This is a genomic window from Paractinoplanes hotanensis (assembly GCF_023717965.1).
GTDB lineage: Bacteria > Actinomycetota > Actinomycetes > Mycobacteriales > Micromonosporaceae > Actinoplanes > Actinoplanes polyasparticus.
On record NZ_JAMQOL010000081.1, the window covers coordinates 1 to 57671 of the forward strand.

The window sequence follows — 57671 nt, forward strand, 5'->3', positions numbered from 1 at the left end:
GCGCGCGTGCGGCGGTGTGGGTGAGCATGGAGCCGGGCGCCTCGACCTTCTCGAGGTGAGCGGCCGAACCCCGGCCAGTGGTGGTCATGATGTCCTCCTCGAAGGGTTTCTGTGTGTCCGACCTTGCCGGTTCGGTACGCCGGGCGCCTGAGTCCAAGCGCCCGAACCGGCAGGTCAAAAGTCCCTGCCGATCAACGCGCCGGCCGAAGACCATGGATCGGGGAGGTGATGAGGATGTTGGTTCCGATCGCGATCCTGGCTGTCATCAGCGTGATGTGCATACTCGCCGGATTGTTCGTGCCCGACCTGATCGCGAAGGTGCGGCGCCGGCCGCACGGCACGGTGGACGCCAAGCCCGTCGCTGCGCCGCTCGGCAAGCCGGACAGTCTGGAGGGAGTGCTCGTCGCGCAGTTGGTCCGAGGCGAGATCACGCCGACCCAGTACCGCCGCTCGGTCGAAGGGCTTGCCGCCCGCGACGACGACCGTAACCCTCTGGCGGTTCCACCGGACCTCGGCCCGGCTGATGCTTGAAGGGCGTCAACCGGCCGATGCGGCCCTCACTCCTCGATACGAATGACTTCGTTCGGTGTTCGCCGTGGCGACGGCGGAACGGGTTCTTCCGACTCGACGTAGCCCAGCCGAACGATCAGATACGGTTCGCCCAGGTCGGACAGCAGGCGGGTCAGCAGGATCCGGGGCCAGGCCACCTCGACCGCCTCGCTGATGGGCGCCGTGGCCAAGCCTTCGACGGTTGCTCGCAGAAGGAGGGCGGACATGGCTTCCCCGCCCCGCAACAGATCGACCGGCCGGTCGGTGGTGCCGAACACGATGACGTAGGTGGCGCCCTCGTCATGGTCGGCGCCGGACAGCAGGCCGGGTGAGCCGTCGGGCAGGAAGTTGCGCACGGGAACGCGACGCAGACCGGGCTCGACCGCGGTGGCCGGCGGCACTCCGTCACTGGTCCAGGCGGGCCGGTGGGTCCAGTTGGTGAGCTCGGTGCGGTGAGCCGGGTCGAAGTAGTTGGCGTCGGCTGCCAGGTCGACCGAGATGGCCAGCTCGGGCACCCGGTCGTCCGGCACCACGTGCAGGTAGGCGCCCTCGGCCTCGACGAGCCGGCGCAGGCGGGTCAGCGTCTGCTCGGCCACTGGGCGTTCGCCGAACGCCCGGCGGTCGGTGCGCCGCCGGCTGATGGCGGAGGCGAGGTCGCGCGCTGCCGGATCGGGTTCGATGCGACCGGCGACGCGGATCGTGGCGAGCAGGTCCGGACGCCGCGCGTCGGGGAGGCGCTGCACTTCGGTACGCCATCCACCGGCGGCCAGAGCGATCCGGGCGTGGTGCAGGGCGCCCCCGCAACTGAGCAACAAGAGGCGACCTTCAGCGTCGGTGACGCCGAGACGGCGATGCGGGTCGGACGCCAGCTCGAGGATGTCGCCGGTGACGCGCCACGTCCACGGTTGGCTGTTGAACACCGACGGCGCTCGAAGAGAGACCCGGGCGGCCAGTTCCAGAGCCTCGCGCGCCTCAGCACGGGTCACGTCGTGCGCGGATTCGGTCATCGGTAACACCTCCGAGGTCCTCAGGTCCTTCACCGTCGCAGGCCATAGGCGCAGCGGTCAGGGCCAAAAGTCCTGAGCCGGTTGCTCGCCAGGTCGCGGCCGCCGATCGGCCAGTTTTCGGCCCGGGTCCTTCGGTCCCTTGGGGTTCTTCGACCGGACAGGGTAGAAAGGCGGAATGATCCGAGTTTTTCTGCTCGACGACCACGAGGTGGTTCGGCGTGGTCTGGTCGACCTGCTACAGGCCGACGGCGACATCGAGGTGATCGGCGAGTCGGGGCTGGCCCAGGAGGCCACCGCGCGTATTCCCGCGCTCCGGCCCGATGTGGCGATTCTCGACGCGCGGCTGCCGGACGGCAACGGCATCGACGTCTGCCGAGACGTGCGGGCGGTGGACTCGACGATCAAAGGGCTGATCCTGACCTCGTACGAGGACGACGAAGCGCTGTTCGCCGCGATCATGGCAGGCGCCTCGGGTTACGTGCTGAAGCAGATCCGCGGCAACGATCTGCTCGATGCGGTGCGCCGGGTCGCGTCCGGCCAGTCGTTGCTCGATCCGGCGGTGACCCAGCGGGTGCTCGAGCGGATCCGGCACGGAGTCGAGCAGCCCCGGGAACTGGCGTCGTTGACGGACCAGGAACGCAGGATTCTCGAGTTCATCGCTGAGGGGCTCACGAATCGGGAGATCGCCGGCCGCATGTTCCTGGCCGAGAAGACAGTGAAGAACTACGTCTCCAGTCTGCTGGCCAAGCTCGGCCTGGAGCGGCGTACGCAGGCCGCGGTGCTCGCCACGCGACTGCTCGGTGACGATCGGCACGGCTGACGTGACAGGGTGGTGCCGGCCGGTTCTCTGACGAGAGCCGGCCGGTTCCATGTCGGGACCGCGGTCAGGACCGGACGGGACTTTCGGCCCTGATCACCGGGCGGCGCGATCACGAGACTCGGGGCATCCGTGGAAAGGATCCGCCCGTGGACGCGCTCGACCTCGCCCGATGGCAGTTCGGCATCACCACCGTTTACCACTTCCTGTTCGTGCCGATCACCATCGGCATGTCGGCCCTCGTCGCCGGTCTGCAGACCGCCTGGGTGCGGACCGGCAAGGAGCAATACCTGCGCGCCACCAAGTTCTGGGGCAAGCTCTTCCTGATCAACTTCGCGATGGGCGTGGTCACCGGCATCGTGCAGGAGTTCCAGTTCGGCATGAACTGGAGCGACTACTCGCGCTTCGTCGGCGACGTCTTCGGCGCCCCGCTGGCGATCGAGGGGCTGCTCGCCTTCTTCCTCGAGTCGACCTTCCTGGGCCTGTGGATCTTCGGCTGGGACCGCCTGCCGAAGCGCCTGCACCTCGCCACGATCTGGCTGGCCTCGATCGGCACGCTGCTGTCGGCGTACTTCATCCTCGCCGCCAACTCGTGGATGCAGCACCCGGTCGGTTACACCGTGAACCCCGTATCGGGCCGGGCCGAGCTCACCAGCATCTGGGCGGTGCTGACCAACTCCACGACGCTGGTCACCTTCCCGCACACCATCACGGCGTGCTTCCTGACCGCCGGGGCGGTGCTGCTCGCGGTGAGCGCCTGGCACCTCAAGCGCCGCAACCAGGAGGACGTGTTCCGCCCGGGCCTCAAGCTCGGCGCCTGGGTGGTGCTGATCGCCGGGGTCGGCGTGCTGATCACCGGTGACCTGCAGGCGCGCATCATGACCGAGCAGCAGCCGATGAAGATGGCCGCCGCCGAAGCGCTGTACGACACGTCCAAGCCGGCGAGCTTCTCGATTTTCACGATCGGGTCGCTCGACGGGCGCGAGGAGATGGCAAGCGTGCGTATCCCGTCGCTGCTGTCGTTCATGGCGACCGGCAGCCCGGGCGGCGAGGTCGAGGGCATCAACAACCTGCAGGCCGAGTACGCCGAGAAGTACGGTCCCGGCGACTACACGCCCTATGTGCCGGTAACCTACTGGTCGTTCCGCCTGATGATCGGCTTCGGTGGGCTCGCCATGCTCGTGGCCGTGGCCGCGCTCTGGGCCATCCGCCGGGGCCGGGCACCCACCAACCGGTGGCTGTGGCTCGCCGCGATCACCTCGATCGGCATGCCGCTGGCGGCCAACTCGTTCGGCTGGATCTTCACCGAGATGGGTCGCCAGCCGTGGACGGTCTTCGGCGTCTTCAAGACCGCGGACAGCGTCTCGCCCTCGGTCGGCGCCGGGTCGGTTGCCACTTCGTTGATCGTGCTCACCCTGCTCTACGGAGTGCTCGCCGTCGTCGAGGTCGGGCTTTTCGTCCGGTACGCCCGGGCCGGCGCTCCGGAGCTGCCACCGGCGAGCGACGACGACTCCGAAGACCGTCCCCTCGCCTTCGCCTACTGACGCCCACGGAGACTCTGACATGGAACTCACGACTGTCTGGTTCGCGCTCATCGCGACCCTCTGGGCCGGCTACTTCCTGCTCGAGGGCTTCGACTTCGGCGTCGGCATCCTGCTGCCGGTCCTCGCTCGCGACAACCGCGAGCGCCGGCTGCTCATCAACACGATCGGCCCGGTCTGGGACGGCAACGAGGTGTGGCTCCTGGTTGCCGGCGGGGCCACCTTCGCCGCCTTCCCGGAGTGGTACGCCACCCTGTTCTCCGGCTTCTACCTGCCGCTGTTGCTCATCCTGGTCGCGCTGATCCTGCGCGGCGTCGCGTTCGAGTACCGCGGCAAGCGCGACGACGACACCTGGCGGCGCCGCTGGGACCTCTGCATCATCGGCGGCAGCCTGGTGCCGGCGATCCTCTGGGGTGTGGCCTTCGGCAACATCGTGCGCGGCGTGAAGCTCGACGCGAATCACGAGTACGTCGGCGGCTTCTTCGACCTGCTCAACCCGTACGCGTTGCTCGGTGGCCTGACCACCCTGACGCTGTTCGTGCTGCACGGCGCGGTGTTCCTGGCCCTGAAGACCGACGGCGAGATGCGCGAGCGGGCCGGCCGGCTCGCCGAGCGGCTGGCGCCGGCGGCGATCCTGATCGCCGGCGGGTTCCTGGCCTGGACCGCGGGGACCCACCGCGACGTCATCGGCTGGCTGATCTTCGCGGCCGCGGCGCTCGCCCTGGCCGGAGCAGCGATCGCCACCCGATTCCGCCGCGAAGGCTGGGCCTTCCTGGCCACCGGCGCGACGCTCGTGCTCGCGGTCGCGGGACTGTTCGTGACGCTGTTCCCGGGCGTAATGCCGTCCAGCATCGCCGCGGCCAACAGCCTCACCGTCGACAACGCGTCGTCCACGCCGTACACGTTGAAGGTGATGACCTGGGTGGCGGTGGCCTTCACCCCGATCGTGCTGGCCTACCAGGGCTGGACCTACTGGGTGTTCCGCAAGCGGCTCACGGTCGAGCGGATCCCCGCGTGAAGCCCCTCGACCCGCGGCTGCTGCGGTACGCGCGCAGCACCCGCGTCTACCTGGCCGCAACCATCGCCCTCGGGGTCGTGCTCGCCGCGCTGATCGTCGCCCAGGCGACCCTGCTGGCGCACGGCATCACCGCCGTGTTCCTCGACGGCGCCGACGTGCGGATGCTGACGCCGACTCTGCTCGCGCTCGCCGCCGTGGTCGCCGGCCGGGCCGGGGTCGCGTGGGCACAGGAGACCGTCGCGGTCCGGTCCTCCGCGGCGGTCAAGAGTGAGCTGCGCGGCCGCCTGCTAGCGCACCTGGCGGCCGTCGGACCGGCCCGCGGAGGCGACACCGGGGCGGTCACGGCGCTGATCACCCGGGGACTCGACGCCCTCGATGCCTACTTCGCCCGCTACCTGCCCCAGCTGGTGCTCGCGGCGCTGGTGCCGGCGGTCGTGCTGGCCCGGCTGCTGCCGGCTGACCTGACCGCCACCCTGACCATCGCGCTGACCCTGCCCCTCATCCCGATCTTCATGGCTCTGGTCGGCCTGCACACCGAGGCCGCCAACCGCCGCCAGTTCCGCCTGCTCAGCCGGCTCTCGCACCACTTCCTCGACGTGGTCGCCGGCCTGACCACACTCAAGATCTTCGGCCGTGCCGGCGCCCAAGTGGCCACGATCCGGCGGATCAGCACCGAGCAGCGGCGGCTCACCATGCGAACGCTGCGCGTCGCGTTCCTGTCCTCGCTCGTCCTCGAGTTGCTGGCCACGCTGTCGGTGGCGCTGGTCGCGGTCGGCATCGGCCTGCGCCTGGTCTCCGGCCATCTCGACCTGACCACCGCGCTGCTCGTCCTGATCCTGGCGCCGGAGGCGTACCTGCCGCTGCGGCAGGTGGGCGCGCACTACCACGCCAGCGCCGAGGGGCTGGCCGCCGCCGAGGAGGCCTTCGCGATCCTCGAGACCCCGGCGCCCGCACGCGGGACAGCACCCGCGCCGACCGGGACGATCGTGTTCGACGACGTGGTGGTCCGGTACCGCGACCGGGACGCGCTGCGTCTGTCCGCAACCGTCGAACCCGGTGAGGTCGTGGCACTGACCGGACCGAGCGGGTGTGGCAAGTCCACCGCGCTCGACGTCCTGCTCGGCTTCGTCGCCCCGGACCGGGGCCGGGTCACCGTCGGCGGCGTGGACCTGGCCGGCGTCGATCCGGCCGCTTGGCGGTCCACGATCGCGTGGGTGCCGCAGCGGCCCTATCTGTTCGCCGGCAGCATCCGCGACAACATCGCCCTCGGCCGGTCGCCGATGCGCGTGCCCGAACCGCCTACGGCGTTCGCGCAGTGCTTCACCGGCACGTCACCCGACGCGCCCGGCCGCGATGTGTCCGCCGCGGCACGACTCGCCGGCGCGGACGACTTCATCGCCGCGTTGCCGGACGGCTACGACGCCGCGCTGGGCGACGACGGCGCCGGGCTCTCGGCCGGACAGCGACAGCGGATCGCCCTGGCGCGCGCGTTCCTGCGCGACGCCCCGATCGTGCTGCTCGACGAACCGACCGCCAACCTGGATGCCGGTACCGCCGACGAGGTGATGGCCGCCATCCGACGTCTCGCCCGCGGCCGTACGGTCGTCATCGCCGCGCACCGTCCGGAACTGATCGCGCTGGCCGACCGCGTCGTCGACCTGGTCCCGCAGCCAGTGGGTGCCTGATGAGCTGGATCCGGTTGCTGCGGACCGCGGCGTCGCCCGCCGCCGGGGGACTGGTGCTGGCCGTCCTGGCCGGAACCGGCGCGGCCGGCGCGGCGGTCGGCCTGATGGCCGTCTCCGCGTGGCTGATCTCCCGCGCCGCCCTGCACCCGCCGGTGCTGCACCTGATGGTCGCCATCGTCGCGGTGCGCGCCTTCGGGCTCAGCCGCGGCGTTCTGCGCTACGCCGAACGGCTCGCCGGGCACGACGCCGCCCTGCGCGTCCTCGGGCGGCTGCGGGCCCGCGTCTTCGCCCGGCTGGCCGAGCTGGCCCCGGCCGGGCTCGCCGGCTACCGCCACGCCGACCTCGCCCAACGGCTGGCCGCCGACGTGGACGCCGTGCTCGACATGCTGACCAGGGTGCTGCTGCCGTATGCGGTCGCCGCCCTCGTCGGCCTCGGCTCGGTGCTGCTGGTCGGTGCGTACTCGCCGGCAGCGGGAGTGGCGCTCGCCGGTGGGCTGCTGCTGGTCGGCGCCGTCGTGCCGGTGCTGCAGTCCCGTGCCGCCCGCCTCGCCGACGGGCACCGGGCGCCGCTGCGCGCCGAACTGGCCGCCGGCGCCGTCGACCTGGTGCACGGACTGCCGGACCTGCTCGCGTACGGCGCAGCCGGCAGCCGGCTCGCCGGGCTGGCCGAGTCCGATGCGAAACTGCGCCGGGCCGAGCTGCGCTCCAGCGCCCTGGCCGGCGTGTCCGCCGCCGTCACCGCGCTGGCCACCGGCATCTGCCTGCTCGTCGGTCTCGCCGCCGGCGCGGTCGCGGTCCGCTCCGGCGCCCTCTCCGGCGAGCTGCTGGCCGTCGTCGTGCTGACCCCGCTCGCAGTGTTCGAGACGGCCGCCGTCCTGCCCGCTGCGGCGCAACAGTTCGCGGCCGCCCGGGCCTCGCTGCGCAGGCTGGCCGACGTGCTGTCCACACCGGCGCCGGTCACCGCCCCACCCGCACCGGTCGACGTCCCGGACGGCCCGCACACGCTGCGCCTCGAGGCGGTCGACGCCGCCTGGACGCCGGGCCGCACCGTGCTGCACGGCGTCGACCTCGAGGTGCGGCCCGGCGCCCGAGTCGCACTGGTCGGTCCCAGCGGCAGCGGCAAGAGCACCGTGGCGGCGCTGCTGGTCCGCTTCCTCGACCCCACCGCCGGGCGGGTCACCCTCGACGGCATCGACCTGCGCCGGCTCGCGCCCGAGCGGGTCCGGCAGATCGTGGGCTACCTGCCCGAGGACGCCTACCTGTTCGACACCACCATCGCGGCCAACCTGCGCGTCGCCCAGCCGGACGCCACCGACGAGCAGCTGCGCGGCGTCCTCGCGCAGGCACGCTTGCTGGACTGGATCGACACCCTGCCCGACGGGCTCGAGACGCTGATCGGCGAGCACGGACGGGAGCTGTCCGGCGGCCAGCGCCGCCGCCTCGCGCTGGCCCGGGCCTTGCTGGCCGACTTCCGGCTGCTCATCCTCGACGAACCGACCGAGCACCTCGACGATCGGTCCGCGACCGCGCTCCTCGACGATCTGCTAGTCGCCGCCGCTGACCGGACGGTCCTGATCATCACCCACCGCACCGACATCGCCGCTCGGGTCGACGAGGTGGTCGACCTGAGTCGCAAGCCGGCCCCGGTCCCGGCGTGAGAAGTGTTTCGGCAAAGCGCATGCGGCGTCCGCCGACGGTGCTCGACATGCTTGTGGCCGGGCGGCTCGGCCCGCGCCGCGTGGTCAGGACGAGAAACTCGCCGGCACCAGCAAGCTTGCTGGACGGGTCGTCGGCATGTCGCCGCCGGGTCTTTCGGCCCTGACCGTAGGCGTTCAGAGCTCCTAGCTTCGGAGGCGACCAGCGAGGAGGCTGACATGGCAGCGTGGAAAGTGGACGATGTGATGACCAAGGCGGTTGTGTCAGTTCGGCCGGCCGCTTCCTACCGTGAGGTGGTCGACCTGCTGATCGGTCGCCGCTTCAGCGCTGTTCCAGTAGTCGACGACTTCCAGCATGTCACCGGTGTCATCTCCGAAGCGGACCTCCTTCGCAAGATCGAGTACGCGGGTGCGGAAGCGCCCAGGTTCTTCGAGGGTCGCCGGCGCCGGGGGGAGCGCGCCAAGGCGTACGCGGGCACTGCGGCCGACCTGATGAGCAGCCCACCGGTCGTGGTGCTCAGTGAAACACCCATCGCGGCCGCGGCGCGGCTCATGGACGCCGAAAACGTCAAGCGGTTGCCGGTCGTCGACGACCTGGGCCGGTTGATCGGCATCGTCACCCGCGGTGACCTGCTCAAGGTCCATCTGCGGCCGGACGACGACATCAGCTCGAATGTCAGCAAGGACGTCTTCGACGCGCTGCTGCACGAGGGAGCTGACCGGATCGGTGTCGCCGTCTCCGGCGGTATCGTGACGCTGACCGGGCAGATCGACCGTCGCTCGACCGCCAACCTCGCGCTCCGGCTCACGCGGCAGGTGCCCGGTGTGGTCCAGGTGGTCGACCGGCTCGAGGTGGCCTTCGAGGACACCGACACCACCGGCGCCGGCGTCTTCTACGTCGCCTGACCGATCGTGCGGGACCCGTCCGCCACCGGGCCAGCGCCAGAGGGGGCCGAAAGTCCCGTCGGCCGCGGCTTCCGGCCCTAGGGTCGACCATGACCGCCGCCATACGGTCGATCCGACGATGAAGATCCGCTGAAAGGAATCGCCGTGACCGCGGTTGTGCCCGAGCTGCTGAAGACCCTGGCCGAACCCGACGAGGCCGAACTCGCCCGCCTCGACGCCTGGTGGCGAGCCGCCAACTACCTCACCATCGGCCAGATCTACCTCAAGGCGAACCCGCTGCTGCGCGAGGCGCTGTCCGCGGAGCACATCAAGCCCCGGCTGCTCGGACACTGGGGCACCAGCCCCGGCCTGTCGCTCATCTACGCCCACGTGTCGCGGCTGATCCGGCACACCGGCCAGCAGGCGATCTACCTGGCCGGGCCGGGCCACGGCGGCCCGGCACTGGTCGCCGCCGGGTACCTGGAAGGCACGTACTCGGAAATCTACCCCCGAATCAGCCAGGACGAGGAGGGCATGCAGAAGCTGTTCCGGCAGTTCTCCAGCCCCGGCGGCATTCCCAGCCACGTCTCGGTCACCACCCCCGGCTCCATCCACGAGGGCGGCGAACTCGGCTACGTGCTGGTGCACGCGTTCGGCGCGGTCATGGACAACCCCGACCTGCTCGCGATCGCCGTGGTCGGCGACGGCGAGGCCGAGACCGGTCCGCTCGAAGGCTCCTGGAAAGGCGTCTCGTTCATCAACCCGGCTCGCGACGGCGCGGTGCTGCCGATCCTGCACCTCAACGGCGCCAAGATCTCCGGCCCCACCGTTCTGGGCCGCAAGCACGCCGACGAGGTACAGGAGTTGTTCCGTGGCCACGGCTACGACGTCATCGAGGTCTCCGGCGAGGACCTGCCCGGTATGCATTTCCGATTCGCCGCCGCCCTCGCCCAGGCGTGGGGGCGCATCCGCGACATCCAGACCTCCGCTCGCGAGGGCGATTGGGACGGAACCCGGCCGGTCTGGCCGCTGATCGTGCTTCGTTCGCCGAAGGGCTGGACCGGACCGGAGGAGGTCGACGGTGTGCGTGTGTCGGGAACGTGGCGGTCGCACCAGGTCCCGCTGTCCGGTGTCCGGGACAACCCTGAGCATCTGGCAATGCTCGAGCAGTGGCTCAAGTCGTACCGTCCCGAGGAACTGTTCGACGCCACCGGAGCACCCACCACTCTGATCCGCGAACAGACGCCCGAAGGCGACTTGCGGATGAGTGCCAGCCCGCACGCCAACGGCGGCCTGCTCACCCGCGCCCTCGACCTGCCCGACTTCCGCGACTACGCCGTCCAGGTGACGCAGCCGGCGACCGAGCACGCCGAGTCGACTCGCCGGCTGGGCGAAATGATGCGTGACATGTACGCCCGAAACCCGCAGACCTTCCGGCTGTTCTGCCCCGACGAGACCAACAGCAACCGGCTCGGCGCCATCTTCGAGGTCTCCGACCGGGCGTTCATGGAGCGGGTCGGCCCGGGCGATGTGGCGATCAGCCGCGACGGCCGGGTGATGGAGGTGCTGTCCGAGCACAACTGCCACGGCTGGCTCGAGGGATACAACCTGACCGGCCGGCACGGCATGTTCGCCACCTATGAGGCGTTCGCCATGGTCAGTGCCTCGCAGACCGTTCAGCACGGCAAGTGGTTGCAGGAGGCGAGCCACCTGCCCTGGCGGGCGAAGGTGCCCAGCTTCAACGTTCTGCTGACCTCGACCGCGTGGCGCAACGACCACAACGGCTTCTCGCACCAGGGGCCCGGCCTGATCCAGAACGTGCTCACCCAGCGCGGCGACGTGGCCCGGGTCTACCTGCCACCGGACGCCAACACGCTGCTGTCCGTGGCCGACCACTGCTTCCGGTCCCGCTCGTACATCAACCTGATCGTCATCGACAAGCAGCCCCAGCTGCAGTACCTGACCATGGACGAGGCGATCGAGCATTGCGCCCGCGGCGCCGGGATCTGGGAGTGGGCCGGCACCGCCGACGACACCAGCGATCCCGACATCGTGCTGGCCTGCGCCGGCGACGTGGTCACCATGGAAACCGTCGCCGCCGCGCAGATCCTGCGCGACCGGCTGTCCGGTTTCAAGGTTCGCGTCGTCAACGTCGTCGATCTGATGACGCTGCCCCGGCAGAAGGACCACCCGCACGGCATGAGCGAGACCCAGTTCACCGAGCTGTTCACCGACACCGTCGACGTCGTTTTCGCTTTCCACGGCTACCCCGGCGCCATCCACCAGCTCGTCCACGGCCGGCCCGACGCCGACCGGTTCCGGGTGCGCGGCTTCATCGAACAGGGCACCACGACCACCCCGTTCGACATGACGGTCCGCAACCGGGCGTCGCGTTACCACCTCGTGATGGACGCGATCAACAACGCCCACCGCCTGCCCCGCGGCGCCGCTGACCTCAAGGCGTGGTGCGAGGCGCAGCTCCAGCGCCACGAGGCCTATGTGGTCGAGCACCTCGAGGACATGCCCGAGGTGCGGGACTGGTCCCTCGACCACACGGTGAGTTGATCGCTGAGTTCTCTGACGGCGGCTCCGGGGCTCGGGGCCGTCGTCCGATGTCTGCATCGCTCGCAGAGGCGTCCACGCGTCTTCGCCTCGTTCAGAATCCGTCAGGTGGGAGCCGCAGCCTTGGTGATGTCAATGAGAGCAGCGGCAATCCCCTCCACCGGAATGACGTAGTCCACTGTCTCGTCCCTGGCGATGGTCGCTGCCGGCATGACAAAAACGGCACTGCTCGACGCGTCGCTGGCAACAACCGTCGCGCCATCGTTTCCGTAGCCGGACAGGACCACCGCCACCGCTCGTCTGCCGACGCTGAGGGCCATGCTTACGAAGAGCAGGTCTGCTGACGGCCGGTACGGCGGATGGTCGCCGGAGTCGATCAGGGCCAGACGCAGATCCGGTCGGACGAGAGTGTGATGCCCGGCTGGGGCGACCACGACGGTGCCGGGGCGGATCGGCTCGTAGTCGCGCGCCTCGAGCACAGGCAAGGCGCTTCGGCGGGCCAGCAGCGGCGCCAGCATCGCGCTTGACGACGGATGCTGGTGTTGCAGCACCACCACGGCGGCGGGGAAGTCCGTCGGCAGATCGGACAGTATTCGAGTCAGCGCGTCGAGCCCGCCGGCGGAACAGGCGAGACCCACGATGTAAGGCACCTGACTTGCGGCGTCGCTCGGCATGCGTTCCTCCAGCCCGCGGGTGATCGCACCGGCCGGGGCCGCGTCAGCGCGTCGTGGCGATCGTCTTCTCCGTCTCGTGGCACCGGCGGCAGACACGCACGCTCTCGCACCGGACGCCGGGGAAGGACCATTGCCCCGTGTGCAGGCCGATCGTGCACAGCAACCTTCTGAGGACGTTCATCCCGGCTCCCAGTGAGGAGAACGGTCGGAGCCCTCAAGACGAACCTACGACGTCGGCGGGCGAGGCGTCAGTGCCGAAAGACCTCCCGACGGTGTGCCTTCGGCTCTGCCGGCCGCGGTGGTGGAAGCGGTCTCCTGGATGTGAAAGGAAACGCCAGGCACCGAAGAAGGACGGCCATCATGTCGAAGCGCAATCTGATCGCGGCGGGCTACGCCATCCTGTTGCCGGTGTCGAGCACGATCCTGGTCGTCCTGGTCGCCGCCGGCGTCGAAGGAGTCCGTTCCGGCGCACGCCGTCTCACCCATCGATGACCACATGGGGGATCGGCCGAGCGGCTCCCACCGGGCCGATGGTTCGGCTCCTCCGATCACCGATCCGGCACGTGCTGCCCCGGACCGTGGTCCTGCTCCGCTATGTGTCAGCGACCGGCGCGACCATCACTCTGCCCGTCCGGGCGGCGCAGGAAGCCACGCGGTTTGTTGTGCTCGTCGGTCAAGCCGACAACAAGCGCTGGTGGCGCCATTTCCGCCACGCCGCCGCGGCGGACGTGTGGCTGGATGGCAGATGGCATCCCGCCATCGGCGAAGTCAGTCCGGCGAACGGCGGAGCCGCGTCCCTCTACCGCCGCCGATTTCCCCGGACAGCGGTGGCGGACAACGCGATTCTGGTGGACCTGCGCTGCGATGCCCGCATCTCGTTGAACCTTCGTGGCAGGCCGCTGTTTCTGCGGTGGTTCGCGACCGTGACAGCGGGCGAGTTCGCCGGCTTCGCCGTTCCCGCCGTCGCCGGCGCGCTCACGGCCCAAGCGCCGGTTGCCGCCGCATTCGTGGCGATCCTGGCAGCGGGTGCCGTGGAAGGAACGATGCTCGGCCTCGCTCAGGCCACCGTACTCCGGTATGTGCTGCCGCGAATCGCGATGCGCAGATGGGTGGCGGCAACTGCCGTCGGCGCCGTCCTGGCGTACGCGATCGGAATGCTGCCCTCCGCGCTCGCCGGCCACTGGGCCGATCTACCGGCCGCGGTGGTCATCATTGCCGGACTGATTTTGGGCTCGGCGCTGCTGGCATCCATCGGTACGGCTCAGTGGCTCGTTCTGCGCACAGTCCTCCCGCGCTCGGCAAGCTGGATCGCGACCACGGCCGGCGCCTGGCTTGCCGGCCTCGGCGTCTTCCTCGGCTTCGCCACGCCGCTGTGGCAGCCCGGGCAGTCGATCACTTCAGTCGTGGTGATCGGGGCCGCCGGAGGTCTGTTGATGGCTGCCGTGACCTCGGCGATCACCGGCGCGTCCTTGGGGCGCCTGCTGCGCTGACCTTCGGCTTCTCTGATGGCGGCGGGGAAACTGTGGTAGGCAACCGAATCCGCGGTGGCGTATCTGCCCAGGCGGGTGAGGCTTTCGCCCCTGCCTACCGGTGTCAGGACTTTCGACTCTGCTGACAACTTGATCTCCGCATGATGCTCGAATCATGGAGATCGCGTCCCTGACGATGCGGCCCGACGCGGAGGACACCCGTTCCGCTGCGGTCGAGTTCGCCCTCACCACAGCATTCATGGCCACCGTCTTCAGCCTCGTCCGGTGGGTCGTCGGCACCATGCCGGCGACCGCCACCGCACGTGAGCTGTCGATGAGGGTGGCCGTGGTGTCGGTAATCATCGGTTTCGTCATCGTCGGTTTCGCTTGCTCCCCTCCGGGACGGTTCAGCGGCGCCCACATGAATCCGGCGATCACTTTGGGCCTGTACGCGGCCGGCTCGTTCCCGGGCCGGCGCGTTCTGCCCTATCTCCTGGCCCAGACCGCGGGGTCGATCGCCGCCGCCGTGCTCGCCAGGATCGTCTGGGGATCTCCGCTTTCCGGTCGGCCCGTTCGGTGGACGGTCGTGCAGCCCGGACCCGGCTGGACCGGTGCCTCCGTCGCTGTCGCCGAGGCAGCGACCCTGATGGTGATCGTGGGCGTGATGTGCTGGATGACAGCTCGCCGACCGGGATGGCCGGCGGCGTGGCTCGTCGGTGGTCTCTTCGGCCTTCAAGGTGCGCTTCTGGGCACACTCACCGGAGGCTCCGCCAACCCGGCACGGCAGTTGGGGCCCGCGTTGTTCTCGGGCGAAGTCCACCTGCTCGCCGTCTATCTGCTCGCCCCGGTGGCCGGCGCGATGCTCACCGGCTGGGTCGCTCATCGCCTTCTGATCCCGCGGACTCGGGACTTCGGTCCCGCCACGGTCGGGACCACGTCCCCCTGATTTGGATGGTCTCGTGAGCGGGCTGCGACGTCGGCGTCCGAGCAGAATCCTGTTCTGCGTTGTTTGAGGCACATCAGGCCGAGCAGCGATCCGTCTGCGGTGACTACGGCCATGCGTCGGATTCCGCGGCTGATCAGCAGGCCGTACACGACAGCCGTCGGAGTGTCCGGTGACACCGTACGGTCCATGAGCGTCGACCAGGCCAGTGCGGGACCGATGGTTCCCGGTGGCGGGAGGTCGGTCCGCGCCAAGGTTCCGGCGAGTCTGCTGCCCTCGGTCAACAGCACCAGGTGCACATGGTCGTTGTCCAAGGCTGCTCGCGCTTGCATGATCGAGGCGTCGACAGGGAGTGTCTTCGGATGCCGGAGCATGACGTCGCGGACTGTTGTCTCGGAGGTGCCGTAGAGGTCAACGCCGCGTTCCTTGGTGCCAGGCGGGTGTGTCCGGGGATTCATTGGGAGATTCGGTCCCAGCCGCGTCGCGGTCGGTGGCTGCCCAGTTGTTCGTCGCGGGTGCGATAGACGATGTAGGGGCGGGTCAGGTAACCGACGGGTGCGCTGAACACGTGGACGAGCCGGGTGAACGGCCACAGTGCGAAGAGTCCGAACGCGAACAGGGCGTGCAGCTGGAATCCCAGCGGGGCTCTCGCCATCAAGCTGGCATCCGGCTGGAAGGCCAGGAAGGAGCGGTACCAGACCGAGACGCCCTCACGGTAGTTGTACTCACCGCCGATGGTCATGATCGAGCCGGCGATCGTGTTCCACATGCCGAGCGCGATCACGACGGCGAGGAACGCATACATCACTTTGTCCATCCGGGTGGTCGCGGAGAAGACGGGACCGACCGTGCGGCGGCGGTAGATCAGGATCACCATGCCGGCCAGCGCGGCGACGCCGGCGAGCAGACCGCCCGTGACAGCCACCACGTGGTAGCTGTGTTCGCTGATCCCGACGGCGTCGGTCCACGACTGTGGTACGAGGAGCCCGATGATGTGGCCGCCGACGACTCCGAGCATCCCGAAGTGGAACAGCGGGCTCCCGATGCGCAGCAGCCGGTTCTCGTAGAGCTGGCTCGATCGGGTGGTCCACCCGAACTTGTCGTAGCGGTAGCGCCACAGGTGCCCGACGACGAAGGTCGTCAGGCAGATGTAGGGCACCACGACGAAGAGGAACGCGTTCATCGGCGTGCTCCTGGGAAGGACGGCATGGACAAGGGGATCGGTTTCGGTGCGGCGCCGGGGCTGAACTGCGGGGCGGCGAACGGCGCCAGTCCCACTTCCTCTTCCGGGGGGCCTTCGGCGGCGAGACGGCGTACGGCGTCTCGCTCGTCGCCTCGCAGGGCCGGCAGGGTCGCAGAGACCGCGTCGATGAGGGCCGCCCACGGAGAGGACAGGTCGGCGAGCGAGACGCGCAGCAGTTCGAGCCCCGCTCGGTGATCGAGGATCAGGCCCCGACCCAGCTGCTGGTCCACTGTTGCCGCGAACTCGAGCACCACGCAGAGGTGATCGGGCAGCTCCGTGTCGGCGAGCTCGTAGCCGGCGCTGAGGTAGGTCTGCTTGAACCGCAGCAGGGCCAGCCCTCGCTTACGGGTGTCGCCGTGGGCGAAGTAGGTCAGGAACAGGTTGCATCGGCGACGGTTGTCGAACGTCTCGACGTACTCGGCCTGCAACTGAGGCAGGGGGGTCCGCTCCAGGTGGTCGGCGAATCCGCGGATCGAGTCCCCGATGGCCACCGGCAAGTGCTGAGAGGCACCCCGGATCACGTCCAGGCGCGCCAGCATCTCGGAGTCGGGGTAGTCGAGCAGCAGTGATACCGACTGCCAGACGATTGTCAGCTCGTGCCGGGCGAGGCCGGCGTTCGGTCGACGACTCATGAGTCTTTCTTTCTCGGCGGGAAGAGCCCGGCCGGTGAGCCCTTGCCGTCCCAGTTCAGCAGGTTGACGCGGGTTTCCTTGTCGACGGGCGAAGCGAGCGTGTCGGCTGTCTGACGGTCCTGGAGCATCTGGAAGTTCTCGACGGCGATCGGTGTCGGTGCGCCGGAGCCCTCGCCGAAGAGGTCCTGCTGCCCGCCGCCGTACGCGGAGACCGAACACTCGGTCGCCAGTTCCTCCAAGGAGTGGGCCTGCTCGGCGTGCGCCGGCGGGATGACGTAGCGCTCGTCGTACTTGGCGATCGCCAGCAGCCGGTACATGTCGTACATTTGCTCTTCGCTCATCCCGACCGCGGCGGGGATGGCGCCGTCCGGGTCGCGGCCCATGTTGATGTCGCGCATGTAGCAGCGCATGGCGGCCAGCTTCTTGAGTACGGCGTCGACCGGTCCGACATCGCCCGCGGTGAAGAGTTCGGCGAGGTATTCGATGGGGATGCGCAGGGCGTCGATCGCCGCGAACAGGTTGCCCTTGTCCTCGGCGTCCTCGCCGGTCTCCTGGACGACGTCCACCACGGGTGAGAGCGGTGGGATGTACCAGACCATCGGCATCGTGCGGTATTCCGGGTGCAGCGGCAGTGCGACCTTGTAGGTGTTGATCAGGGTGTAGATCGGGGAGCGCTGTGCGGCCTCGATCCAGTCGCGGGCGATACCTGCCTTCTCCGCTTCCCGGATGACGTCGGGGTCGGACGGGTCCAGGAAGACCTCGCGTTGCGCCTCGTAGAGGCCGTGGTCGTCCTCGGCCGACGCCGCCTCGAGGACCTTGTCGGCGTCGTAGAGCATCAGGCCGATGTAGCGCAGCCGGCCGACGCAGGTCTCGGAGCAGACGGTGGGCAGGCCGACCTCGATCCGCGGGAAGCAGAACGTACATTTCTCGGCCTTGCCGGTTTTGTGGTTGAAGTAGATCTTCTTGTACGGGCAGCCGGACACGCACATCCGCCAGCCCCGGCACCTGTCCTGATCGACCAGGACGACACCGTCCTCCGCACGCTTGTAGATCGCCCCGCTGGGACACGACGCCGCGCACGACGGGTTGAGGCAGTGCTCGCAGATCCGCGGCAGGTAGAACATGAAGGTCTGCTCGAACTCGAACCTCACCTTGTCGCTGATCTTCTGCAGCATCGGGTCACGGTGGGCGGTCGCGGTGGATCCGCCGAGGTCATCGTCCCAGTTGGCCGACCACTCGATCTTCATGTCCTTGCCCGAGATCAGCGACTTCGGGCGGGCGACCGGCGTGTGCTCCTGAGCGGGGGCGTCGGTGAGTGTGGAGTAGTCATACGTCCATGGTTCGTAGTACTCCTCGATGGAGGGCAGCTTAGGGTTGGAGAAGATGGTGAGGAGCTTCTTGAACCGCCCGCCGCCCTTGAGCACCAGTCTGCCGCGGTTGTTGAGCTTCCAGCCGCCTTTCCACTTCTCCTGATCCTCATAGGTCCGGGGGTAGCCGAGGCCGGGACGGGTCTCCACGTTGTTGAACCAGATGTACTCGGTGCCGGTGCGGTTGGTCCACGCCTGTTTGCACGTCACCGAGCAGGTGTGGCAGCCGATGCACTTGTCGAGGTTCATCACCATCGCCATCTGGGCCATGACGCGCATGTCAGTACTCCACGTTCTGTGAGCGCTTGCGGATGACTGTGACCTCGTCGCGCTGGTTGCCGGTCGGGCCGAGGTAGTTGAACGCGAACGTGAGCTGGGCGTAGCCGCCGATGATGTGGGACGGCTTCACCAGGATCCGGGTCAGCGAGTTGTGGATGCCGCCCCGTTTGCCGGAGGTCTCGGCGATCGGTACGTCGATCAGCCGGTCCTGGGCGTGGTACATGTACACCGTGCCTTCGGGCATCCGGTGCGACACGATGGCCCGGGCGACCACGACCCCGTTGCGGTTGACCGCTTCGATCCAGTCGTTGTCCTTGATGCCGACCTTGGCCGCGTCGCGGTCGCTGATCCAGATGTTCTGGCCGCCGCGCGAGAGCGACAGCATGAACAGGTTGTCCTGGTACTCCGAGTGGATGGACCACTTGTTGTGCGGGGTCAGGTACCGTACCGTGAGCCCCTCGACCTCGCCGGCTCTGGTGCCGTCGGAGACGTTCCCAAGCGACGGTTCGGAGAACAGTGCCGCCATGTTGAGTGGTGGCCGGTAGACGGGCAGGCCCTCGCCGAGCTCGGTCATCCAGTCGTGATCGAGGTAGAAGTGCATCCGGCCGGACAGGGTGTGCCAGGGCTTCTTGCGCTCCACGTTGATAGTGAACGGCGAATACCGTCGCCCGCCGGTCTCGGAGCCCGACCACTCCGGTGAGGTGATCACCGGCACCGGGGCCCCCTGGGTGTCGGCGAAGGTGATCTGTTTGCCTTCGTGCTCCTCGGCGAGGTCGGCCAGCCGGACCCCGGTGCGCTTCTCGAGCGTTTTGAATCCCTCGGTGGCCAGATGCCCGTTGGTGGTCCCGGACATGGCCAGGATGGCCTCGCAGACGTTGACGTCCTTCTTCAGCGACGGCCGGCCATCGGCCACGCCACCGCGCACGGCACCGTTCTTGCGCCGCAGGTAGTCGACCTGCTCGCCCAGCTCGAAGGTGACGCCCTTGGTGGTGGCGCCGAGAGTGTCGACCAGGGGGCCGAGCGCGTTCATCTTCTCGGCGACCGCACCGTAGTCGCGTTCGACCTCGACGAGCTTGGGCATGGTGACGCCCGGGATCGGCTCGCACTCGCCCTTCTTCCAGTCACGCACGACACCGTGCGGGTTGGCCATCGCGTCCGCGGTGTCGTGGGTGAGGGGAACCGCGACGACGTCCTTGCGCACGCCGAGGTGGGTGGCGGCGAGCTCGCTGAACTTCGCCGCGATGCTCTGCCAGGCGTCCCAGTCGGTCCGGGTCTGCCACGGGGGCGCGATCGCCGGGTTGAAGGAGTGCACGAAGGGGTGCATGTCGGTGGTGTTGAGGTCGTGCTTCTCGTACCAGGTGGCCGCCGGGAGAACGACGTCGGAGAAGATCGTGGTGCTGGTCTGCCGGAAGTCGATCGTCATGAGCAGGTCGAGCTTGCCCTCGGGGGCCTCGTCTCGCCAGGTCACGTCGACCGGGCGCCGATCCGCCGGCGTCTCGGTCGCCCGCACCGACGAGTCGGTGCCGAGCAAATGCTTGAGGAAGTACTCGTTGCCCTTTCCGGACGAGCCGAGCAGGTTGGCCCGCCAGATCGAGAGGATGCGCGGATAGTTCTGCGGTGCGTCAGGGTCCTCACCGGCGAAGTCGAGCTCGCCGGACTTGAGCTGCTCCACGACGTACGCGCCCACCGGTTTGCCGGCGGCGGCCGCATCGTCGGCGAGGTCGAGCGGGTTGCGGTCGAACGTGGGGTATGACGGCATCCAGCCCATCCGCGCGCTCTGGGCGATCACATCGGCCGTGGACTTGCCGGCCAGCTGGCCTTTGCCGGTGGTGGCGGCAAGGGTGTCGGCGCCGAACTGGTCGTACCGGAACTGGTCGGTGTGCAGGTACCAGAAAGCCGTCTGGATCATGTTGCGGGGCGGTCGGCTCCAGTCGAGGGCGTTGGCGATCTGCGTGTAGCCCGTGATCGGGCGGACCTTCTCCTGCCCGACGTAGTGCGCCCAGCCGCCGCCGTTGACGCCCTGGCATCCGGTGAGGTTGGTCAGGGTCAGGAACGCCCGGTAGATCGTGTCGGAGTGGAACCAGTGGTTCGTGCCGGCCCCCATGACGATCATCGATCGGCCGCGTGACTCCTCGGCGTTCGCGGCGAACTCCCGCCCGATCCGAGCGGCGGTGGCGGCCGGGACACCGGTGATCGCCTCCTGCCAGGCGGGGGTGTACGGGGCGTCCGCGTCGTCGTAGCCGCGGGCCCACTGCCCCGGCACGCCGTCACGGCCGACGCCGTACTGGGCGAGCAGCAGGTCGAAGACCGTGGTGACCAGGTGGCCGTCGACCCGGCGGACCGGGACGCCGCGCGGTAGGTCGGCGGCCGCCCCGTCCGCGGTGTCGAAGCGGGGCATCCGCACCAGAGCGGTCTCCTCTGTCCCGTCGAGCAGGGAGAGCTGCGGGTCGACGTCACCGAGCTCGAGGTTCCACCGGCCGACACCGGCCTCGCCGAACCGGTGACCCAGCGAGCCGTTCGGGATCACCGGTTCACCGGTGCGTGCGTCGATGAGCACGGTCTTGAAGGCGGCGTTCTCCTGCCCCGTGCCGGTTGAGGCCAGATCGGCGGCCGTCAGGAACTTGCCCGCGGTGAAGGCGCCATCACCAGCGTCCTCGAGCTTCACCAGGTGCGGCAGGTCGGTGTAGGTCTTGACGTACTCGGTGAAGTACGGCGCCTGCCGGTCGACGAAGAACTCCTTCAGCACGACGTGGCCCATCGCCATGGCCAGCGCGCCGTCGGTGCCCGGCTTGGCGGGCAGCCACTCGTCGGCGAACTTCACGTTGTCGGCGTAGTCGGGAGCAACCGCGATCACCTTCTGGCCGCGGTAGCGGGCCTCGGTCATCCAGTGCGCGTCCGGGGTGCGGGTGACCGGCAGGTTGGAGCCCCACATGATCAAGTAGCCGGCGTTCCACCAGTCGCCCGACTCGGGAACGTCGGTCTGGTCACCGAAGACCTGTGGGGAGGCGACGGGGAGGTCGGCGTACCAGTCGTAGAAGCTCAACATCGAGCCGCCGACCAAGTTCAGGAAGCGTGCTCCCGACGCGTGGGAGACCATCGACATCGCCGGAATGGGAGAGAAGCCGGCCACCCGGTCGGGTCCGTACTTCTTGATCGTGTGCACGTGCGCGGCGGCGACGATCTCGCAGACCTCCTCCCACGTGGCGCGTACCAGGCCACCTTTTCCGCGGGCGGACTTATAGGCCTTCGCCCGCCGCGGATTCTCCGCGATGTGCTCCCACGCGCGCACCGGATCACCGTCGTGCTGGCTCTTGGCCTCGCGGAACATCTGGAGCAGTACGCCGCGGACATAGGGATAGCGGACCCGAGTCGGCGAATAGGTGTACCAGGAGAACGCCGCTCCGCGAGGGCAGCCGCGGGGCTCGTACTCCGGGGAGTCCGGGCCGACCGACGGGTAGTCGGTCTGCTGGGTCTCCCAGGTGATGATGCCGTCCTTGACGTAGACCTTCCACGAGCAGGACCCGGTGCAGTTCACCCCATGAGTCGAGCGGACCACCTTGTCGTGGCTCCACCGGTCCCGGTAGAAGTCGTCGGCCTGCCGGCCACCCTGCTTCGTCAGGGTCCGCAGATCATCGGACACCGTGCCCTTGGCGAAGTAGCGACGGGTGCGCACCAGGGCCTCGCCCAATTGGCCGTCCAAACCCGGCTGATCAAGGTGCCCCGACCTTCCGGTGCTGTCGCGAAGGTTCTGGTCGGACGTCATGAGATGGACATCTCCTCGTCGCGCCGATGCGCGGTTCGGTGTACCACGGTCATGGTCAGCAGCAGGATCGAGGCCGTGATCGCCGACGGCAGGCACAGCCCGTTGACATATGAGGTCACGCGGACCACGCCGCCTTTGCCGAGGTGCGGGTGCCTCGCCCTGGCCGGCGGGTAGGTGCACGAGGGGAGCGCCGGGCCGCGGGGCGTCCGCCGATCTGATACGGGGCGGGGTGGTCGGCCGAGACCCCGACCCGAGCGAAGAATCGGCGGTTGTCGACCAGCGGCTCGGGCACCGAGCCGGCTCGGTGTCGCGGGGCCTGTTGCATGTTGGTTCGGCTGCCCATGATCGGGTCTTCCCTGGAGGCCGGTCGAGCTGTTCGTAGCGCGCTTCCGCGTGATGATCTGCACACTAGACCCTAGGCAGGCATGAACGTGGTCATTGTGTGAAGGTTTAGGGCAGAACGGCTCGCGGACCCTGAGGACTTCGTTGGAGGCATGGGCCGGTCGGTCATCGGCCGAGAGCGGGCAGCAAAGTGCCGACCTTGGCGCGGATGGTGTCGATAGCGTCCCAGTCGTCCGGGTTCAGGTTGGCGAGCGCGGCGGGGAAGACGCCGTTCTGCTCTTTGAGGATGTGCTCGCGGAGCAGTTCGAGGGTGGCGATGAGCCGGCCGGGCCAGGTCGGGTCGATGGGCGTGCCGTGCTCGGCTTCGCCGAGGACCGCTTCGATGTGCCGGTGGTCGGCGCGCAAGGCCATGACATGTTCGGGGAAATCGGCAGCCATTGCCGGAAACAGACCCTGCTCCTCGACCTGCGTGTGCGGCTCGAGGACGGCCGTGATCCGGCGGGCCAGTTCTGCCATGTGTGCGGTGTCGGTCACCGCGCGGGCGGCACGGACCTCGCCGATGAGGTTGACGACCAGCTCATGTTCGCGGGTCAGATCGTCGATGGCGGTCACGGCCTGACAGCCGCAGTACTCACACATGAGCGGTGCCTTCCTGAGCCGTGGCGCCCCGGGCGGCCGGGGCGGTCACCGGTTGGGCGACGCTCTTCGCGACAGCGGTCACGGTCAACCCCAGTGCGGCGAGCGCGACGACCGCGAGCGCGCCCAGGCCGAGCGCGTACGAGCTGTACTGGCCGTAAAGGGCACCCATGATCAGCGGGGGCACGAATCCGCCGAGGCCGCCGGCGGCGCCGACGATGCCGGTGACCGAGCCGACCTTGTTCTGCGGCGCCAGCAGGGCGACCAGCGCGAAGGTCGCGCCGCTGCCGGCGCCGAGGGCGGCGGCCATGGACAGGAACGCGATCGTGCCCAGCGGCGCGAGGCCCGGAGTGAACGCCTGGACGGCGGCACCGACGACCACGATGCCGAGCGCGGCGGCCAGCACCCGGGTGGGTGCGAGCCGGTCGGACAGCCAGCCGCCGATCGGGCGCATCACCACGGCCAGCAGGACGAACCCGGCCATCCGGTTGGCGGCGTCGGCCTGAGTGAGCCCGTAGGCGGTCTTCAGATAGGCCGGTAGGTACACCGAGAAGGCGACGTAGCCGCCGAACAGGACCGCGTACAGGGCGGAAGCCTGCCAGGTGATCCGCAACCGCGCAGTGTCGGCCAGCCGCCGCGACAGCGGCTCTGCCGGGACGACCCGCCCGGGGGCGTCGCGCAGCACCAATGCGGCCAGCAGGGCGTACGCGGCCAGGATGATCGCGGTGACGATGAACGGGGTGGCGACGCCGTGCGCGGTGACAAATTTTACCGTGGTCAGGGCGCTGATCGCGGTGCCGCCCATGCCGGCGCCGAACACGCCGATCGCCAAACCCCGGCGCTCGGGTGGGAACCAGGCGTTGACGAACGGCACACCGACGGCGAACGCTGTGCCGCCGATGCCGAGGAAGAACCCGCCGACCAGCAGCCCGGCCAGCGTGGTGTGCCCGGCTAGGCCGAGGTAGAGCACCGGGACGATGGTGGTGAGCGAGACCAGCGGGAACATGACCCGTCCGCCGAACCGGTCGGTCAGGGCGCCGACCGGAATCCGGCCCACCGATCCGACGACGACCGGGACAGCGACGAGCAGGGCCTGCTGGAACGAGCTGAGTTGCAGGATGTCCTTGAACTTCGGGGCCAGCGGGCTGAGCAGCGCCCAGGCCCAGAAGTTGACCGCGAATCCGAGGGCGGCCAGGCCCAGCATCACCGCCCGCTGCCGGCCCGTCCCGGTGGTTTGTGACGCGCCGGGCGTACCGGAGCGGCGGTGGCCTGTACTCATCATCGTCTCCACATTTCGTTCGTGTCGCCGGTGTCGGTGGTCATCGGCTCGGGCCGGAAGGATGCGAGGCCCCGGCGTCAGGTTCCCCGTCTTCACGTCCCGCCAGATAGGGCCTTTGGTCCCGGCAGCGCGGGCGGTCATCCGCCGAGGTCGCGCCAGATGGGCTGTGAGGCGGCACCGGAGACCTTCCCAGGCGGATCTGCCACACCTGGGGCCCGGACTGCAGCCATCGGGAGCCGATCTGTGCGCCGAAGCGGTCACGATCTCGGCGAGGACCGGGCGAGGCGCATGCGCGCCGACCAGGACCACCACGTCGCCGGGCGCCAGCCCCGCTACCGCGGACAGTACCAACGCATGCCGTTGGTCGTGCTCGACTTCGCGCATGTCAAGACGGCAGTCGACATCCAGCAGCGGCGCGTCGGCGTTCGCGGCCCGCTGGTCCCCGTCGCACCGCTGGCCGGCCGTTCGGCAGCGGCCCAGGTGGGGTCGCTCCCGACGGGCCACGATCCATCAGGCGAGTACGGCACTGAGGAGCACGAGCACGGAGGCGATGATCTCAGCGATTCCGACATGCTTCGGCGTCAGCCGGTAGCGGGGGAGGATGGTCGCGCGAATCAGGAGAAGGAGGAAAACCGCTGCGATCGGGATGGTGAGCAGGCTGGCTACGCCGAGTGCGAGGACGTGGTAGGCGATTGATGCGCGGTGGTACGACGGGTTTCCGCGTTCGCGGATCATGGTCTTGACGTACAGGACCGTACCGGTGAAGTAGAGCATGACCGTGGTGAAGGCCGGCCCGACCTCGCTGATGCCGGTACCGGCGACGGTGGCTGCGACGAAGACGACGAGGCAGCTCTGAAGGACCGAGGTCAGGTCGTTGAGCAGCGCGCGTTCGTGGCGCTGTCGCGCGTAGTAGGCGTTGAACGCCAGCAGCGGCGCGTAGGCGCAGGTGTAGAACAGGACCTGCGGCCGGGCGATGACGACCACGAGGGCGAGGACGGCGGTCAGTGGCCCGTACAGCAGCAGTTGCGGCCGGACGCGGGACAGCCGGCGAGTCTTGAGGGCTTGCAGGGCGTAGTACGAGAGCAGGTAGCCGCTCAGCCAGGCGCCGAGCAGCGGCAGGTGCGGCCAGCGGAATCCGGCGGTCAGGACACCGGTGAGCCAGGGGACGAGGAGCATGGCCCAGGCGCCGTGCTGAGGTGGGAGGTACTTCCGGGCGGTCCGGCGACGGGCCTTGTGCCGGGTGGTGCTGGTGGTCATCGCGGCGCGCTCGCTTCCACTGTGATGATGCCCCGGGCACCGCGTTCGGCGTCGACCATCACGTGGCTGACGAACGGATAGTGGCCGGGTTCGGTCAGGACGGTCTCGACGAAGCCGCCTGCTGCCGGGGTGAGGTCGAGCACCTGCGCGGCGCCGGGGTCCGTCGGGCGTAGCTGCCATCGGCCTTCCCGGTAGAGGGTGTCGAAGTGGGCGCCGACGAGGTGGAAGGCGCTGGTGCGGTTGGGTCCGGCGTTGAGGACCCAGATGCGGACGCGGTCGCCCGGGCGGACGGTCAGCGGCCGGTGGGCGTATTGGGCGACGTAGCCGTTGAAGACGACGGCGTCGGGCTGTTCGGCCTGCATTTTGGTGAGGTCGCCCGGCTCGCCGTCGGGACCGAGGTACAGCTCGGACTGGACGAGCACGTATTCGCGGTCGACGGCGGGCAGGTCGGGTGGGTCGATGATGACGGCGCCGTACATGCCGTTGCCGATGTGGTGGAGCATCGGCATGGTCGAGCAGTGGTACATCCAGATGCCGGCTTTGGTAGCGGTGAATCGGTAGGTGAGCTGCTGCCCGGGGTCGATCGGTCGCATGGGTTCGTCGGGGGCGAGGGCGCCGGCGTGGAAGTCGATGCTGCCGTCGTTGCTCAGGCTGATCTCGAAGATGTCGCCGACCCGTCCCCGCAGCACCGGGCCGGGGGTGGTCCCGTTGAAGGTCCACATCTTCTGCCGTACCCCCGGGCTCACCTCGCGCTGCACCTCTTGCACCCGCAGGTCGAGGCGGTGCAGTCGGCCGCCGGGCAGCGCCGGTGCGGTCGCGTCGCGGGCGGTGAAACCGGCGCCGGGCTCGGCCATCGCGTCGATGGGTGCTGTGGTCGCGGCGGGGGCGGCGCCGTGGTCATGGCCGGCAGCCGCGGCCGATCCGGTGTTGCCGGTGGTGGTGATGGTCAGCCGCATACCGGCTTGGCGGTGGCCGGGCAACGAGCACCAGCCGTCGACCGCGCCGCCGATGACGCCGGCATCGAGGCGAGAAGTGTCGCCGCTTGCCAGGACGGCGGATTTCGGACCGGTGGCCAAGGCCAAATCGTGGCGGCGGCGGTCCTGGTTGGTCAGCATGATGATCAGCCGGTCACCGGCCGGGACGGTGATGGTGTCGGGCCGGAAGCGCATGCCCTCGGCGGTCACCGTCACGGTGGTGGTGCGCCCGTTCCACGCGATCCCGGACGACGACGCGACCGGCGTGCTCATCGGGGCGGTGACGCGTTGGGCCGCCGCCCCGATGAGCACGGCGACCAGGACGAGGGCGAGACCGGCCGCAACGCCGCCCAGTGGGCGGGCCGGTGCAGTGGGCTGTGGGGCAGGGGCAGATGGGGTCACGGTCTTCTCCGGGCGGCGAGCATGATGCTGACGGCGGGGATCAGGAACTGCAGCAGTGCGGCGAGGATCAGCAGAGAGGTGGTGATCCGCACGTACGGCGGTGTGGGCAGGACGAAGACGGCCAGCGCGGCGTTGGCCATGGCCACTCGCTGGGCCCAGTTCCGATCCAGCCGGCCGATGCGTTCCCGCACGACGGCCGGCCCGCCGCCCAAGGCCACGGGCAGCAGGTAGGCCATCGCTCCGAGCAGGGTCTGCGCGACGAAACCGACCAGCAGCGGGACCAGCACGGCGCCGAAGCGGTCGGCGGCCTCGGCTGCGTCGGGAGCGGACAGCAGCGTCCATACGTCGACGCCGAGGGCGATCAGCAGCCAGCCGCCGGCGGCGGCGATGGACCAGCCGGGAAACGAGGCCGGTGTCTTGCGGCGGGCGGTCTGCACGGCGGGGCGAGCGAGGAGCCCGACGGCGGCGGCGACCAGTGCGAGCCCGCCGGCGGCCAGCGGCGGCCACCAGGCCAGTACTGCGATGCCGAGCAGCGCGAGCCCGACGACCGCGACCGGCAGCGCGCGGCGAGTGGCGGTGGCGGCGCCGTCGGCCATTCGGGTGCGCAGGATCGTGGGCCACAGGGTGAGCAGCGTGCCGAGCACGGTGAGCGTCACCCACCCGAGCAGGTTGACGTGGGCGTGGAACAGCAGCAGCCGCGTCCGGCTGTCCTCGTCGGCGACGAGCATCCACGCGCCGACCGGGACACCCGTCAACAAGGCCGTCGCTGCGGCGACGTAGTAGTGCACGGTGACCGTGAAACGGGCCGGTAGCGCAGCCCTGAGCCGGGCGGCCAGCCACGCCAGATGCGCGAGGACCGCCGCGAAAACCAGCCCGGCTCCGACGACACCCGGCCACGGCCGGTCGGCGGCACCGCCGGCGAGCACACCGACGACACCGACGTTGAGCAGGCCGAGCCGGAGGGCCTCACCGCGCCGGCCGGCCGGCGCCGGTGCGCGCAGCACGGCGCTGGTGAAGTGGGCGCTCCAGATCACGATGGCGTTGGTGACGGCGCCGAGCAGCAGCAGATGGACGGCCAACCACCGCCAGGACGGCAGCAACGGGTGGAACAGCGCGACGACGACCAGCGCTGCCAGGTACGCCAGCGGTAGCATGCCGGCGCGGCGATGCCAGGCGGCCCGCCCGGTACGGCCGGCACCACTGTCGGCCGGCACATCGTTGCCGACGGCGGATTTCATGACCTGGCCCCGACAGCGGCCGGACGGCTTGTCGCGGTGGCACGAGTCGGGGCCGTCGGTGTCCGGCGCCACCATGACAGGGCGACGGCGCACGCGGCGAAGGCGAGTACCGCGACGACGTTGACGGTGCCGGCCCAGCGCCACACCCGCTCCAGGCCCGCGTCGCCGAGGACTACGCGGACGAGCAGCGTCGTTGCGATGGCGCCCACCAGGAGGGCGGCCAGGCCGGTCAGGAACCAGCGTTCTGCGCTGCGGCCGTGCATTGTCACGTGTGCCAGTTCAAGGCGTTCGCCGGCGATGGTCGCCACCACGAACACCACCATCCACGCGACCACCCCCGCGGCCGGCGCGGGCACGCGCCACCGGAGCGGCACCCCAGCGGTGCGGCTCACGACCGTTCCCCAGCCGGCCGTACCGGTGCCGGTAGGCGCACGACGCACGCGGCCGGAGCGCCGAAAGGCTCCAGCACCACGGACTCCCCGGGCACGCCGGCGCGGTCAAGGATGCCGCGAACCACACCCAGATGCAGTCCGCACATCGCGTCAGGGTTCTGGTCCACCAGTTCCAGGAACGGACAGGTGTACAGGTTCACCTGCACGCCGTCGCCGCTGTCGGGCGGTTCCCGGCGAGGGCTGAAACCGAGCCCGTCCGACACGGTGAGCACCGCATCGACCGGATCATCGTGATCGGGATTCACCGCGGCCAGATGCCGGCCCCACCCCTGGCCCGCCCGCGCTGCGGCCTCGCGCACATCACCACCACCGCCGGACAGATGCTCCAGCAATGCGGCAGCCAGAGCCCGGTACGGCGCCGGCGCCGGGTCCGCCGACGCCGCCCGATACCGCCACGCGGGCCGGCCGGGCTGCCCGCCGCTGGCGCGCGCCTTCACCAGGAGTCCGGCTTCGGCGAGCCGGTCCAGATGCGCGCGGGTGGTGGACAGGTGCTGCCCGGTCCGGGCCGCCACCTCGGCCGCGGTGACGCCGCTCTCGGCCGCTCTCACCAGCCGTAGGATCGTCACCCGGCTGCTCGATCCCAACGCCCGGTGGCGTGGCGTGTCGATCGTCTCCCCGGTGGGGCCTATCCGCGGTGTTTCCATGGTGGTTAACGTTATAACGCCGAACGGCATCAAAACCTGGGGAGGGTTCCATGTCACAGTCCGATCTCGCCGCCGATCAGCGAGCCGCGCAGGCCGTGGTGCGGCACCACAGCGAGCTCGCCGCCGCCCTGACCGGCCACGTCACCCGGCTCGTCGACGCCGCTGACGCCGGCATCCTGCGGCAGGTGTGGACCCACCGCGACGAGCTGACGACGTGGTTGCACGACGAGTTGCTACCGCATGCATATGCCGAGGAGGCGGCTCTGTACCCGGCCGCCGCTGACCTGCCGGCCGGGAAACTGCTCGTCGAGGGCATGCTCGGTGAGCACCGTGTCATCGCTGCGCTGGTCACCGACCTGGAGAGTGCCGTTCCCCCCTCGTGGTGGCGTCAACGGCCCGCGCCCTGCAAGCCGTCTTCGCCAGTCACCTGGCCAAGGAGAACGACTTGGTTCTGCCGCTGCTGGTCACCGCCGACGAGGTGTCGCTGGCCGCGCTGCTCGACGGCATGCACGACATCATCGGCGGCGAAACCGGCCCGTCCTCCTCCAGCGGCTGTGGAGGCGGTGGCTGCGGCTGCGGCGGTGACGCACCCGGCGCGGCCGACGGCGACGCAGCCGCACTCACCATCGACCCCCGAGTCGATGTCCGCGACCTGCCACACGGCGAGCGACACGCCCGCGTCCTCGCCGCCCTCGACGCGCTGCCCGTCGACGCCGCGCTGGTCCTCATCGCCCCGCATGCTCCCTTGCCGCTTCTTGCGGAGATCAAGAACCGCTACGCCGGGCAAGTGGCCGGGCAATGGCTGCAGGACGGCCCGGAGGTCTGGCAGATCCGGCTGCACCGCCAGCCCCTCTCCGCCTGAACGCACCGCCACGGGCGGGGTGCCGGGGCGCCGCCCAGGCACCCGGCCTCAATAGCCGGACGACGGTCGTCAGCTGACGCATCCGCCGGTGCACATGCCGGCTCGGCTGAGCGTCCCGGCTGGCCTGATTGCGTGGCGAGGACAGGAGGACCGCCGACAGCGGGCGGCGAGCGGCGGCGGAACGGCTCTGCGCGGTATCGGGGGTGAACAGCCGCAATTCCTGCACGCCCGGGGACTGCCGCAAGGCCGCATGAGATGTGCGGGATCGGCGGGTGCCGCTGACGTCGGCCCGCCGACCTCATGATCCGGCGTCCGCCCGCCGTGCGGTAAGTAGGTACCGGATCACGTCGGCCGCGGTGTAGTCGTCGCTCTGCCGGGTGAGGCGGGGCAGAAAGGCGAGGTCCTGCCCGAGCGTCACCAGTGGTGGCTCGACGTACCCGTCGGTGCGGCGCTGCCCGAGGCCGACCGCGGCGACCAGGCCGTTGCACAGACATCGACTGCCAACGGTGTCGGCGACGGTCCCACCTTTGCGCACGTACTCGTCGACCGGCTCTGCCGGGCAACGGTGGCCGACCCTGCCGTCGTCACGGCGAAACGGTGTGCGCAGGTAGCCCAGGTCGCACAGTCGTGGCCGGTCGGCGTAGACCCGCTCGTCGGCGGCGGTGCCGGGCAGGGAAACCAGCTTGAAAGGGAACCCGGTCGGGGACGCCCGGACGTCGTTACGCACCACCAGCGTTCCCCCGGCCGCTTCCTGCAATAGCTGCCGTTTCAGGTCGTCGTCGAGGCCGGACTCGCGGCACAAGGCGAACGCGGTGCCGACCTGGATGCCTACGGCGCCCGCATCGCGGGCCGCAAGCAGCTGCTCGGGGCTGCTCTGGCCGCCGGCGAGCCAGAACGGCAGGTTCAGCGCGGCGACCTTCGGCACGTCGATGTGGTCACGCGGCCCGTACACCGGCTCGCCGTCGTCGTCGAGGGCGAGCCTGCCGCGCGGCCGGGCGCTGTGCCCACCGGCGACCGGCGTCTCCAGGACGAAACCGTCCGGGCGGGTCACCGGGTCGCGGGCGAGGTAGACGGCCAGGGTGGCGGACGAGACGATGGCCAGCAGCCGGGGCCGGCGCAGCGGGCCCGTCGTCTCACCCAACACCTCTTGCGGGTGGAGGGCGACATGGTGATCTTCACCTGGCAGGGCGCCGTGCACGGTCACCGACACCCGGACCGGCTGGTGCACGGCGAGCGCATCCAACACGCGGGGAATTTCGGTGGGCAGACCCGCGCCCATCAGGACGTAGTCCACGCCGGCGAGCATGGCTCCGTACACCGCAGCCGGGGTGGCTGTTTGGATCTTCTCCAGGTAGTTCACCCCGACCGGACCGTCATGGCCCTCTTTGGCGAGGAACACCTCGACGAAGTTGGCGACGACGGTCAGTTGTTGTGCCTGGCGGCGGGACTGCAGGCTGAGTTTGGGCACCGGTCGCATCGGGCGGTCGCGGGAGGACCCGCCGGGAACGAGATAGCGGTCCAACACCGCCTGGGCCACGGCGGGCACCGGGAACCGGGCCAGGGCACGCCGGACATGGCCGTCGTCGTCGCCGGTCTGAAGACGGCGCGCGAGCAGAGCGTCGAGGGCGACACCGGAGACCACTCCGAGCTGCCCGGTGCGGGCCACCGCCCGCGCCAGCCGCCAGCTGGAGACACCGACGCCCATTCCGCCCTGAATGATCTCAGGGCGGCAGGGGGACGGTGCCGTGCTCGAAGCGCTCACCGGCACTGATCCGCAGCTGACATGACCGTCCACACCTGCTCGTTTCCGGTCACCTCGCGCGCGGTAACGCTACGTGTCACCGCCACAGTGTTTGCCATCCTGGGTCTCCCGTCCTCGCCCTGGCAGCATCGGGCGCCTCCCGATGCTTGTCCGATGGGCTGTGTGGAGCCTGCGGAAAGCCGGGGCGGATCTGACAGGGGCATAGGTCCTGTCACGTGGGTGATCCTCGTGCCGGAACGTAGGGAGGGGACCTCGGGCCCTGGCGATGGCCGGTGGGCAGGCGATGAGCGAGCAGCCGAGCTCGCCCGCTTGTGATGGCTACGTCGTGCCCTACTCGAGCTTGGCGACGGTGAGCAGCACGGCGGTGTCCTCTATCGCGGTCAGGCTGTGCCGTGCGTCCGGTACAGTCAGCAGGTCGCCCGTCCCGCCCTCGCAGGAGGTATCCCCGGCGGCCAGGCGGACCCGTCCGGTCAGGACGTGGACGGTCGCCTCGCCCGGGTTCTCGTGCTCGTCCAGTGCCTCGCCGGCGCGAAGGGCGACAAGGGTCTGCCGGAGGATGTGGGTGTGCCCGCCGACGACTGTCTCGGCGCTGCGGCCGCTCGACGAACCGCGCGCCTTCTCAAGGTGCCGGACCGTGAGTTCGGCCAGCGACGACTTCTGCATGGGGGCACTCCTTCAGGTGATGTGGGGCGGCGGTGGAACAGGCCGCTCTCTTTTCGACCGCGGTAGACGGCGGCCGCGGCCGCGACATCCGAGAGCAACATGAGCCCGATGGTGTAGAAGCCGCTACGACGGGACTTGTGACCGTACCGATCATGGACCTGCTGCCCTGCCGCGCGGGATGCCGTGTCCATGAGGCTGGCGGGCATGATGGCGATTCTCCTCGGTCTCACCGCAACAGTTCTCCTCGTCGCCGGTCCCACCATGATCGTTCATGGCGTGGTCGGCCGCAGAAGCGTCATCCGGGAGCTGGCACAACAGCGGATCAGCTTCCCCGCCGACGACGGCCTGCCCGCCGGGCTGCACCGCTACGCTGGAACGCTCGTGCACACCGGCACGCAGGCGAGAGCGTACGCCGACCTCATCGGCGCCCACGTGACCAAGGCGACCGGCGGCCGCACCTACGCCGAGATCGCCGACGAGTGGATGGCCGGCGGACGGACCGATGAACGCCTGGCCCGGCTACGCGAGACCGCGTTCATGGGTCAGAGCCTGCGCGGTGCCCTGCTCGGCGCCTACCAGGCCTGGCAGATCACCGTGCTGGTGCTCGCGCTGGGCGCCGTGTTCACTGCGATGGGCGCGACTTTCCTGGCCTTGGCCGTACGCGGCGTTTGACGTGGCCGGCTTGGTGAGGACATGCGCCATCGATCCGATCAGTGTTTGCGCCGAGCCCACCATTGACAGGGGCGCTTCGCGTCGCAACGGGCAGGTCGGTCACTGGATCGCCTTCTGGTCCCGCGAATTCGGGACTTTGGTCCCGCCGCGGTCGGGACCACGTCCTCCTGATCTGAGCCCCTAGATCAACGACCCTGACAGGGTCCCGCTTCCGCGGGCGGTTTCGCCGTCGGTCAACTTCTGGGCCTGGGCGCTGCTCAGCCCGCTCGCCACGAAGTTCACCGCCATCCTGCACCTGAGCTCCTTCGAGCAGTCCCTGCTGGTGGCCGTGCCGGTGGTCGTAGGCTCGCTGGGCCGCATCCCCATCGGCGCGCTGACCGACCGGTTCGGTGGCCGGATCATGTTCCCGCTGGTGTCCCTGTCCACCATCATCCCGGTGCTCTACCTCGGCCTGTTCGGCCACGACTCGCTCGCCGCGATCCTCGTCGGCGGCTTCTTCCTGGGTATCGGCGGCACCACCTTCGCTATCGGTGTGCCCTTCGTCAACGCCTGGTTCCCGCCCGAGCGGCGCGGCTTCGCCGTCGGCGTCTTCGGCATGGGCATGGGCGGCACCGCGATCAGCGCCCTGACCACCGTCAAACTGGTCGACGCCAACAGCATGCAGACGCCGTTCCTGATCACCACCGCGGTTCTGGCGCTCTACGCCGTCGTCGCCTGGTTGGTGCTGCGTGACGCGCCGAACCGTGTCGTGCCGACGACGCCGTTCACTGCACGGCTCGGCGCGACCGTCAGGCTGCGCATCACCTGGCAGGCTGCCGCCCTGTACGCGGTCGCCTTCGGCGGCTACGTCGCCTTCTCGGTCTACCTGCCCGCGTACCTCAAGAACGCGTACGGGCTGACCCAGGCCGACGCGGCCAACCGGATGGCCGGTTTCGTCCTGCTCGCGGTCCTCATGCGCCCCATCGGCGGCTGGCTCTCCGACCGCATCCCGGCCAGCCGCGTGCTCGCCGGCAGTCTCGGCGTGGTCGTCCTCGGCGCCCTCGCTCAGTCCTTTACTCCCGGCCTCACCCCGATCGGCACCATCGCGTTCCTCGGCATGGCGGCTGCCCTCGGCACTGGGAGCGGCGCGACCTTCGCGTTGGTCGCGCAGAAGGCCCCGGCCAACCAGGTCGGTTCGGTCACCGGCGTCGTCGGCGCAGCGGGCGGTCTCGGCGGCTTCGTCCCACCCCTGATCATGGGGTCGATCTATGGCAGCTACCACTCGTACGCGCTGGGCCTGGTCCTGCTCGCCGTCGTCGCGCTCGCTGCGCTGCTGCTCGACCTGCTCTCCGTCGGCCGACGACGCGAAGCGGTCGCGGCGACCTGACCAAGCCACGTGGCGGATGCCGATGCTGTGCCAGGTGTCGTGGTCGAACAGATCAGGGGCCGTCCGGGGCGCGAGATCGTGGTGCCGGACGCTGCGCGGTGGGCCCGTCACGGATCGGCGACGAATGTCGCAGGGCTGGGAATCGGTGAACGAGGGTCTAGAGTGGACGCGTGCTGGGAGTCGTCGCGGCCGCGCTTGGCGGTCCTGAGGTATTACAGGTGACCGAGTTGCCCGAGCCTGAGGCCAGGCCCGGTCAGGTTGTGGTCAGGATCCGCGCGGTCTGTGTGCACCCGGCTGACGTGGCAGCCACCACCGGAGAAATTCCTCGCGGGCCGGTTCCGCCGCCGTTTTCGCCCGGGTGGGACATCGCCGGTGAGGTGGCCTCCGTCGGCCCCGACACGGCTGATTTCGGGGTGGGTGATCGTGTCGTCGGGATGATTCCGTGGTACCTGACGCGGGGTAACCCGGGTGGCTACGCCGAGTTCGTGGCGGCCGACACGGACTGGTTGGTGCGGTTGCCGGACGGGCTTGACTTCGTGTCCGCAGCCACGGTGCCGCTCAACGCCCAGAGCGCACACCAGGGCCTGTCATTGGTGTCATTGGCCATGCTGCCGGCCGGCAGCAGCATCTTGGTCACCGGCGCCAGCGGCGGTGTCGGCGGCTTCGCCACCCAGCTCGCCGTTCAGAGCGGCTACCGTGTCCTGGCGCAGGCCAGCCACGACGATGAGCAATGGGTGCACGGTCTGGGAGCTCACGAAGTCGTTTCACGTTCCGTCGACCTGTCCACGGTGGGGCCCGTGGCCGCGGTGTTCGACGCGATCCCCGTCGGCGAAGCGGCGGCCGCCGCCGTCGAGGACAGGGGAATCGTGGTCGCGACCCGGCCCACGCCGGCCATCGTTCCGGCACGTGGCGTGCGCCAAGAGCTGCAACTCATCCGGCTCGACCGCGAGCTGCTGGCCGACTTGGTGGGGCAGGTGGCGGCGGGACGGCTGCGCACGCGCGTGGCGGTCACGATGCCGTTGACCGAGGCCGCCGAGGCCCACCGGCGCGTATTGGCCGGTGGCCTGCGGGGAAAGCTCGTGCTGACGGTGGGCTGACCGGGAGCGTGGCGGCCGTCAACCTGGGTCGTCACCGGTCGGCCGAGGGTCTACCGGTCCAGGTACGGATCTGCGTCGGCTCGGATAGTGAGGCAGTTCGTAGGGATCGTGTCGACCATCGTGCCGGCGCCGTTCGGGCATCGGTAGCGAACCAGGGCCGCCCATTCGCAAGCGCTCTCGACCACTCCCGCGCGACGGGCGCCACTGCGGTGCACCCATACCGGGTCGCCCGGCCGGCACGCCACTGCGGGTTCCGAGGCGGTCAGGTCCGGCAGGGGTGCGGCGGGCGGCTTGTACGTCTCGGTGCGGTCGCCGCTCTCGGTGGCCAAGGCCCAGGTGATAACGGCTCTGTCGGTGGTGTTCGCGTGCCGCTTGGCGCTGAACATCGCCCGGTCCGCGCGGCGCAGCAAGGTGGGAAGATCAGCGGAGCGCCCCGCCGGTACGACGCCGATCGAGGCGGTGACGGACAGAGTGTGGCCCTGCACGTCCATCGGGGGTGCGATCGCAGCGCTCACCGAGCTGGCAACCTCGTGCCACCACGCATCCGGGACGTCGGCCCGCGGAGCGCGCGGCAGCGCGGCGAACTCGTCACCGCCGAACCGGGCCACGAGATGGTCGCCGAGACAGGCGGCCATGCGCCGGGCGACCAAACAGAGGACCTCATCGCCGGCATCGTGCCCGTACGTGTCGTTGATCGGCTTGAAACCGTTGAGGTCGAGGACCAGAACGGCCGACGAGCGAGCGTCGGCGCGCAGCAGCTCGGGGGCGAGCGCGTGGAAGAGGCGGCGGTTGGCGAGTCCGGTGAGCTCGTCGTGGCCGGCCATCCAGCGGAGTGAGGCGCGCTCCTGCTCCAACTGCTGGACGTGCGCCGCGAGCTGATCGATGCGGGCTTGGAGGCGGGCGGTCTCGGACCCTGTGCGCAGCTGAGCGTCCGCCGGCAGCGCACCGCCCGTGCCGGCGGTTGCAGGATCGAGGATCCGCATCGGCCGTCCTCTCAAAGCTGCGGCGGACTAGCTGAGGCTGTCGAGTCGGCGGCGAGGGATCGCCAAGCGCCACAAGGGAATCATGACAGTCGGCCGAGGCTCGTGCAAGATTTCACGAAGACAGGTATCACGGTGACAGGATGCATCCGGACCGGTTTTCGGCTACTCTAAGTGCTGCCACTTTCGTGGTGAAAGAGTCGTGCGTACTCGTTAGTACTGATTCTGCACGTCAGACGGCCATCGCATCGGTGGCAGATCGGTTACGCACAGCAAGCAACTCCAGGGGGAGGGGCGCTGATGAGCAGCGAAACCGGCTGGATGATTTCCAGCAGGTCGACAGGCAATGGCGGCAGTTGCGTCGAGGCCCGCCGCCAGGACGGCCTCATCGAGGTCAGGAACAGCAAGGCACGCGAGGCCGGCACCGTGGTGTTCACAACCGAGGAGTGGGACTCGTTCCTGTTCGGCGCCAAGCGCGGCGAGTTCGACCGGCTCCTGACGGACTGATCACGACGGGCTTCCGCCGCTCGTCACCGGAACTCTGCGACCGGTACGGAATCTTTGCCGATGAGATCGAAGATCCGCCGGTATTCGTCAACCTCGACCTGCTCCTCCAGGTAGAGCGCACCGACGTGCGATTCGAGGTAAACCACGTCGGGATCGTCCGGGTCGTCGAACTCCAGGATCCGGAAGGCGCCGGCCATCGCCGCGTGCGCCCCGACCGAGAACGGCAGCACCCGGATGTCGACCGTATCGTCTCGGGACAGCCGCCGTAGATGCTCGATCTGCCCTTTCATCACTTGTTCGCCGCCGACCGGCCGGGTCAACGCTCCCTCGCCGAGCACCGTCACGAGGTGGATCGGTGGGTTACGAGCGAAGAGTGTCTTCTGCCGCTGCATGCGGAGCTTGATGTGGCGCTCGGCGAGCTCCGAGTCGACCGGCTGCTCGGCGCCGAAGATGGCGCGCGCGTACTCCGGGGTCTGCAGCTCGCCGGGAACGACCTCGCCGTCGTAACCGAACATTCGGGATGCGGACGCCTCCAGCCCGACGTACAGCTTGAACCATTCGGGGATCACCGGGCTGGCGTCCCACCACTCCTGCTGTGACGTGCCCAGCGCGAGGTCGGCAAGCGCGTCAGTGATGCTCTGGTCCGCACCGTAGAGCCAGCAGAGCGCGCGTACGTTGGCTCCGGTGACCGGCACCTTGCCCGTCTCGATGCGGTGCAGCGTCGGCTCCGAGATGCCCAGCCGCGCTTCCACCACATCACGCCGGCTCATGCCGGACGCCGTGCGAAGCCGCGTCAATCGCCGCCCCAATGCCCGTCGCACGACGCGTTGGCCTGTGACCGGCACCCTTACCTCCGCCTTGCCAACCCATGTGGACGGTGACGTCGACTACCGTACCCGCGACGCCGCGTTGTCAACAGGCAACCCGTCGTCGCTGACCGAACGTGTCAGGGCGACGTGCCCGTGTTCGCGGTGATTCGCACCGGCTCGCTACGTCCGGACCAGCGCCGAGCCGGCCGATTACCGGCTGGACACCTGGGCGGAGTGCGTCACCCGCTCAGCGACGGCGCCCCATTCGGGCCGGAACGTACGACGTCACGGCGACTTCGTCCGCGGAGCCGGCCCGGCCCCTCACCTACGATTCGGTGGTCCTGGCCGACGCAGCCGCCCACCACGTCGCCGAAGCCGTTCGCGGTGATCACGAAGGCGTCGATCACCGGCAAGGCGGAGTCGGGCTGAAGGCGCCCGTCGACCCCGGCATGTGGAGCCCGGCGGTGAACTCCTACCAGTAGCAGTGGCTCGCCGACGGGTGGCGATCACGGCCGATCAGGAGTGAACGACCGCTGCTTGCCTGATTCGGTCCGCGGTCGTCGTGCCGTCGGCGGGGCAACCGAACAGCGACCCGCGTCCGTACCGGTAACCGGCGGCGTCGAGTTCCGCCAGCTGCTCGTGGGTGTCGACGCCGGTCGCCATCGCCGCTGCGTCGAGCATGTGGGCCAGGCGTACAAGAAGCCGGCTCAGCGGGGGCGGGCTCGCGGAATTGTGGTCCGGAGCGTCGGCGACATCTATCGCGACGATGTCGGCCGAGATGCGCAGCAGGTCCCGCAACGAGCAACCGCCATTGCCGAAGGCTGTTACCGCCGTCCGTATACCGGCACGGTGCATCTGCTCCAGGCGGTCGGCGGCCAGCGGCGGATCCTCGGCGATGGTGGACTCATCGACTTCGGCGACGAGCTGGTCCGGGCGGATTCCGTACCGCATGGCCGGCCCGCCGATGGCGGCCAGCAGGTCGTCATCGCGCAACAACGCCGCCGGAATCAGCACGTGCAGATCTACCGGTGCGGCGCCCGCTGACCGCCATTGCTGCATCTGCCGGCAGGCCTCCTCGATCAGCGCGCGGGTGATCCGCTCGACCATCTGGGTCGCCTTGGCCGACGTGAGCAGGTCGGTCGGGGAGATCATTCCGAGGTCGGGGTGCTTCCAGTACGGGGTAGCGGTCACCGCAACCACCGCACGGTCATCGAGGCGGACCACCGGCTGGTACCGAACAGCCAGCTCCCGCCGGGTCAGGATGCCGTCCAGGTCGGCTTCCAGCCGCAGACGTGTGGACATCGCCTTGTGCATGCGACGTTCGAACACCGCCTGGTTGCCCGGGCCCCGGCGCTTCGCCTCGTACATTGCGACATCGGCGTTGCGCAGCAGACCGGCGGCGTCGGTCCGATGGTCGGTCAAAGCGATCCCGACACTGGCGTTCACGTACACCTTCCGGCCGAGCAGGTCGAACGGTGCCCGTATCCGCTGGCCGATCCGGTCCGCGACAGCCGTTGCTCGTTCGAGGGTCGTGTCCACGAGCAGAGCGGCGAACTCGTCGCCACCGAAGCGGGCCACGATGTCGGCGCCGCCGAGGCAGTCCCGGATCCGCGACGCGACCTCAATCAACAGGGCGTCACCCGCAGCGTGCCCGAGGGTGTCGTTGACCGGCTTGAACCGGTCGAGGTCGACGAACAACAGCCCGAGCGACTCGGACCCGTCCGCGGCGAGTCGCGTTCCCAGCTCGTCCGCGAACTGGGCCCTGTTGGCCAGGCCGGTCAGCGGATCCTTCATCGCCTGCTGCATGGCGTGCGTCGTCTTGGCGGCTGTCAATGCCATGCCGGCGTGTTCAGCGAACGCCGCGAGCACGTCCCGGTCCGCGGCGTCGGGGGCCGGACCGGCCGCTCCCCGAGCCACCACCAGGTAGCCCACTTCCAGGCCGTCCTCACGTACCGGCCACGACAAGGTCTTTTCATCGGCTGATCCCCAGACTGCCGGGGCTCGGGTCCGTACGGCCGCGGCACGCTCCTCGGTGGTCAGCCCGGAGGATGAGGCCAGCAGAAGGTGACCCGCTTGATCGCGGTCGACCAGCCGCAGGGCCGCGACGTCACCGCCCAGAACATCCCGCGCGCGGTGAGTGACCATGTCCAGGACTTCGCTGATCGGCCGTCGCGCCGCTATGGCAGCCTCGATCGAGACAAGTGCCTCGGTAAGCCGCTGTTGAGCACGGACCTCGGCCAGCAGCCGCCCGTTCTCGGCGGCCTGGCGCTCACTGCGCTCGCGAAGGGTGCGCTCGGTGGCCAGCGTCCGCAACATCTGGAGGCTCAGCGAAAGCACCCGGGCCATGGCACGGATCAGAATGATCTCGTCGATGCTCAGTGGATCGTCCCTGCGGGCGACCAGTAGGTAACCGTCGGTGGACGAGAACGAAGCGGTCGCGAGGTGGCACGACCCCAGCCCGGGCAGGTCACCGGCGCGCGCCGACGTTGCCGCGAGCCGCCACAGCAACTCGTCGGGGCGCTCAGCCGGCGGCAGCCCGACACACACGACGACCTCGGGTCGCAGGACTGCGCAGACCTCGGCCTCCACCGCGGCCGCGATCCGCTCCGTGGCCGCCGTCACCGCGGACGCCTCGTCCTCATGCCGGGCCATGGAGGCGACGAACTCGGCGAGCAGATGCGTCGAGGCGATCCCGCCGGTACCCGTCGTCACTCAACTCACCGCAAGGACGACGACCGTTTGGTGATGGAAGCCAGTGATCCCGCGGACCCGGGCGATCTCACCGAGGCTGTAGAAGCCGGACAAGGGAAGGTGGCTGCCCGCGAGCAGCTGGACCTCGCGGGCGAGCCGCTTGTCGTCGGCGAGTACGGCGCGGCGCGCGGTGCAGTCGACGGCCAGCAGCCCGAGCGCCGGGGCGGTGAGGGCCGTCATGGCATCGAGCCGCGCGGTCGCAGCCGCCGCGAGTAGGTCTTCCTCGTCTCCGGTCATCAGCCGGACGGTGCCCCCGTCCGGTACGTCGGCCAGCGGCAGGATCGCCCGGATACCGAAGTCGGCACGGGCTACGAACCGCATTTCCTCACCGCTTCGCCGGCTCAGTCCCAGCGGGTGGTGCATGGCGAAGGCGGCGAACGCTGCCTCGTCGTGATACGCGTCAGGCGGGGCGCCGAGCCGGTCGAGATAGAGGTCCAGAGCCGGCTTGTCGTCGAACTCGAAGATGAACCCGTCACCGCTCCGGGTGACCATCAGCGGATCACCGACCGGTCGGTAGCCGTGCGCGACCCCGACGCCGAATTCGCCGTCGGATCGGATCGCGGCGCTGACCACCGCGTCGGACAGAACGCGATCGCCGTGCAGTACGTAGGTCGCCGGAGCCGGCCCGTCCGCGGCGGCGCAGCCACCGGCTATGGGAATGCCGGCACCCAGAACTCCGTACGCTCCGCGAACGACTTCCTCCTGCCTGCCGATCTGACCGTCGGTGAACATGATCAGCAGTGGTTGACCGGCGTCGCCGAGCTCGGCCATCGGCTCAGCCGCCAACCGACCGGCTTCACGCTGCCCGGAGGAAAGGCCCTCGGTCGCCCGGGTGATCACTCGGAAGCCGGTGCCTCCCAGCGCGGTCACCACTGCACCACCACCGGAGGGCCCCGCCGCGCTGAACCCGCCCGCGGTCGAGCAGCCGATCAGCGGTACGCCGCCGGTTGTCCGATTGACGCCGCGCAGGAAATCGGCCAGGTCGTGCCCGGGACCACCGAAGGCGATGATGAGCTGGGCGTCATCGCGACCGGCCAAGGCGGCAGAAGCCGCTTCCGCACCCGCCGAAGCGCTCTGTTGCCGTCCCGACGTGCCAACTCCCAGCCAACGCGAGCCCATCGTTGCCCTCCACCGTCCAGTCGACCGCGAACACACCACACCATTCGACGCGTCTCGACTCTTGTTGAGCCCTTCGGGTGGACGTGTCCCTCGTGCCGCCGCTGATCGCCGACATGTCGCGGCCCATCGAGACGAGGCCGGGCCGGCCATCATGAAGAGTCCGCCACAATGGTCAGACTTTTACGGGGCGAAGCGGACGCCACGGTCGACCCATCGGGGCCGACGAGCCGGCCCACAACACCGCCAGCCGCAGGGCGGGCACGTCGTCGGCCAACTGCAGGGCGCTTGCCCACAGGCCGATCGTGCACCAGGCCAACGTCGAGATCACCACGATCACCACGACGGCGGCCGGGACCAGCTGGCGGGCTCCCCGAGGGTTGGCCAGCGCGGAGCACTCCCGCTGGACCGCCGTCTGCAGGCCCAGACCGGCGAAGACGAAGAGCACCTGCATGACGGCGTTCGCGGAGGTCACCGTGCCGAACGAGGGCAGGCCGAGAACGCGGACGGTGACCTGAGCCCGTCGCGCACTTCACCAGAAATGACGTCGGCGGGTCTACCGGGTGACTGAGGGGTCGTGGACGCGGCCGATGAACAGCGGCACGCCGCTGGACCGGTCGTGGATGACATACAGGAACGGCCGGTCCACGAAGAAGTCGGGCCCGCTCGGGATCGACGGCGGCCGGATGATCACGGCCGATGCCGCAGCCGCCTCGGCGCCCTTCTCGTCGATCCCGATGAAGGTCTCGTGCACCACATCGTCGATCTTCAGGGACGGATCGGTGCTCATGCCGGTGAGGTCGGCCCGCGCGGTGAACGCGGTCGGCATGCCCAGCCCGCTCAGCGTGGCGCCCAGCTGGACCGGCAGCCGGAACGTCCACTTCGGCAACCGTAGACGGACGTCCTGGATCCGGAAGCCCAGCAGCAGGCTGCGCAGCCACGCCTCGTCGAGCTGCGCCTCGACCGCGGCCAGTCCCGGCCGGGTCGGCATGACGACCGCCATGGCGAGGCTGCCGTCGGCGAACGGTACGTCGACCGCGCGCCAGCCGTCTGTTTCGAGGTAGCCCATCCGCTCGAACGGCCCGCGCATCAGCGGCACGTCGACGACCCGGCCGTCGTCGCGGGTGAACGGCGCGGTCGCGGTCGCGGGCACGGTGAACGGGTACCTCCACGGCGCCTTCAGGTAGATGGTGTTCGTCAGGATCAGTGCCGTGTCGGGACTCACCGAACCGGATTGCAGCAACTCGGGAATCCTCGAGTTGGTCCGGTCCGACGCCCAGGTGTTGATCTCTTGACGGGCCTCCTCCGTCGCGCCGCGGAAGTCGAGCGGATGTGCCGCGGCGCCGTAGTACCCCGCCAGGACATCTTGGAAGGCGGGCCGCAGGGTGAGGTCGAGTCGCGTCCACAGGGCGTTGGCCGTGGTCAGCTTGGGCGCCTTGATGCCGTCGCCGTCCTGGTACCGGGCCGCCAGCAGCTGATCAACGGTGTTGAGCCCGTTGTCGAGCGCGGCAGGACGCGGTTGCGGCGCGTGCAGCACCGTGTCCATCTCGTCCGCCGTGGTGCTTCCGGCGCCGGCCCGCGTCATCGCCAACGCGAGCGCGACCGAGTACGGGGCGCACACCACGTTGCCGTCGGGGGACGCCGCAGCCAGCGAGCGGTACAGATCGGCGGTGAAGCCACGGACGGCGGTCGCGGCGGCCGACGCCGAAGCCGGGTCGGGCGGCACACGCCCGGAGCTCCCTGACGCGGCTCGCCGGCGCGCGTGGACGGGGACGCCGAGGGCCGCTACGGCGAGCGGGACAGCCTGCAGGAGGGATCGACGCGAGACCATACGGCGACGGTAGAACGGTCGTCTGCCGGCACGCCAGAGTTCGGCGCAATAAATCCAGAGTCATCAATATTAGGCACTCGCGGCGGTTGACCCCGGTCAGGGCAGTTCCTCCGCGGCGTCCTTCAACGAGATCAGCACGCGGCGGGTCTGTGGCGTGTCGGGGAGCACCGCGAGAAGCAGGGGAGAGGTCGAGAACGCCGACTGGTGAACCATCATGCGGCGTACCCATTCCATGCCCGCCGCCAGTTCGGCTTCGGGGTCGGTCGCGCCCCCCTCGCGTACCCAGTTGCCGAGCGCCGATCGGTGGATCGCGTCGATGAGGGCGGCTATGGCCATCGGCTGGAACGGGGGCGCGTCGGGCGGGAGGCGATCGCGCAGGTACGACCGGGTCAGCGCCACGTACCGCTCGTGCTCGACGACCTCGCGTTTGCGCAGCTCGGGAACGATGCGCGTCAGTTTGTAGCGCCGGAGCACGAGTTCGGGCCGACTGAGGAACTCGTGCAGCGACTCCTCGGTGGCCGCGATGACGGCATCCACCGGATCCGTACCTTCGGGCGCCGCCGCGAGACAACGCTCGACCAGCCCGAGGCGCTCGGTGTGGTCCGGGAATACCAGTTCGTCCTTGCTTTCGAAATGCCGGAAAACGGTACGGCGGGACACGCTGGACGCCGCGGCAACGGCTTCGACCGTGACGTTCGCGTACCCCTCCTTCAGGAACAGGGCCATCGCCGTTTCCGAGATCCGGTACTTGGTGTCGAGTATTTTCCGCGAAGTCACCGACCGGTGCCCTCTCCTGACGTCGTGTGGCGCGAATTGCCGTCCGGCGAACTGTAACCCTGCCCAGCGCGTGCCGACGCACGCCGCAGCCGCCGGATGTTCCACCGATGGCGGACGGTTCCCCAGATTCCGCGGCGGAACAGCAGCACCACGAGGACGAAGACCGAGCCGGTGATCAGGTCGATGCCGTGGAAGCCGGAGGAGGCAAGGTAATCGGCGAGCATCACGGTCAGGAACGCGCCCACGATGCCGCCCCACAGCGTGCCGATACCACCGAGAACCGTCATCAGCACGACGTCACCCGAGGTGGTCCAGTGCAGTTCGGTCAGCGCGACGAATCCGTGGTTGATGGCGAACACACCACCGGCCAGGCCGGTGAGCCCGGCGGAGAGCACGAAGGCGACGGCCTTGTACTTGTCGGCGTCGTAGCCGAGCGCCCGGGCGCGCGGCGTGTTGTCGCGGATCGACACCAGGACTCGTCCGAACGGCGAGTGCACGATCCGCCACGCCGCCCACATGCCGAACAGCAGGATCGGCAGGGCCGCGTAATAGAAATAGAACGACTCGGTCTCCACCAATTCGATGCCGAAGAACGACCGGGGTACGCCTTGCAGCCCGTTCTCGCCGCCCGTCAGGTCGCTCCATTGATAGCCGATGAAGTAGACCATCTGCGCGAAGGCGAGGGTGACCATCGCGAAGTAGATCCCCGAGCGGCGCACCGACACGTACCCGATGGGAAGCGCGAGAATCATCGCGAAGACCGCGCCACCGATGACGGCCACCGGGAACGGCACGCCGTAATGCGTGGCGATCAGGCCGGTCACATACGCCGAACTGCCCCAGAACGCCGCGTGTCCGAAGGACAGCAGGCCGGTGAAGCCGAGCAGGATGTCCAGGGCGATCGCGAACAGCGCCAGCGCCACGATGTCCATCGCCACCGGCGGATAGATGAACCAGGGCAGCGCCAGCGCCGCCACCAGCCCGGCGGCCAGCAGAATCCACCGCAGCCTCGGGTTGGTCGCGGCCACGGGGACGTCGGCCTCGGCGGGCGGGGCCTCGGTGATCACGGAGTTGGTCATGCTGTCGCCTCCTGGCGTCCGAACAACCCGGCCGGCCTGATCAGGATGACCAGGGCCATGAGGACGAAGATGAGGATCTGCGCGAACGTCGGGGCGTACGCCTGGCCGAAGGCCTCGACCAGGCCGACGAGGAAGCCCGCGATCACCGCGCCGACGATCGACCCGAGACCGCCGATGACCACGACCGCGAACAGAATGATTGCGAAGTTGTTGCCCATGTCGGCGGTGATCGCCCGGAACGGCGCGGCGAGCACACCGGCCAGGCCGGCGAGCGCGACGCCGAAGCCGAAGACCGGCGTCACCCACCGTCCCACGTTGATGCCCAGGGCCCGGGCGAGCTCAGGTTTCTCGGTCGCCGCCCGGACGATCATGCCGATTCGGGTCCGCGTCATCATCAGCCAGACGAGCACACACACCGCGACCGAGAACAGCAGGACGAACAGCTGGTAGCGCGGCAGCACCACGCCGGCCAGATCGACGCGTCCCTGCAGCCCGCTCGGCAGTCGGTACGGCAGCCCGGAGACGCCGTACTGCTGCTTCACCAGCTCGACGAGGACCAGCGTGAGGCCGAAGGTGAGCAGCAGGTTGTAGAGCGGATCGAGCTGGAGCAACCACTGGACGAGCAGCCGCTCCACCACGACGCCGAACAGGAACATGAGCACCGGCACCACCAGCAACGACCACCACAGCGTGAGATCGAGGGTGTCGAGCAGGACCGCCGTGGCCACCGCGCCGAGCATGTAGAACGCGCCGTGCGCGAAGTTCACCACGCCCAGGACCCCGAAGATGACCGCCAGCCCCAGCGCCGCCAGCGCGTAGAAGCTGCCCGCCGCCAGCCCTTGTACGGCGTACTGAAGGAGCGCGCTCATGGCTTCATCGAGCAGCCGGACGCCTCGGCCGGCGGGAATCCTTCGGCCGCCGGGATCTTGGTCACGATCTCCTCGTAGTCCCAGGCCTCCTTCACGTCGGCCGGCTTCTTGACGCGGGCGAGGTTGGCGTCGTGGACGACGGAGTGGTCCTTGGCCCGGATCTCGCCGTTGCGCAGGAACACGTCGTTGACCTTCTTGCCCTCGAGGTTCGCGACCACCGCGTCGGCGTCGTCGGTGCCGACCGCCTGGACCGCCTCCAGGTATTGCAGCGCAGCGGAGTAGTTGCCCGCGTGTTCGAAGCTCGGGCGGGCCCCGGTCTCGGCCAGGAACTTGTCGGCCCAGGCCCGGGCCTCGGCGTCCATGTTCCAGTACCAGGGGTCGGTGAAGAGCGTGCCGGCGAACTGCTCCACGCCCAGCGAGTGGATGTCGTTGATGAGCATCAGCCCGACGGCCAGCTCGACGCCCTTGTCCTTCAGCCCCGACTCGTTGAACTGTTTGACCAGGTTGATCAGGTCACCGCCGGCGTGCATCGTGCCGATCACATCGGGATTGCTGCTGCCGGCCTTGGTGAGGAAGGTCGCGAAGTTCTCGTTCGGGAACGGCGTCGGGATGGCCTCCTGAACCGTGCCACCCGCCTTCGTGACCGCATCGGTGAAGGACTTGGTCATGTTCTGGCCGAACTCGTAATCGGGGAACAGGATCGTCCACTTCTTGCCACCGTCCCGGGTGACCGTCGTGCCCGTGCCGTTGGCGAGCAGGTAGGTGTTGTACGCCCACTGGAACGTGTACTTGTTGCACTGGGCGCCGGTCAGCGCGGTGGTCGCCGCGCTGACGTCGAGGAACAGCTTCTTGTGGTTCTTCGCCTGGTTGGCGACGGCCAGGGCGGCGGACGAGGTCGGCACGTCCAGGATGACGTCCGCGCCGCCACGCTCGTACAGCTCGGAAGCCTTGGTGTTGGCGATGTCGGGCTTGTTCTGGTGGTCGGTCGAGGTCACCTCGATCTCTTTGACGACGGCCTTGTCGCCGTACTTCGCCCGGTAGTCGGCAACGGCCATCTTGACCGCCTTGACCGAGTTCGGCCCCGACGCGTCCTTGTAGATCCCGGACTGGTCGTTGAGGACCGCCAGCACCAGCTTGTCTCCGGTGAAATCACCGCCCGAACTCCCCGGGCCTCCACCGCCACAGGCGCTCAGCAGCAGTGTCACCGTCAAGGCTGAGGCGCCGGCCCATTTCCGCTTGCTCTCCATGGTGTACTCCCCAGTCGGGTTAGATGCCGAGGTGTCTGAGTAGGTCGCCCTCGCGGCGCCGGAACTCGTCGTTGTCGAGGGACTCGACGATGCGGCCCTGGCTGAGCAGGTAGTGCCGGTCGGCCACCGTGGCGGCGAACTTGACGTTCTGCTCGATCAGCAGCACGCCGGCGCCGGTGGCCTTGATCTCGCGGATGATCGCCCCGATCCGGGCCACGACCACCGGGGCCAAGCCTTCCGAGGGCTCGTCCATGAGCAGCAGACGGGCGCCGGTCCGCAGCACCCGGGCGATGGCCAGCATTTGCTGCTCCCCGCCGGACAGCGTGGTGCCGGGCGCTTTACGGCGCTCGGCGAGTACGGGAAAGGCCTCGTAGACCTGCTGCAGCGTCCAGGCCCGGTCGGACACCGCGGGCGGCAACAACAGGTTCTCCTCCACCGTCAGGCTGGCGTAGATGCCGCGGTCGTCCTGGACCCAGCCCATGCCGGCTCGAGCTCTGCGGTGCGCCGGCATGCCGGCGATGTCGCGGCCGTGCAGACGCACGGTGCCGCCCGCCTGCCGGTGCAGGCCGATCAAGCACCGCACCAGGGTGGTCTTGCCGGCGCCGTTGCGGCCGGCCAGCGACACGACCTCGCCCTCGTTCACGCGAACGTCCACCTCGTGCAGCGCCTGCGCCTGGCCGTACCACGCCGTCAGTCCGGTGACCTCAAGCATGTTCGGCCTCACCCAGGTACGCGGTGATCACCCGTTCGTCCTGGCGGACCTCGTCGTAGCCGCCCTCGGCCAGGATCCGGCCCTGCTGCAGCACCGTCACCCGGTCGGCCAGGCTGCCGACGACGTGCATGTTGTGGTCGACGAACACCACGGTGCGACCGGAAGCGAGGCGACGGACCAGCTCGATGGTGCGGTCCACGTCCTCGATCCCCATCCCGGCCGTCGGCTCATCGAGGAGCATCACCGGTGGGTCCAGCGCCAGCACCAGGGCCAGCTCCAGCGCGCGCTTCTGCCCGTACGCGAGAAGTCCGGCCTGCTTGTCCGCCAGCGACATCAGTCCCACCTGCGCGAGCAGTTCGTCCACGCGGGCTCGATGCCGGCCGAGCAGTTTCTCCGACCGCCAGAACCGGAAACCCTGCCGGCTGTGCCCCTGAAGAGCGAGTTCCACGTGCTCGCGGCACGTCAGGGTGTCGAAGAGGCTGGTGATCTGGAACGACCGGGCCACGCCCCGGCGTGCGACCCGTTCGGGCGGCAGACCGGTGACGTCCTCGTCGAACACCGTGATCGTCCCGGACGTCGGGGCGAGGAAGCCGGTCAACAGGTTGAACAACGTGGTCTTGCCCGCACCGTTGGGACCGACCAGCGCGTGCACGCTACCCTCGCGAACCTCCAGGTCGACCGCGTCGACCGCACGGAAACCCCGGAAAACCCTGGTCAAGGCCCGGGTACGGATCACCACCCGGCCGCCCGGCGTCACGCGGTCCCCTGGGCACACCCGAAGCTCTGGGCGAGCGCGGGATCACCCGAGCGATATCTCGGCCAGCCCGGGTACTCGCAGAGCGGACGTGTTCGTCCGTCCCTGGGGTCCTGCACCACCGGCCGGGCCGGCGGCTGCCCGTTCTGTACCCAGCGTTCCAGGGCGGAGAGCGAGTCCCAGGTGGCGGCGAACGCGGGTGCACCGAAGTTGGCGTGATTCGCGCCCGGCGCCACGTAGTACCGCATGAACGCGTCGGTCTGCCGGGCGCCGACCGTGGCCAGCACGCGTCGGTAATAGTCGTTCGTGGATCGGTGGGAGACCAGTTCGTCCGCGGAGCCGTGCATCAGGATCAGTCGTCCGCCGGCCCGCGCGAAGGGGCGCAGGTCCACATTGTTGCGGTCCTGGACGGTGGAGAGATAGCTGATCCGGGGAAGCCACTTCCCGGGCCGCCGCGGATCCACCTCCAGGGAGCTGTGGCTGGGGTCTCGGGTCAGGAAGTGCTTCACCCACTGATCCCAGTACTGGAACCCGTACGCGCTGGTGGCCGGCATGGGGTTCGCGGGCGCGGTGGTGCCGAATCCGAGATACGGCGTCCTCATGTCGGCGCCCGAGAGGAACGGAAATCCGGGGTAGTGCCGCTCGCCGCTGGCGATTCGGTACGGCCAGCGGAACGGCGTGGACGCTGCCGTCACCGAGGCGATCTGCGGGTCGGAGAGGCAGGCCGGCCCGGTGTCGGCGCCGGCCGGGCAGCGGAGCACCCGGGGGTCGAAGTGGCAGCCGCCGAGATTCGAGATGATTCTGTCCTCGACACCGTCGCGTCCGTCGCAGGCCGCCATGACGCTGTTGTAGAGCAGGGTCTGCTTGGCCGGCCCGGGGAACGCGCCGGGCCGGGACATCACGTGAGCCAGGTATCCGAGGTCCAGGATTTCGGCCGCGTTGTTCCAGGCCGGGTAGGCGGAGATGACGCCGTCGAACGCGTCCGGCCACCGCTGTGCGACGACCAGAGCCTCGCGTCCGCCGGTCGAGCCGCCCGCGAAGTACGTCCGGTCGGGTCCGGCGCCATAGCCACGGCGGACGAGGTACAGGGCGGCGTCGTGGGTCTTCCTGAGCGCATCGCCGGCGGCGAAGTTCCGCAGGGCCTCGTCGTTGCGGCCGAAGGACCCGTCCAGGGACCCGGTCGGCCCGGCCTGATGGCCGGAATCGCTGGCGTACGTGGCATATCCCCGAGCCAGAGGGGTGGGCGAGTCGGGACGGCCGAACGGCACGTTCTGGGCGATGTCGGGGATCGTGCCGTTGTAGCCGCCGCCCCCGAACATCATCGTGTTGCGGTTCCAGCCGACGGGCATCCCGAGCTGCAGCCTGATGTCCGGAGCGGACGGATCCCTCGGGAAGAGCGAGGCGCCCACGCTGCAGTACTCAACGGTCCGGCCGCTCACCACCCGGGTCACCAGGGATGCCGACTCCACGCGGCCGCCGCGGGTCGGCAGGCTGATCGCCCCGGGCGGAATCGCCGTTCCCGCCAGTTCCGCGCACGTCGGCGCCGTGCTCCCCGTGGCCGCGGCCGGGCTCTGCCCGAAGACGACCGTCGCACTCACCACCGCGGTCACGAGTGCCAGCATTCGACTCATTTGCGAACCTCCAAAAGAGCACGCTGTGCCGCCAATGCTTTGAAGCGCGGCACTGAGTGCCATTGACTGTGCCATGGGTCACATTCGACTCGCAAGGGAAACGCCAAGGTAATGTCCGCAGAGGACTATCGATCTTGACCTATGCGCAGCGGGTCCCTTGACCCGCGGGCCGGACATGACCGCGTTCCCGAGTGCCACCGAGGAAATCCACTCACCGCCGGGCGATTACCCTCGTCAGGGTCGCCGGATGGCCATCCATGCGAGCGTCCGGTAGAGATGAGCGAGTGGATGGCGACGTGACCGTCGTGGGTGACGGCTACGCCGGCTGAAGGAACCCGCTGTCCGTCAGGTACAGCAGCGCGATGCAGACGAGCAGGAGCGCGAGGAGCGTGCCCACCCGCGGAACGAACGACGTCGGTACGCTGAGGGCCAGCAGCAGGAACGGGGGGACGCCGAACGCCAGGTGATCCCACCAGCGGTCCAGGCGTCCGGGCCAGGTGCGCCCAGCATCGCTGCTCGCCCACTCCGTGCCCCGGGCGATCGGGGGCTCGAGCAGCGCGAACTCGTCGGCGGACCGCCAGACCAGGCGACCGTCGCGCGCGGCGCCGTACAGCAACAGGCGGCAACTCTGGGCGCCGGCATGGTGGGGGAGGGAACCCGTCGTCAGGTGAAGGGGCGGTCGCTGTTCCCGCTCGGAGTCAGGACGTGCCGGGTTCGGTTCCCGGTCCAGGCCGCCTCGAGGATCGCGGTCAGGCTGGCGGTGTCGGTGGGGCCTGGATGGTTCTGGATCAGGCGGGTGACGCCACCGGCCATCGCCGCGAAGCGCGGGAGGTCGGCGCGGACCACGCCGATGTCCGCCAAGGTGGGTGGGATGCCGATGTCGGCCAGGAGTTGGTCGAGCCAGGCGAGGAAACTGTCTGCGGCCTCGGCCTCCGAGGCGTCGGTCACGTCGAGCCCGCACACCCGGGCGAGGATGGCCAAGCGATTGCCGATGGCACCCCTGGCCGCGTCCAGCGCGTAGGGCAGTAACAGCCCGACGCCCAGGCCGTGCGGCGTGTGCGTGGCCGCGCCGATGGGGTACTGGAGGGCGTGCGGGGCCGCGTTGCCGGCGTGGGAAAAGGCGATTCCGGCGAGCATGGACCCGTAGGACATGTCCGCGCGGGCGTCCGTGTCGCCGCCGTCCCTGACTGCGCGGCGCAGGCTACGGGCGATCCGCTCCGCGGCCAGGAGCGCGTAGTGGTCGGTGATCGGGTTGCGGCCGAGGAAGACCTGCTCCACCGGGTCGCGTGGTCCGTGGGGCCGGGGTCGTGCGGTGTAGCTCTCTACCGCGTGACAGAACGCGTCGATGCCGGAGTGGGCGGTGACGGTCGCGGGGCAGGTGTAGGTCAGTTCGGGGTCGACGATGGCGAAGTCGGGCACGATGTGGACGCTGGAGACTCCCACCTTCAGTTCGCGGTCCGGGTCGGTCAGCACCGAGACCGGTGTGAGCTCGGAGCCGGTGCCTGACGTCGTCGGGACCGCGACGAGCGGAATCGTCGGCCCCGGCACCTTCGACTCGCCGTAGTAGTCGCGGGGCGTCCCGCCGTGGCGCCGGATGACGCCGACGATTTTGGCGAGGTCGATCACCGTGCCGCCCCCGATGGCGAGGATCACGTCGGCGTCCACCTCGGCGGCGGCCGAGACGGCCCGGGCGACGTCGGTGAGTGGCACGTCCGGGGTCGCGTCGGAGAACACTTCGACGGCCTCGACCTTTTCCCGTACGGCGGCCACGATCCCGGCTACGCCCGGCTGCCCCAGAAGAACCTGGTCGGTCACGACGAGGACTCGCGAGCCGGCCTCGGCCACTATTCGGGGGATGTTCTGCGCGACCCCTTCGCCCACGATCAGTTGGCGTGGTCCGCGGACGGTCTCAAGCATGTCAGTGCCTCCCTGGAACGTCGGCGGTCACGGTAGGTCGATCGCCGCATAGGTGAGGTCGAGGTACTCGAGGATGCCTTCGTGTGACCCCTCCTTGCCGATCCCGGACTGCTTCACGCCGCCGAACGGAGCTGACGGGTCCGAGATCAGACCACGGTTGACGCCGAGCATCCCCGTTGCCAGCCCCTCGGTGAACCGGAGCGCCCGCTGGAGGTCGCGAGTGAAGACGTAGCCGACCAGGCCGTACTCGGTGTCGTTGGCCTTCGCCAGCACCTCGTCGTCGGACGTGAACGAGATGATCGGCGCCACCGGGCCGAAGATCTCCGCCTTCAGCATCAGCGCATCGTCGGGCACGTCGACGAGGACTGTGGGCGGGTAGAAGTGGCCCGGCCCATCCGGACGCTCGCCGCCCACCAGGACCCGGGCGCCGCGACGCCTAGCGTCGGCGACGAGCTCTTCGATCCTGGTGACCGAGGCATCGTCGATCAACGCCCCGACGTCCACGCCGTCGTCGAGACCATGGCCCATCGAAAGCGCGCCCATCCGCTCGGCGAAGCGCGCCGTGAACTCCTCGCGCACCGGCTCCTCGACGTAGATCCGGTTGGCCGCGACGCAGGACTCGCCGATGTTGCGCATCTTGGCCACCATGGCGCCGTCGAGCGCGACGTCCAGGTCGGCGTCGGCACACACGATCAGGGCCGCGTTGCCGCCCAGTTCCATGGAGGTGCGCAGCACGTTGTCCGCAGCCTGTCGCAGCAGTACGCGCCCGACCTCGGTCGACCCGGTGAACGAGAGCTTGCGGGTCCGCCGGTCGGCCAGCAGCGCCGAGACCACCTCGCCGGAACGCTTGGTGGTCACCACGTTGACGACGCCCGGGGGAACGCCGGCCTCCTCCATGATGCGGGCCAGGAACAGCATGGTGAGTGGCGTCTGGGCGGCCGGCTTGGTGATCGTCGTGCAGCCCGCGGCCAGCGCAGGAGCGATCTTGCGGGCGCCCATGGCCAACGGAAAGTTCCAGGGCGTCACGAAGACGCACGGTCCGACCGGCTTCGGCACGGTGAGGATGCGGTATCCGCCTGCGGGAGCAGTGCTGTAGCGCCCCTCGACGCGCACCGCCTCCTCGGCGAACCAACGGAAGAACTCGGCGCCGTACGCCACCTCGGCCCGAGCCTCGGCGAGCGGCTTGCCCATCTCGAGCGTTATCAGCCGGGCGACCTCCTCGGATCGCTCGGTGAGAGCCCGGTACGTCGCGGTCAGCAACTCCGACCGTTTCCGCGGCGGGGTCGCTGCCCACTCCGCCATGGCCTTGGTCGCCGCGTCCAGCGCGGCCAGCCCGTCACCGACGCCGGCGTCCGCCACCTCGGCGATGGTCTTGCCGGTGGCCGGGTCCTCGACGGCAAAGGTGGCCCCGCCGGCGGCGTCGCGCCAGGCGTCGCCGATCCGCAGCCGCCGGTGCTCGGGGGCCAGGGCGTTCATCGGGTCACTCATCGCGGTCACCGCCCGGCCCGGGACAGCGACAGCCCGGTGCCCGCGTCGAACAGGTGCGCACGGTCCAGGTCCACGGTGACCTGGAGCCGCTCGCCCTGGGTGCCGGTGACGGTGGGGCGTGCCTTGACCTTGAGGATCTCCGTTCCCACGCGGACGTCGACGACCGTTCGGTCACCGAGCGGCTCAAGCCCGTAGAGCTCGCCGGGCAACGCAGCGTCCCCACGGTGCTCGACGGACAGGTCTTCCGCGCGCAGGCCCAGCAGCAGCGCACGACCGTCCTCAGCCGTGGTCCAGCGGGGCCGGGGCAGCGTCCAGCCTTCCGCACCGACCAGACGATCGCCCTCGGCACGGCAGGCGAGCAGGCTGATCGGCGGGCTCCCGACGAATCCGGCGACCCACCGGTTGGCCGGCCGTTCGTACACCTCGGTCGGCGTTCCGACCTGTTGCACCTTCCCCTCCTTGAGGACCGCGACCTGGTCGGCCATGGACAGGGCCTCGACCTGGTCGTTGGTCACATAGAGGAAGGTGGCGCCGAGGCTGCGGTGGATCCGGGTGAGCTCGGTGCGCATCTCGACGCGCAGCTTGAGGTCGAGGTTGGTCAGCGGCTCGTCCATGAGGAATGCGCGCGGGCTACGAACCAGCGCGCGGGCCAGGGCGACGCGTTGCATCTCACCGCCCGACAGCTGCGCGGGGCGACGCTGCAGCAGACGTTCGATGTGCAGCAGGCTCGACATCCGGTCGACGGCAGCGGCGATTTCGCTCGAGGAACACCGGCGCGCCCGCAGCGGCGAGGCGATGTTCTCGTATGCCGTGCGCCGCGGGTAGAGGGCGTAGTTCTGGAAGACCATGGCCAGGTCGCGTGCGGCCGGGGTGTCACCGGTCGCGTCCCTGCCGTCCAGATGCACCGCCCCGGCGTCCAGCTTCTCCAGGCCCGCGATCGCTCGCAGGGTCGTCGTCTTGCCTGCCCCGGAGGGCCCGAGCACGACGAAGAACGAGCCGTCCGGCACGTCCAGCGTCACCCCGTCCAGGGCTTGAACCTTGTCGAAGGACTTGCGCAGCCCGTGCGCTGCCACGGTTCCCATCAGGCCACCAGCTCTTCCGTGCTCACGTCGTAGACCGCCGGTGTGCCGCCGGTGTGCCGCAGCCCGACCGGTGCGTCGGCGGCGAAACGGACGGTCGGTGCCATCCGAACTCGTGATTCGCGCCGGCCGCCGTGGTCGACCACGTAGATGATTTCGTCGCCCAGCCACTCCGCCGAGACCACGCGGGCCGGGACCGAACGTTCCGCCCCTGCTTCGGTGACTTCCAGGGCCTCCGGCCGGACGCCGGCGACCAGGCGACGGTCGCGCGGCAGGCCCGGCGGTGGTGTGAGGACCAACCCGCCCGGACTGCGCAGCTTCCCGTCGGCCACCTCCACGTCGATCAGGTTCATCGGCGGGGAGCCGATGAACGCGGCGCAGAAGAGACTCGCCGGACGGTCGTAGACCTCCAGCGGCGTGCCGATCTGCTCGACGCGGCCCTTGTTGAGGATGGCGATCCGGTGACCGAGCGACATCGCCTCGACCTGGTCGTGGGTGACGTAGACCATCGTCGTCCCCAGTTCCCCCTGCAGGTGCTTGATCTCCGTACGCATGTCCGCCCGCAGCTCGGCGTCCAGGTTGGTGAGGGGTTCGTCCATGAGGAACGCGCGCGGTCGTCGCACCAGGGCGCGGGCAAGCGCGACGCGCTGCTGCTCCCCGCCGGACAGCCGGCTCGGTCGTCGGTTGAGCAGCGGACCTAGCCGCATCAGCCGGGCGGCCTCGTCGACCCGTTCGCGTACCTCGGCCTTGGGTAGTCCCTCGGCCCGCAGCGGGAAGGCGAGGTTGTCGCGAGTCCTCAGATGCGGGTAGAGGGCGTAGAACTGGAACACCATCGCGATGTCGCGCTCGGCCGGCGGCAGGTCGTTGACCAGCGTGTCGCCGATGCGGATGTCGCCCGTCGTCTGCCGCTCTAGGCCGGCTATGGCCCGCAGCGTGGTCGTCTTGCCGCAACCCGAAGGGCCGAGCATTACGAACAGCTCGCCGTCGCGAATGGACAGGTCCACCTGATCGACCGCGACCGTACCGTCCGGGTAGCGCTTGTGCAGAGCGGTCACCTCGATGCCGGCCATCAGCGTCGCACCGCCCCGAGCGTCACACCGGCGACGAGGTGCTTGCGCACCAGGTAGGCGAAGATGAGTACCGGTAGGGCGAACACCACGGAGGCGGCGGCCACGAGACCCCAGTCCACTGTGGTGCCGCCGATGAGGCCGGCGATGGCGGGTGGGGCCGTCCGCACCTCGTCGCTGGAGGTGAGGAAGATGGCGAACACGAACTCGTTCCACGAGAAGATGAGGGCGAAGACGGCCGTCGCGGCGATGCCGGGCACCAGCAGGGGGAGGGTGAATTTCCAGAAGGCCTGCAAGCGGGTGTAGCCGTCGAGCATGGCGGCGTCCTCGTACTCGGGGGGCACCTCGTCGACGAACCCCTTCATCATCCAGATCGTGAACGGGACGTTGAACGCGGCGTAGATGAGGATCAGGCCGAGCTTGCTGTCGATGAGTCCGACCTGGCGGTACATGAGGAAGATCGGGATCACGACCACCACCGGCGGCATGAAGCGGGTGGACAGGATGAAGAACAGCTGGTCCTTCTTGGCCCTCACGGAGAAGCGGGAGTAGGCCCAGGCCGCCGGGACCCCCAGCACGGTGGCCAGCAGCGTGGAGACTCCGGCGACCACGACGGAGTTGAGGAACGAGACGGACACGGCCGACCGACCGCCGCCGGGGGCGACGAACACGTCCTTGAAATGGTCCAGGGTGACCGTGAAGTCGAAGAACTTGGCCGGGATGGCATAGACGTCGCGGTTCTCCTTGATGGACGTCTCCAGCATCCACAGCGCCGGAAAGAGCATCACGGCGGCCAGCACGACCAGCAACGCGAGCTCCAGCACGGAGCGGCCCCGGCCGCCGCGGCGGGGCGCGGGGGCCGTGTGATCCCGGACCGGACCGGGGGACACGGCCTCGTCGATGGAGACGGCCATCAGTCCTCCTTGAGCTTGTTCAGGTAGCGCAGGTAGAGCTGCGTGAGGACGATGACCACGAGGACCATGAGAATCCCGTACGCCGAGGCAGTTCCGGTGTTGAAGCCCAGGAACGCGACCTTGTAGACGTGGAACGACAACGTCTCGGTGGAGACCCCCGGCCCGCCGTTGGTGAGGATGTAGACGAGGTCGAACAGCCGGAAGGCCTCGATGGCCCGGAACAACACGGCGATGAGGAGGAGCGGCCACACCAGTGGAAGAGTGATGGTGCGGAATCGGAACCACTCGGACGCCCGGTCGATCGACGCGGCCTCGTACAGGTATGTGGGAACCGCGGTCAGGCCGGCCAGCGCGATGAGCATGATGAACGGCGTCCATTGCCAGGTGTCGACCACGATCAGCGAGATC

At 69.3% G+C, this 57671-nt stretch carries 53 protein-coding genes and 2 pseudogenes (1 of these 55 running past the window's edge); 17 read left to right on the forward strand and 38 right to left on the reverse strand.

Annotated features, from left to right (window positions below):
- Positions 1–237: 237 nt before the first annotated feature.
- On the forward strand, positions 238–531 hold the full coding sequence (locus LXN57_RS44700; protein ID WP_251804397.1) for a hypothetical protein: 294 nt from the start codon (positions 238–240) through the stop codon (positions 529–531).
- 26 nt (positions 532–557) lie between these two features.
- Here the strand turns inward: LXN57_RS44700 and LXN57_RS44705 are convergent, their stop codons facing one another.
- Complete coding sequence (locus LXN57_RS44705) at positions 558–1556, reverse strand: Acg family FMN-binding oxidoreductase (RefSeq protein WP_251804398.1); 999 nt, start codon at positions 1554–1556, stop codon at positions 558–560.
- 175 nt (positions 1557–1731) lie between these two features.
- Between LXN57_RS44705 and LXN57_RS44710 the strand changes: the two genes are divergently transcribed.
- The 7 genes from LXN57_RS44710 (at position 1732) to LXN57_RS44740 (ending at position 11722) form a co-directional block, all read left to right on the forward strand.
- Complete coding sequence (locus LXN57_RS44710) at positions 1732–2376, forward strand: response regulator (RefSeq protein ID WP_251804399.1); 645 nt, start codon at positions 1732–1734, stop codon at positions 2374–2376.
- Positions 2377–2522: 146 nt separating this feature from the next.
- Positions 2523–3917 carry a cytochrome ubiquinol oxidase subunit I gene (locus tag LXN57_RS44715; protein ID WP_251804400.1) on the forward strand — a complete coding sequence of 465 codons (1395 nt, stop codon included), beginning with the start codon at positions 2523–2525 and terminating at the stop codon, positions 3915–3917.
- A gap of 19 nt (positions 3918–3936) precedes the next feature.
- Positions 3937–4932, forward strand: coding sequence for a cytochrome d ubiquinol oxidase subunit II (cydB, locus tag LXN57_RS44720; protein ID WP_251804401.1), 996 nt, complete (start codon positions 3937–3939; stop codon positions 4930–4932).
- Positions 4929–6617 carry a thiol reductant ABC exporter subunit CydD gene (gene cydD, locus LXN57_RS44725; protein WP_251804402.1) on the forward strand — a complete coding sequence of 563 codons (1689 nt, stop codon included), beginning with the start codon at positions 4929–4931 and terminating at the stop codon, positions 6615–6617. The genes cydB and cydD overlap by 4 nt, the downstream gene beginning before the upstream one ends.
- Positions 6617–8275 (forward strand): thiol reductant ABC exporter subunit CydC, encoded by a 1659-nt coding sequence (gene cydC, locus LXN57_RS44730; protein WP_251804403.1) that lies wholly within the window; start codon positions 6617–6619, stop codon positions 8273–8275. The genes cydD and cydC overlap by 1 nt, the downstream gene beginning before the upstream one ends.
- 216 nt (positions 8276–8491) lie before the next feature.
- Positions 8492–9178: a CBS domain-containing protein gene (locus tag LXN57_RS44735; RefSeq protein ID WP_251804404.1), complete on the forward strand. Its 687-nt coding sequence runs from the start codon at positions 8492–8494 to the stop codon at positions 9176–9178.
- 144 nt (positions 9179–9322) lie between these two features.
- Positions 9323–11722 carry a phosphoketolase family protein gene (locus LXN57_RS44740; RefSeq protein ID WP_251804405.1) on the forward strand — a complete coding sequence of 800 codons (2400 nt, stop codon included), beginning with the start codon at positions 9323–9325 and terminating at the stop codon, positions 11720–11722.
- Positions 11723–11823: 101 nt separating this feature from the next.
- Here the strand turns inward: LXN57_RS44740 and LXN57_RS44745 are convergent, their stop codons facing one another.
- A complete protein-coding gene (locus tag LXN57_RS44745; RefSeq protein ID WP_251804406.1) occupies positions 11824–12393 on the reverse strand; it encodes a chemotaxis protein CheB in 570 nt (189 codons plus the stop codon).
- A 360-nt stretch (positions 12394–12753) separates the two neighbouring features.
- Here LXN57_RS44745 and LXN57_RS48110 point away from each other — a divergent pair, with 360 nt between their 5' ends.
- From LXN57_RS48110 to LXN57_RS44755, 3 genes are all read left to right on the forward strand, one after another.
- Positions 12754–12885, forward strand: a complete 132-nt coding sequence (locus LXN57_RS48110; RefSeq protein ID WP_285904753.1) for a hypothetical protein — start codon at positions 12754–12756, stop codon at positions 12883–12885.
- Between the two features lie 71 nt (positions 12886–12956).
- Positions 12957–13883 (forward strand): hypothetical protein, encoded by a 927-nt coding sequence (locus tag LXN57_RS44750; protein WP_251804407.1) that lies wholly within the window; start codon positions 12957–12959, stop codon positions 13881–13883.
- Between the two features lie 154 nt (positions 13884–14037).
- Complete coding sequence (locus tag LXN57_RS44755; RefSeq protein WP_251804408.1) at positions 14038–14808, forward strand: MIP/aquaporin family protein; 771 nt, start codon at positions 14038–14040, stop codon at positions 14806–14808.
- Here the strand turns inward: LXN57_RS44755 and LXN57_RS48475 are convergent.
- From LXN57_RS48475 to LXN57_RS44810, 14 genes and pseudogenes are all read right to left on the reverse strand, one after another.
- Positions 14742–15263 (reverse strand): CBS domain-containing protein, encoded by a 522-nt coding sequence (locus tag LXN57_RS48475; RefSeq protein WP_369077308.1) that lies wholly within the window; start codon positions 15261–15263, stop codon positions 14742–14744. The two genes, LXN57_RS44755 and LXN57_RS48475, sit on opposite strands and share 67 nt — an antisense overlap.
- Complete coding sequence (narI, locus tag LXN57_RS44760; RefSeq protein WP_251804409.1) at positions 15260–15988, reverse strand: respiratory nitrate reductase subunit gamma; 729 nt, start codon at positions 15986–15988, stop codon at positions 15260–15262. Before narI ends, LXN57_RS48475 begins: the two co-directional genes overlap by 4 nt.
- Positions 15985–16680: a nitrate reductase molybdenum cofactor assembly chaperone gene (narJ, locus tag LXN57_RS44765; protein WP_251804410.1), complete on the reverse strand. Its 696-nt coding sequence runs from the start codon at positions 16678–16680 to the stop codon at positions 15985–15987. The genes narI and narJ overlap by 4 nt, the downstream gene beginning before the upstream one ends.
- A complete protein-coding gene (gene narH / locus LXN57_RS44770) occupies positions 16677–18326 on the reverse strand; it encodes a nitrate reductase subunit beta (RefSeq protein ID WP_251804411.1) in 1650 nt (549 codons plus the stop codon). The genes narJ and narH overlap by 4 nt, the downstream gene beginning before the upstream one ends.
- A gap of 1 nt (position 18327) precedes the next feature.
- Positions 18328–22089 (reverse strand): nitrate reductase subunit alpha, encoded by a 3762-nt coding sequence (locus LXN57_RS44775; protein WP_251804412.1) that lies wholly within the window; start codon positions 22087–22089, stop codon positions 18328–18330.
- The gene (locus tag LXN57_RS48115; RefSeq protein ID WP_285904754.1) at positions 22086–22208 is read right to left on the reverse strand and encodes a hypothetical protein; all 123 of its coding nucleotides are present in this window, start codon (positions 22206–22208) and stop codon (positions 22086–22088) included. The genes LXN57_RS44775 and LXN57_RS48115 overlap by 4 nt, the downstream gene beginning before the upstream one ends.
- Positions 22209–22596: 388 nt before the next feature.
- Positions 22597–23043, reverse strand: a complete 447-nt coding sequence (locus LXN57_RS44780) for a hemerythrin domain-containing protein (protein ID WP_251804413.1) — start codon at positions 23041–23043, stop codon at positions 22597–22599.
- A 19-nt stretch (positions 23044–23062) separates the two neighbouring features.
- On the reverse strand, positions 23063–24271 hold the full coding sequence (locus LXN57_RS44785; protein ID WP_251804449.1) for an MFS transporter: 1209 nt from the start codon (positions 24269–24271) through the stop codon (positions 23063–23065).
- A gap of 348 nt (positions 24272–24619) precedes the next feature.
- A pseudogene (locus tag LXN57_RS48480) lies at positions 24620–24730 on the reverse strand (DUF2249 domain-containing protein); the annotation flags it as partial.
- A 126-nt stretch (positions 24731–24856) separates the two neighbouring features.
- Positions 24857–25603, reverse strand: a complete 747-nt coding sequence (locus tag LXN57_RS44790; RefSeq protein ID WP_251804414.1) for a YwiC-like family protein — start codon at positions 25601–25603, stop codon at positions 24857–24859.
- Complete coding sequence (locus LXN57_RS44795) at positions 25600–26979, reverse strand: multicopper oxidase domain-containing protein (protein WP_251804415.1); 1380 nt, start codon at positions 26977–26979, stop codon at positions 25600–25602. The genes LXN57_RS44790 and LXN57_RS44795 overlap by 4 nt, the downstream gene beginning before the upstream one ends.
- Positions 26976–28217, reverse strand: a complete 1242-nt coding sequence (locus LXN57_RS44800; RefSeq protein WP_251804416.1) for a hypothetical protein — start codon at positions 28215–28217, stop codon at positions 26976–26978. The genes LXN57_RS44795 and LXN57_RS44800 overlap by 4 nt, the downstream gene beginning before the upstream one ends.
- Positions 28214–28609 (reverse strand): DUF8744 domain-containing protein, encoded by a 396-nt coding sequence (locus LXN57_RS44805; RefSeq protein ID WP_251804417.1) that lies wholly within the window; start codon positions 28607–28609, stop codon positions 28214–28216. Before LXN57_RS44805 ends, LXN57_RS44800 begins: the two co-directional genes overlap by 4 nt.
- The gene (locus LXN57_RS44810) at positions 28606–29313 is read right to left on the reverse strand and encodes a helix-turn-helix transcriptional regulator (protein WP_251804418.1); all 708 of its coding nucleotides are present in this window, start codon (positions 29311–29313) and stop codon (positions 28606–28608) included. Before LXN57_RS44810 ends, LXN57_RS44805 begins: the two co-directional genes overlap by 4 nt.
- A gap of 50 nt (positions 29314–29363) precedes the next feature.
- Here LXN57_RS44810 and LXN57_RS44815 point away from each other — a divergent pair.
- Together LXN57_RS44815 and LXN57_RS44820 are read left to right on the forward strand one after the other, a co-directional pair.
- Positions 29364–29627: pseudogene (locus tag LXN57_RS44815) on the forward strand (DUF2249 domain-containing protein); the annotation flags it as partial.
- Positions 29628–29692: 65 nt separating this feature from the next.
- Positions 29693–30175, forward strand: coding sequence for a DUF2249 domain-containing protein (locus LXN57_RS44820; protein WP_251804419.1), 483 nt, complete (start codon positions 29693–29695; stop codon positions 30173–30175).
- A 298-nt stretch (positions 30176–30473) separates the two neighbouring features.
- On the opposite strand, the gene LXN57_RS44825 is transcribed toward LXN57_RS44820, so the two are convergent.
- Complete coding sequence (locus tag LXN57_RS44825) at positions 30474–31880, reverse strand: nitronate monooxygenase (RefSeq protein ID WP_251804420.1); 1407 nt, start codon at positions 31878–31880, stop codon at positions 30474–30476.
- A gap of 387 nt (positions 31881–32267) precedes the next feature.
- Positions 32268–32600, reverse strand: a complete 333-nt coding sequence (locus tag LXN57_RS44830; protein WP_251804421.1) for a cupin domain-containing protein — start codon at positions 32598–32600, stop codon at positions 32268–32270.
- A gap of 204 nt (positions 32601–32804) precedes the next feature.
- Between LXN57_RS44830 and LXN57_RS44835 the strand changes: the two genes are divergently transcribed.
- The 3 genes from LXN57_RS44835 (at position 32805) to LXN57_RS44845 (ending at position 35735) form a co-directional block, all read left to right on the forward strand.
- Positions 32805–33272 carry a hypothetical protein gene (locus LXN57_RS44835; protein WP_251804422.1) on the forward strand — a complete coding sequence of 156 codons (468 nt, stop codon included), beginning with the start codon at positions 32805–32807 and terminating at the stop codon, positions 33270–33272.
- 184 nt (positions 33273–33456) lie between these two features.
- Positions 33457–34638 (forward strand): MFS transporter, encoded by a 1182-nt coding sequence (locus LXN57_RS44840; RefSeq protein WP_285904756.1) that lies wholly within the window; start codon positions 33457–33459, stop codon positions 34636–34638.
- Between the two features lie 170 nt (positions 34639–34808).
- On the forward strand, positions 34809–35735 hold the full coding sequence (locus LXN57_RS44845) for an NADP-dependent oxidoreductase (RefSeq protein WP_251804423.1): 927 nt from the start codon (positions 34809–34811) through the stop codon (positions 35733–35735).
- 50 nt (positions 35736–35785) lie between these two features.
- Here the strand turns inward: LXN57_RS44845 and LXN57_RS44850 are convergent, their stop codons facing one another.
- Entirely contained in the window at positions 35786–36718 is a 933-nt protein-coding gene (locus LXN57_RS44850) for a GGDEF domain-containing protein (protein ID WP_251804424.1), read from the reverse strand.
- A 297-nt stretch (positions 36719–37015) separates the two neighbouring features.
- Here LXN57_RS44850 and LXN57_RS44855 point away from each other — a divergent pair, with 297 nt between their 5' ends.
- Positions 37016–37222 carry a DUF397 domain-containing protein gene (locus tag LXN57_RS44855; RefSeq protein ID WP_251804425.1) on the forward strand — a complete coding sequence of 69 codons (207 nt, stop codon included), beginning with the start codon at positions 37016–37018 and terminating at the stop codon, positions 37220–37222.
- A gap of 23 nt (positions 37223–37245) precedes the next feature.
- Here LXN57_RS44855 and LXN57_RS44860 read toward each other — a convergent pair whose 3' ends face one another.
- The 19 genes from LXN57_RS44860 to LXN57_RS44950 all read right to left on the reverse strand — a co-directional run.
- Positions 37246–38067 (reverse strand): helix-turn-helix domain-containing protein, encoded by an 822-nt coding sequence (locus LXN57_RS44860; protein ID WP_308206709.1) that lies wholly within the window; start codon positions 38065–38067, stop codon positions 37246–37248.
- A 480-nt stretch (positions 38068–38547) separates the two neighbouring features.
- Positions 38548–40743, reverse strand: a complete 2196-nt coding sequence (locus LXN57_RS44865) for a putative bifunctional diguanylate cyclase/phosphodiesterase (protein ID WP_251804427.1) — start codon at positions 40741–40743, stop codon at positions 38548–38550.
- On the reverse strand, positions 40744–41820 hold the full coding sequence (locus LXN57_RS44870) for an FIST signal transduction protein (RefSeq protein ID WP_251804428.1): 1077 nt from the start codon (positions 41818–41820) through the stop codon (positions 40744–40746).
- A 253-nt stretch (positions 41821–42073) separates the two neighbouring features.
- Positions 42074–42373, reverse strand: coding sequence for a hypothetical protein (locus LXN57_RS44875; RefSeq protein WP_251804429.1), 300 nt, complete (start codon positions 42371–42373; stop codon positions 42074–42076).
- 81 nt (positions 42374–42454) lie between these two features.
- Complete coding sequence (locus LXN57_RS44880; RefSeq protein WP_251804430.1) at positions 42455–43729, reverse strand: serpin family protein; 1275 nt, start codon at positions 43727–43729, stop codon at positions 42455–42457.
- Between the two features lie 96 nt (positions 43730–43825).
- A complete protein-coding gene (locus tag LXN57_RS44885) occupies positions 43826–44506 on the reverse strand; it encodes a TetR/AcrR family transcriptional regulator (protein WP_251804431.1) in 681 nt (226 codons plus the stop codon).
- On the reverse strand, positions 44503–45585 hold the full coding sequence (locus tag LXN57_RS44890; protein ID WP_251804432.1) for a branched-chain amino acid ABC transporter permease: 1083 nt from the start codon (positions 45583–45585) through the stop codon (positions 44503–44505). Before LXN57_RS44890 ends, LXN57_RS44885 begins: the two co-directional genes overlap by 4 nt.
- Positions 45582–46454 carry a branched-chain amino acid ABC transporter permease gene (locus LXN57_RS44895; protein ID WP_251804433.1) on the reverse strand — a complete coding sequence of 291 codons (873 nt, stop codon included), beginning with the start codon at positions 46452–46454 and terminating at the stop codon, positions 45582–45584. Before LXN57_RS44895 ends, LXN57_RS44890 begins: the two co-directional genes overlap by 4 nt.
- Positions 46451–47701 carry an ABC transporter substrate-binding protein gene (locus LXN57_RS44900; RefSeq protein ID WP_251804434.1) on the reverse strand — a complete coding sequence of 417 codons (1251 nt, stop codon included), beginning with the start codon at positions 47699–47701 and terminating at the stop codon, positions 46451–46453. Before LXN57_RS44900 ends, LXN57_RS44895 begins: the two co-directional genes overlap by 4 nt.
- Positions 47702–47720: 19 nt before the next feature.
- Positions 47721–48413, reverse strand: a complete 693-nt coding sequence (locus tag LXN57_RS44905; RefSeq protein ID WP_251804435.1) for an ABC transporter ATP-binding protein — start codon at positions 48411–48413, stop codon at positions 47721–47723.
- Positions 48406–49170 carry an ABC transporter ATP-binding protein gene (locus tag LXN57_RS44910; protein ID WP_251804436.1) on the reverse strand — a complete coding sequence of 255 codons (765 nt, stop codon included), beginning with the start codon at positions 49168–49170 and terminating at the stop codon, positions 48406–48408. The genes LXN57_RS44905 and LXN57_RS44910 overlap by 8 nt, the downstream gene beginning before the upstream one ends.
- Positions 49167–50798 (reverse strand): tannase/feruloyl esterase family alpha/beta hydrolase, encoded by a 1632-nt coding sequence (locus tag LXN57_RS44915; RefSeq protein WP_251804437.1) that lies wholly within the window; start codon positions 50796–50798, stop codon positions 49167–49169. The genes LXN57_RS44910 and LXN57_RS44915 overlap by 4 nt, the downstream gene beginning before the upstream one ends.
- Before the next feature lie 316 nt (positions 50799–51114).
- A complete protein-coding gene (locus LXN57_RS44920) occupies positions 51115–51414 on the reverse strand; it encodes a hypothetical protein (protein ID WP_251804438.1) in 300 nt (99 codons plus the stop codon).
- 47 nt (positions 51415–51461) lie between these two features.
- Entirely contained in the window at positions 51462–52715 is a 1254-nt protein-coding gene (locus LXN57_RS44925; RefSeq protein WP_251804439.1) for an iron-containing alcohol dehydrogenase, read from the reverse strand.
- A 27-nt stretch (positions 52716–52742) separates the two neighbouring features.
- Positions 52743–54203: an NAD-dependent succinate-semialdehyde dehydrogenase gene (locus LXN57_RS44930; protein WP_251804440.1), complete on the reverse strand. Its 1461-nt coding sequence runs from the start codon at positions 54201–54203 to the stop codon at positions 52743–52745.
- Positions 54204–54208: 5 nt separating this feature from the next.
- The gene (locus tag LXN57_RS44935) at positions 54209–55285 is read right to left on the reverse strand and encodes an ABC transporter ATP-binding protein (protein WP_251804441.1); all 1077 of its coding nucleotides are present in this window, start codon (positions 55283–55285) and stop codon (positions 54209–54211) included.
- Positions 55285–56352 (reverse strand): ABC transporter ATP-binding protein, encoded by a 1068-nt coding sequence (locus LXN57_RS44940; protein WP_251804442.1) that lies wholly within the window; start codon positions 56350–56352, stop codon positions 55285–55287. Before LXN57_RS44940 ends, LXN57_RS44935 begins: the two co-directional genes overlap by 1 nt.
- Positions 56352–57263: a carbohydrate ABC transporter permease gene (locus tag LXN57_RS44945; protein WP_251804443.1), complete on the reverse strand. Its 912-nt coding sequence runs from the start codon at positions 57261–57263 to the stop codon at positions 56352–56354. Before LXN57_RS44945 ends, LXN57_RS44940 begins: the two co-directional genes overlap by 1 nt.
- A protein-coding gene (locus LXN57_RS44950) for a carbohydrate ABC transporter permease (protein WP_251804444.1) crosses the window boundary here: on the reverse strand, positions 57263–57671 show its 3' portion. 542 nt of this gene lie beyond the right edge of the window; only the last 409 of its 951 coding nucleotides appear in the window; the start codon falls outside the window, past its right edge; it ends in the stop codon at positions 57263–57265. The genes LXN57_RS44945 and LXN57_RS44950 overlap by 1 nt, the downstream gene beginning before the upstream one ends.

Bases quoted from the DNA above. Each gene is read 5' to 3' on its own strand.
- cydC (WP_251804403.1), top strand. From the start codon at position 6,617: ATGAGCTGGATCCGGTTGCTGCGGACCGCGGCGTCGCCCGCCGCCGGG.
- LXN57_RS44775 (WP_251804412.1), bottom strand. From the start codon at position 22,089: ATGACGTCCGACCAGAACCTTCGCGACAGCACCGGAAGGTCGGGGCAC.
- LXN57_RS44745 (WP_251804406.1), bottom strand. From the start codon at position 12,393: ATGCCGAGCGACGCCGCAAGTCAGGTGCCTTACATCGTGGGTCTCGCC.
- LXN57_RS44905 (WP_251804435.1), bottom strand. From the start codon at position 48,413: ATGCTTGAGGTCACCGGACTGACGGCGTGGTACGGCCAGGCGCAGGCG.
- cydB (WP_251804401.1), top strand. From the start codon at position 3,937: ATGGAACTCACGACTGTCTGGTTCGCGCTCATCGCGACCCTCTGGGCC.
- LXN57_RS44945 (WP_251804443.1), bottom strand. From the start codon at position 57,263: ATGGCCGTCTCCATCGACGAGGCCGTGTCCCCCGGTCCGGTCCGGGAT.
- LXN57_RS44880 (WP_251804430.1), bottom strand. From the start codon at position 43,729: ATGGTCTCGCGTCGATCCCTCCTGCAGGCTGTCCCGCTCGCCGTAGCG.
- LXN57_RS44925 (WP_251804439.1), bottom strand. From the start codon at position 52,715: ATGCTTGAGACCGTCCGCGGACCACGCCAACTGATCGTGGGCGAAGGG.
- narJ (WP_251804410.1), bottom strand. From the start codon at position 16,680: ATGAGTCGTCGACCGAACGCCGGCCTCGCCCGGCACGAGCTGACAATC.
- LXN57_RS44830 (WP_251804421.1), bottom strand. From the start codon at position 32,600: ATGCAGAAGTCGTCGCTGGCCGAACTCACGGTCCGGCACCTTGAGAAG.
- LXN57_RS44785 (WP_251804449.1), bottom strand. From the start codon at position 24,271: ATGCTGGGCCTGGCCGCCCTCGGATTCGCGGTCAACTTCTGGGCCTGG.
- LXN57_RS44895 (WP_251804433.1), bottom strand. From the start codon at position 46,454: ATGAGCGCGCTCCTTCAGTACGCCGTACAAGGGCTGGCGGCGGGCAGC.
- LXN57_RS44850 (WP_251804424.1), bottom strand. From the start codon at position 36,718: ATGCGGATCCTCGATCCTGCAACCGCCGGCACGGGCGGTGCGCTGCCG.
- LXN57_RS44755 (WP_251804408.1), top strand. From the start codon at position 14,038: ATGGAGATCGCGTCCCTGACGATGCGGCCCGACGCGGAGGACACCCGT.
- LXN57_RS44915 (WP_251804437.1), bottom strand. From the start codon at position 50,798: ATGAGTCGAATGCTGGCACTCGTGACCGCGGTGGTGAGTGCGACGGTC.
- LXN57_RS44810 (WP_251804418.1), bottom strand. From the start codon at position 29,313: ATGGAAACACCGCGGATAGGCCCCACCGGGGAGACGATCGACACGCCA.
- LXN57_RS44855 (WP_251804425.1), top strand. From the start codon at position 37,016: ATGAGCAGCGAAACCGGCTGGATGATTTCCAGCAGGTCGACAGGCAAT.
- LXN57_RS44705 (WP_251804398.1), bottom strand. From the start codon at position 1,556: ATGACCGAATCCGCGCACGACGTGACCCGTGCTGAGGCGCGCGAGGCT.
- LXN57_RS44710 (WP_251804399.1), top strand. From the start codon at position 1,732: ATGATCCGAGTTTTTCTGCTCGACGACCACGAGGTGGTTCGGCGTGGT.
- LXN57_RS44935 (WP_251804441.1), bottom strand. From the start codon at position 55,285: ATGGGAACCGTGGCAGCGCACGGGCTGCGCAAGTCCTTCGACAAGGTT.
- LXN57_RS44930 (WP_251804440.1), bottom strand. From the start codon at position 54,203: ATGAGTGACCCGATGAACGCCCTGGCCCCCGAGCACCGGCGGCTGCGG.
- LXN57_RS44790 (WP_251804414.1), bottom strand. From the start codon at position 25,603: ATGACCACCAGCACCACCCGGCACAAGGCCCGTCGCCGGACCGCCCGG.
- LXN57_RS44800 (WP_251804416.1), bottom strand. From the start codon at position 28,217: ATGAAATCCGCCGTCGGCAACGATGTGCCGGCCGACAGTGGTGCCGGC.
- narH (WP_251804411.1), bottom strand. From the start codon at position 18,326: ATGCGCGTCATGGCCCAGATGGCGATGGTGATGAACCTCGACAAGTGC.
- LXN57_RS44890 (WP_251804432.1), bottom strand. From the start codon at position 45,585: ATGACCAACTCCGTGATCACCGAGGCCCCGCCCGCCGAGGCCGACGTC.
- LXN57_RS44735 (WP_251804404.1), top strand. From the start codon at position 8,492: ATGGCAGCGTGGAAAGTGGACGATGTGATGACCAAGGCGGTTGTGTCA.
- LXN57_RS44835 (WP_251804422.1), top strand. From the start codon at position 32,805: ATGATGGCGATTCTCCTCGGTCTCACCGCAACAGTTCTCCTCGTCGCC.
- LXN57_RS44900 (WP_251804434.1), bottom strand. From the start codon at position 47,701: ATGGAGAGCAAGCGGAAATGGGCCGGCGCCTCAGCCTTGACGGTGACA.
- LXN57_RS44940 (WP_251804442.1), bottom strand. From the start codon at position 56,352: ATGGCCGGCATCGAGGTGACCGCTCTGCACAAGCGCTACCCGGACGGT.
- narI (WP_251804409.1), bottom strand. From the start codon at position 15,988: ATGAACGCGTTCCTCTTCGTCGTGGTGCCCTACATCTGCCTGACGACC.
- LXN57_RS44825 (WP_251804420.1), bottom strand. From the start codon at position 31,880: ATGGGCGTCGGTGTCTCCAGCTGGCGGCTGGCGCGGGCGGTGGCCCGC.
- LXN57_RS48110 (WP_285904753.1), top strand. From the start codon at position 12,754: ATGTCGAAGCGCAATCTGATCGCGGCGGGCTACGCCATCCTGTTGCCG.
- LXN57_RS48475 (WP_369077308.1), bottom strand. From the start codon at position 15,263: ATGAATCCCCGGACACACCCGCCTGGCACCAAGGAACGCGGCGTTGAC.